Consider the following 43,144-nt stretch of genomic DNA (forward strand, 5'->3'; position numbering starts at 1 on the left):
AGCCCCCTGGGGGCCACCGAGATTCGGGGCCGCCACAGGGCGCTGCAAAAGGAGGCTGATTAACGGCGCTTGGCCATCTCATTGATGAAGCGATCGAACAGCGGTGCAACGTCGTTCGGGCCAGGGCTTGCTTCAGGGTGACCCTGGAAGCTGAAAGCGCTTTTGTCGGTCAGCTCGATACCTTGCAGGGTGCCGTCGAACAGCGACTTGTGGATGGCGCGCACATTGGCTGGCAAGCTCGCTTCGTCTACCGCAAAACCGTGGTTCTGGCTGGTGATCATTACAACACCGGTGTCCAGATCCTGAACCGGGTGGTTTGCACCGTGATGGCCATGACCCATTTTCACGGTCTTGGCGCCGGAGGCCAGGGCCAGCAGCTGGTGACCCAGGCAGATACCGAAAACCGGAATCTCGGTGGTCAGCACTTGCTTGATTGCTGTGATCGCGTAGTCGCAAGGCTCAGGGTCACCCGGGCCGTTGGACAGGAACACGCCATCCGGGTTGAGTGCCAGAACGTCACTGGCCGGAGTCTGTGCCGGAACCACGGTCACGCGGCAGCCGCGCTCAACCAGCATGCGCAGGATGTTCCACTTTACGCCGTAGTCATAAGCGACCACGTGGTAAGGCAGCTCGCTGGCTTCGATGGTCGGGTGACTGTCGGTAGCCAGATTCCAGACGCTGGAGCGCCACTCGTAGGCTTTTTCGGTGCTGACGACTTTCGCCAGATCCATGCCCTTCAGGCCCGGGAAGCCGCGGGCCGCTGCGATGGCAGCTTCTTCAGAAATGTTGTCGCCCGCCATGATGCAACCGTTCTGCGCGCCTTTCTCACGCAGGATGCGCGTCAGGCGGCGAGTGTCGATACCGGCGATAGCCACAACATTGTTGGTTTTCAGGTAGTCGGCCAGCGACATGGTGTTGCGCCAGTTGCTTGCAACCAGCGGCAGATCACGAATTACCAGACCTGCGGACCAGACACGATCAGACTCGGCGTCTTCCGGGGTAGTACCGGTATTGCCAACATGCGGGTAAGTCAGGGTCACGATTTGCTGAGCGTAGGAAGGATCCGTCAGGATCTCCTGGTAGCCAGTCATTGCGGTGTTAAACACCACCTCACCAACGGTTTGACCGTCGGCCCCAATGGCTTCGCCGCGAAAAATGCTGCCATCAGCGAGGGCGAGTATGGCTTGCTTAGTCAAGAAGACCTCCCGTAAATAAAGCCTGAAAGGGCGATCGCAGGTTGTAAAAAAGCGGAGTGACGTATGGACACGTCACCCCGCTTCTTCATCGAATTATCTGCGCGCTTTTAGTGGACACACTAAAGCTGTAGCTTACAGAAAAAGGCTTTTTTGGTCTACCGCTAAAGAGTCTAAAAGACAGGGGAATGCGACAGAACATCGCTTAGCGGTTAAAAATCGGGCTACTGGCGCGCCAACAGCCCGATTTTACAGAGGTTACTCAGCGCAGGTCGAGCACATCCTGCATGTCATACAGGCCAGGCTCACGCCCTTGCAGCCAGAGAGCAGCACGAACAGCACCCTTGGCAAAGGTCATGCGGCTGGATGCCTTGTGGGTAATTTCCAGGCGCTCGCCTTCAGTGGCGAACAAGACCGTGTGATCACCCACCACATCACCGCCGCGCACCGTGGCAAAACCGATGGTTTCGCGCTCACGGGCACCGGTATGGCCTTCACGACCATAGACCGCAACCTTTTGCAGGTCACGACCCAGCGCATCGGCGATCACCTCACCCATGCGCATCGCGGTACCCGAAGGCGCGTCGACTTTGTGCCGATGATGAGCTTCGATGATTTCGATATCGGCATCCTCACCCATCACCCGCGCCGCCATATCCAGCAGCTTGAACGACAGGTTGACGCCGACACTGAAGTTGGAAGCAAAGACAATCGCAATATCCTGGCCAGCCTCGACCAGCAACTGCTTCTGCTCGGCATTCAGCCCCGTCGTACCAATGACCATGGCCTTGCCCAATTTGCGACACACCGCCAGGTTGGCGAGCATCACTTCAGGCAAGGTGAAGTCGATCAGCACGTCGAAATCAGCCGCGACCGCTTGCAGGCTTTCGGACAACGGCACGCCGATGCGCCCGATAGAAGCCAGCTCACCGGCATCAGCCCCCACCAGGGAGCTGCCAGGACGCACGATGGCCGCCGTCAGCCCGCACAGCGGCGAACGCTGCTGCACCGCATCGATCAAGGTCTTGCCCATGCGCCCGGCAGCGCCCATCACAGCTATACGTCGCATCTACCGCTCCTTACAGGTCGCCGAAAAAACGCTTTACGCCTTCGAACCAGCCAGTGGCGTTCGGCGAGTGACTGCTGTCACCTTCCAGCGTGGTGCGGAACTCTTCCATCAGCTCACGCTGGCGGCGGCTCAGCTTGACCGGGGTTTCGATCACCACACGGCACATCAAGTCGCCAGCACCGCCACCCCGCACAGGGGCCACACCCTTGCCACGCAAACGGAACTGCTTGCCGCTTTGTGTGCCTTCCGGGATTTTCAGCTTGACCCGACCATCCAGTGTCGGCACTTCAATTTCAGCACCCAGCGCAGCGTCGGCAAAGTTGATTGGCACTTCACAGAACAGATGCTTGCCGTCGCGCTGGAAAATCGCGTGCTCGCGCACATCGATCACCACATACAGGTCACCCGTAGGCCCACCCTGCACGCCCGCCTCGCCTTCGCCCGACAGACGAATGCGGTCACCGGTATCAACACCAGCCGGCACTTTCACAGAAAGGGTTTTGTATTCTTCTACGCGGCCTTCACCACGGCAGCTCTCGCACGGATCAGAAATCACCTTGCCTTGACCGTGGCAGCGCGGGCAAGTCTGCTGAACCGCGAAGAAACCCTGCTGCATGCGCACCTGACCAATACCGCCACAGGTGGTACAGGTCACAGGCGAAGAACCTTTCTTGGCGCCCGAACCGTCACATGGTTTGCAATTGACCAGTGTAGGAACGCGGATATTGACCGTAGTACCGCGTACGGCTTCTTCCAGATCCAGCTCCAGCGTGTAGCGCAAATCGCTACCGCGCTGAGCGCCACCCCGGGAGCCGCCACGACCACCGCCAAAGAAGTCGCTGAACACATCACCGAAAATATCGGAGAAGTTCTGACCGCCGAAACCTGCACCGCCGCCGCCCATTTGTGGATCAACACCGGCATGACCGTATTGATCGTAAGCAGCACGTTTACTGGAGTCCGACAGAACCTCGTAAGCCTCGTTGGCCTCTTTGAACAATTCTTCCGAAGCCTTGTCATCCGGATTACGGTCCGGGTGATGCTTCATCGCCAGGCGACGATAAGCCTTTTTCAGCTCTATCTCGGTCGAGGTGCGTTCAACACCCAAAATTTCGTAATAGTCGCGCTTTGCCATAATTCTTTGCACTCTCAAGGACGTTCGACAAAACCCTCCCGAGCCTCGCCAAACCCGCCAAGCCCGAAAAGGATCAGACCCGACTCACGTCTTTTCAACGATATAGGTTTGTGTTTAACAGCCAATGCATTGGCCGCCAGGAGCGGTTACTTCAGGCCGGAAAACAGAAAAGATCCAGACCAAACCGCCAGCATTCGACTTTGTCGCATGCTGTAAAAATTTCGGTACTCCAGACACGCCAACGCGGGAGCAAGCTCCCGCGCGGCGACATCCTACCAGTCACCGCGCAAGCGCGGTCAACCGGGCGACAAACAAGCTGATTACTTGTTGTCTTTTACTTCTTCGAACTCAGCGTCGACAACGTCGTCCGCTTTTTCAGCCGAATCAGCTGGCTTGGCCGCTGCGTCTGCCGGGTTCGCCTGCTCGGCGTACATTTTCTGTGCAACCGGAGCCGATACCTTGGACAGCTCTTCAACCTTGGCTTCGATAGCCGCCTTGTCGTCGCCTTTAACAGCGGTTTCAAGTGCAACTACAGCAGCTTCGATTGCAGCTTTCTCTTCCTCGGTCACTTTATCGCCAGCATCGACGATCATTTTGCGAGTCGAGTGAACCAGTGCATCGCCCTGGTTACGTGCAGCTGCCAGCTCTTCGAACTTGCGGTCTTCCTCAGCGTTGATCTCGGCATCGCGAACCATCTGAGCGATTTCTTCCTCGGACAGACCCGAGTTAGCCTTGATCACGATCGACTGAGACTTGCCAGTCGCCTTGTCTTTTGCACTTACGTGCAGGATGCCGTTGGCATCGATGTCGAAGGTCACTTCGATCTGAGGCACGCCACGTGGAGCAGGTGGAATGTCAGCCAGGTCGAACTTGCCCAACGACTTGTTCTGTGCAGCTTGCTTACGCTCGCCTTGCAGCACGTGAATGGTCACAGCGCCCTGGTTATCGTCTGCAGTCGAGAACACTTGCGATTTCTTGGTAGGAATCGTGGTGTTTTTCTCGATCAGGGCAGTCATTACGCCACCCATGGTTTCGATACCCAGAGTCAGCGGGCTCACGTCCAGCAACAGAACGTCTTTAACATCACCGGCCAATACCGCGCCCTGGATAGCAGCACCCATTGCAACAGCTTCGTCCGGGTTCACGTCTTTACGTGCTTCCTTGCCGAAGAACTCGGTTACCAGCTTCTGTACCAGCGGCATACGAGTCTGGCCACCGACCAGGATCACGTCGTTGATTGCGCCAACGTCGATACCGGCGTCTTTCAGCGCGATGCGGCAAGGCTCGATGGTGCGTTGAACCAGGTCTTCAACCAGCGATTCCAGCTTGGCGCGCGAAATTTTCACGTTCAAGTGCTTAGGACCGGTGGCATCTGCAGTGATGTAAGGCAGATTCACGTCAGTCGACTGGCTCGAAGACAGTTCGATCTTGGCTTTTTCCGCAGCTTCTTTCAGACGCTGCATCGCCAGCGGGTCACCTTTAAGGTTCATGCCGCTTTCTTTCTTGAACTCGTCAACCAGGTAGTCGATCAGACGGATGTCAAAGTCTTCACCACCCAGGAACGTGTCACCGTTGGTTGCCAGCACTTCAAACTGGTGCTCGCCATCCACTTCGGCAATTTCAATGACCGACACGTCGAAAGTACCGCCACCCAGGTCATAAACGATGACAGTGTGGTCGCCTTTCGCTTTATCCATACCGTAAGCAAGAGCAGCTGCGGTTGGTTCGTTGATGATGCGTTTTACGTCCAGACCCGCGATACGGCCGGCGTCTTTGGTCGCCTGACGCTGGCTGTCGTTGAAGTAGGCCGGAACGGTGATTACCGCTTCAGTCACTGGCTCGCCGAGGTAGTCTTCGGCGGTTTTCTTCATTTTCTTCAGAATTTCAGCCGAGATTTGTGGCGGAGCCATTTTCTGGCCGTTCACTTCAACCCAGGCGTCGCCGTTGTCAGCCTTGGCGATCTTGTACGGAACCATCTGAATGTCTTTCTGTACAACTTCTTCGTCAAAACGACGACCGATCAGACGCTTCACCGCGTACAGGGTGTTATGCGGATTGGTCACTGCCTGACGCTTGGCCGACTGGCCAACCAGAATTTCGCCATCATTGGCGTACGCAACGATCGACGGCGTAGTACGCGCGCCTTCTGCGTTTTCGATAACTTTTGCTTTACCGTTTTCCAGAACCGACACACACGAGTTGGTGGTCCCGAGGTCAATACCGATAATTCTGCCCATGTTTACTCTCCCTAAATTTGAATTTTGTTGCCGCAGCAGTAATGACCAACTGCGGCACTGCTTAACGCTTGACTTCTAAATGGGGGCCTTGTGGCCGATTTCAAGCCTGCTCGTCAATCGATGGCGAAACCGGCGCTGGCGCCTTGCTGACTACGACCATAGCCGGGCGCAGCAAGCGACCATTGAGCTGATAACCTTTTTGAAACACCTTGAGCACACTGTTTGGCTCCAGGTCTGCGCTTTCCTGCATTGCCATCGCCTGGTGATGCTCGGCATTGAAGGGTTCGCCGTGCGGGTCGATGGCTTCCAGCTGATAGCGCTTCAGGGTGTCCTGGAACATTTTCAGGGTCAGCTCGATCCCTTCACGCATCGGACGGATGTTTTCATCGTCCGGGCTGGACAGCTCAAGACCGCGCTCCAGGCTGTCGATCACCGGCAACAGGTCGCCAGCGAATTTTTCCAGTGCAAACTTGTGAGCCTTCTCAACGTCCTGCTCGGCGCGGCGGCGAACGTTCTGCAGATCGGCAGCTACGCGCAGAGCCTGATCGTTAGCGGCTGCCAGCTGCTCTTCAAGCACCTGCACGCGGGTTGCCAGATCTTCGCCAGCTACTTCGGCTTCCTGGTTCTGCGTATCCATAGTCTGTTCGTCTGCCATAGATTTCTCCTTTCAAACTTCGTCCGCGAGCTCGACTCGCGCTTGTGCCAAGGTATATGGGGTCGCAATTCTCAGGTTCAAGAGCCAAAAACCCATAAAAGGCATGTTTGGCGCACCACCCTCCCACTACCGAAAAAACCAAACGAGCTAAGAACCCGAATAAAACAAGCAAATCGAACTAAACACAGCCATTGTCAGCACGAAACAAAACACTGTATAAATAACCAGACATTACGTTTTGGAGCAGCTCCCATGCTGGTGCACCTGTCCGTACACAACTACGCCATCGTTGAACATCTCGATCTGGAACTGGATCGCGGGATGAGTGTAATCACTGGCGAGACCGGTGCCGGCAAATCGATCATGCTCGATGCATTGGGCCTCACCCTTGGCGACCGCGCCGACAGCGGCGTCGTGCGCCCCGGGGCCGACAAGGCCGATATCCTGGCCACGTTCGACCTGCAGGATATCCCCGAAGCCCGTGCCTGGCTGGCCGAGCGCGACCTTGAAGGCGACGGCCCGTGCATCCTGCGCCGGGTCATCACCGCCGAAGGCCGCTCGCGCAGCTATATCAACGGCACGCCCTGCCCCCAGGGCGACCTCAAGGTCCTGGGCGAGCTGCTGATCGATATCCACAGCCAGCACGAACACCAGTCGCTGCTCAAGCCCGATACCCATCGTCGCCTGCTCGACGAGTTCGCCGGTGCCACCGACCTGGCCCGCCAGGTCCAACTGGCGGCACAACGCTGGCGCCAGACCAAACAAGAGCTTGAACACCTGTCCAACTCCGGCGACGAACAGCGCGCGCGCCATCAGTTGCTCAGCTATCAGCTTGAAGAGCTGGAGACACTCTCGCTGGGAGAAAACGAACTGGAAGAGCTGGAGCAGGAACATAAAAACCTGACCAACGCCGAAACCCTGCTGACCATCTGCCGCCAGGTAGTCGAGCAATGCAGCGAAAGCGATTCCGGCAACGTGCTCAATGCGTTGACGGCCAGCCTCAACCGGCTTTCGAGCATCAACAGCAACTCCGGCTCACTGGGCGAAGCCACCGACCTGCTGGCCAGCGCACAGATCCAGGTCGAAGAGGCCGTCGGCGAGCTCAACCGCTTTATTGACCACTTCGACGCCGACCCGGGCCGCCTGCAGTATCTCGAGGAGCGCCTCGACACCATTTATACCCTGGCACGCAAACATCGGGTTCAACCCACCGAAGTGGCCGCCTTGCAGCAAAAACTGCTGGATGAGCTCGAAACACTCAACGCCAATGATGAAAATATCGAGCGTCTGGCCAATGAGCTGACCTCCTATGCCCGCCACTATCAAGAGTGTGCCCGCGAACTCAGCAACCTGCGCAACCTGGCCGCGACACGCCTGAGCAGTGCCGTCGAAGAAGAGATCCAGCGCCTGGGCATGCCTGGCGGGCGCTTTGTGATCGAACTGCGCCCGCAAGCCAGCAGCGACCCGGCGCCCTTCGGCCTCGAACACGTTGAACTGCTGGTGAGCGCCAACCCCGGCCAACCGCTCAAAGCCCTGGCCAAAGTGGCCTCGGGCGGCGAACTGTCGCGTATCAGCCTGGCCATTCAGGTCATCACCGCACAAACCTCCCGCGTACCGACCCTGGTGTTCGACGAAGTGGACGTGGGCATTGGCGGCCCCACTGCCGAGATCGTCGGGCAACTGCTGCGCCGCCTGGGCGAACGCGGCCAGGTGCTGACGGTCACTCACTTGCCGCAAGTGGCAGCGCAATGCCATCAACATCTGTTTGTCCATAAGGTTCGCGAGAGCGATACCACCCGCACGGCCGTGGCTAAACTGAGCAAAAAAGAGCGCGTAGAAGAAGTCGCCCGCATGCTTGGCGGTATCGACCTGACCAAGGAATCCCTGGCCCACGCCAAAAAGATGGTGATCACTGCAAAAAATCTTGCAGCTTAACGACGAACGGTCATGAAATAACCGATATCAGAAAGCACGAAGGCGGCCCTTGGGCCGCCTTCGATCGTTTCGCGAACCGTAATTCGCGTGACATGCTCTTACTTGGCCTTCTTGCGCACGTACAGCACCAAGTTGTGATCCACCAACTCAACACCGTGCTTGGCTGCAATGGCGTGCTGCAGTTTTTCGATGTCTTCGTCGAAAAACTCGATCACTTCACCGCTGTCCACGTTGACCATATGGTCGTGGTGGCCGCCGTCAGCATCAGCCAATTCAAAGACAGCATGACCGCCATCAAAATTATGGCGAATCACCAGCCCAGCTGACTCAAACTGGGTCAGAACACGGTAAACCGTGGCCAGACCTACGTCCTCGCCTGCTTGCATAAGTGCCTTGTAAACATCCTCGGCGCTCATGTGACGCTGCTCTGCAGAGTCAAGCATCTGTAGAATTTTGACTCGTGGCAGAGTCACCTTAAGTCCGGCCTTACGTAGTTCGCTATTTTCAACCATGGTTAGCTTTCTCGCGGAAGCCGCTTCGCAGCTTCTCTTAATACGGGTATGATCGGCGTTTACGTTGTCCCAGCCAAGATAGTGGAAGTCGCCCACCGATGCAAAACACCAAGCTCTTGCTAACCAGTTTCACCTTTGTGGGACTGCTCGCACTCGCCGGTTGTTCATTCCCCGGGGTTTACAAAATCGACATCCAACAGGGCAATGTCGTCACGCAGGACATGATAAACCAGTTACGCCCGGGAATGACCCGCCGGCAAGTGCGGTTTATCATGGGTAATGCCCTGCTGACCGATACATTCCACCCTGATCGCTGGGATTATCTGTATAGCCTGCAGCCCGGCGGCGGAGAACGCCAACAGGAACGCATCAGTGTGTTCTTCAACCAGAACGACCAGCTCGTGAGCCTGTCAGGTGACTTCAAGCCTGGCGTCAGCCGCGACGAAGCCATTCTCGGCAAAACCGGCGGCACAGACGTGACCGAACCGGCTGCTCAAGCTCCAGCCGAGAAGAGCGAAGTTCCAGCCAAGCCTGGTTCATTGCTTGATCAAATCCAGAAGGACGTAGACGGTGTTGAAACCGTACCGGTTCCTACGCCAGAACCTCTGGATACCACCGAGCAATAAGCGCCCGGTACAAAAAAGCCCGGCATGCCGGGCTTTTTGTTGCCTGCAAGAAAGCTGTCAGGGCTGACTGAGGCGCTTGGCCTCGGCAGCCTTGGCCGCACGTTGACGGCGAATCTCTTTGGGGTCGGCCAGCAGCGCTCGATACATCTCGATACGATCCCCTGCCTGCAGCACCCGGGTATCAGGATCAGCCACCTGCTTGCCGAAAATCCCCACCGGGCAATTAGCCAGGTCAACCTCGGGAAACTCGCGCCCCATGCCCGACACCAATACCGCTGCACGCAGCGTCGTGCCTTGCGGCACAACCACGGTCAGCAGGCACTGGCGATCGACCGCGGCATAAACCACCTCAACTTCAATCACCGGCTCAGCCATACAACTGCTTGGCGCGCTGGCAAAAAGCATCCACCAGCGTATTGGCCGCCTGATTGAACAAAGGCCCCAGAGTGGCCTTGACGATGGCCCCGGCGTAATCAAAGGTCATGTCCAGGCTGATTTTGCACGCTTTGTCACCCAAAGGTTTGAACACCCACAGGCCGTGCAGCTTGGTAAAAGGACCTTCTTCCAGGTTCATCTCGATGGACTGCCCGGGCACCAGGGTATTGCGGGTGACAAAGTGCTGGCTCAGGCCACCCTTGGCCACCCCCAGGCTGGCGCGCATCAGCACTTCAGTGCTTTCCAGGATTTCGGCAGACGAGCACCACGGCAAAAACTGCGGGTAGCTCGCAACATCATTCACCAGGTCATACAGCGCCTGGGCTGGATAAGGCAACAAGGCAGAGCGTTGGATATGGGTAGTCATGTCAGCGTTACTTCCACAGCTGGGCGGCAAACACAATCAGAATGCCGAGTGGCGCCACATAGCGCATCAAAAAAAGAGTCAGGGCGAACATCACCGGGCTGCGCATCGACAATTCGTCACGAACCGCGCCGCGCCCCATGATCCAGCCTGCAAAGACCACAAAACACAGGCCGCCCAAGGGCAACATGATACGCGAGGTGAAGAAATCGACGACACCAAAGAAGTCCAGACCGCTGGCCGCGCCCCATTGATAGAGATGAAAACCGGAATCTTCGTTCACGAAAAACTTCGCCTGTTTCCAGATATTGAACGAAAACACCGTGCCCAGGCCAACAAACCAGCAACTGAAAGCCAGCCAGAAAGTGACCCACAAGCGCCGCACCCTGGTGCGCTCCACCAGGTACGCCACCATTGGCTCAAGCAACGAAATGGCCGAACTCCAGGCAGCGACTGCCACCAGCACAAAAAACACCACGCCCATCAACTGACCAAAGGCCACGTTACCGAAGGCAAACGGCAAGGTGACGAACATCAGGCCCGGGCCTTCGCCAGGGTTGAGCCCCGACGCAAATACAATTGGAAACAATGCCAGCCCGGCGAGCAATGAGACAAAAGTGTCGATCAGCGCCACCCCGACTACGGTGCCCGAGATCGATGCATTCTTGGGCATGTATGCGCCATAAATCATGATCGACCCCACGCCCACGCTCAGGGAAAAGAACGCATGGCCCATCGCGGCCAGCAACCCGTCGAGTACGCGATCGGGGTTGAAGTCGAACATGAAATGTACGCCCTGCATAAAGTGCCCGGTGGTCATGCTGTAACCCAGCAGTACCAGCAGCAGCACAAACAGCAGCGGCATCATGATCCGCAAACTGCGCTCAAGCCCCGCCACCACCCCCTTGGCGATCACATACGCAGACAGCAACATAAACCCGGTATGCCAAAAAGTGAGGCGCCAGGGATTGGAAATCACATCACCAAAGTACTGGCCGACCTGATCGGCCGTCGCCCCCTGAAAATCGCCCTTGCCCATATTGATGATGTAATCCAGCGACCAGCCGCCCACCACACTATAGAAAGACAAAATCAGCAGCGCAGTGATCATCCCGGCAAAAGCCCCCCACGACCAACGCCCCGAGTGCCCCGCCTCGACCGCCAACACCTTCAAGGCATTCGCCGGACTCAGCCGGGCACGCCGCCCGATCAGGGTTTCAGCCAGCATCACCGGCACACCGATCAGCGCGATACAGGCCAAAAACACCAACACAAACGCGCCGCCGCCATAGACGCCAACCATGTAAGGGAATTTCCAGATACTGCCCAAACCCACGGCAGAACCGGTCGCAGCGAAAATAAAGACCCAACGGCTTGCCCAACTGCCGTGGACAGAAACCTTGTCTGTCGACATCGTTACTACGCCCAACCACTAAAAAAAGAGGGCGCATTGTCCGGGAATCACCCTACGTGCTCAAGCACGCAGGTGCCCGTAGCCGACACGCTCGCAACTGCCTATAATGCTGCCCCTATGGCTAAACAGAAGAAACACCCAACAGGGACCATCGCGCAGAATAAAAAAGCGCGACACGATTACTTCATCGAACATCGGTTCGAGGCTGGTCTGGTCCTGGCCGGCTGGGAAGTAAAAAGTCTGCGTGCAGGCAAGGCACAGCTGGTCGACAGCTACGTGCTACTCAAGGATGGTGAAGCATGGTTGCTCGGCAGCCATATCGCACCTCTGACGACAGCCAGCACGCACGTTATTGCCGACCCAACGCGCAGCCGCAAACTGCTGCTTAACCAGCGCGAGCTGGAAAAGCTGTTTGCCTCGGTGCAGCAGAAGGGTTACGCCTGCGTCTGCCTCTCGCTTTACTGGAGCAAGCACTTGATCAAGTGCGAAATTGCCCTGGGTAAAGGCAAGAAGGAATACGACAAGCGTCATACCGAGCGTGAGCGCGATTCCGATCGCGAGCTGCAACGTGCGGTGCGCAACAAGGGCAAGGAAGACTAGTTCTTCAGCCCTTGCACTCGTGGGAGCAACTGCCTTGATGCTGCCTCAGCTCTTGTGGGAGCGGGCTTGCTCGCGATGGAATCGACTTGGTATACCTGATATACCGAGTTGCATGAATCGCGAGCAAGCCCGCTCCCACAGGGTTTGCATCAACAATTACAAGCCATTGCGCCGCTCGGCCCGCGCCATGCGCTGAACTTCCTGACGCACTTCTTCCAGCACTTCCTGCACATACACCAGGTGACGGCTCGCCACTTCCCGGGCGTCTTCCGCCCTGCCCTCGATAATCGCCAGATACAACTCGCGATGCTGACTGATCAGCATGTCGCGCGTTTCACTGCGCTGCTTGTACATGCCACCAATATTGGTCACCACGTTGCGCTTGAGCAGGTCGAATAACCCGCGAATCGTATGCAGCAACACCGCGTTATGGCTCGCTTCGGCAATGGCCAGGTGGAAGTTGGCATCGGCCTCCCCCTCTTCTGCGCGACTGACTTCATCCACCCGTGCATAACAGTCCTGCAACCGTTCAAAAGCCAGCCGCAGCCGCTCACGGTCCATCTCGGTGGCACGCGATGCCGCGTAAAAAGCGCACGAAGCCTCAAGCGTGTGACGGAACTCAAGCAGATCGCGCTGCGCTTCAGGGTTGCTTTCCAACAGTTGCAACAAAGGATCACTAAAGGTCGAGCCCAGGGATGTTGCCACATAATTGCCGCCACCCTGGCGACTGACCAGCAGCCCCTTGGCCGACAATTTCTGGATCGCCTCCCGCAACGAAGGGCGCGACACCCCAAACTGCTCCGCCAGCGCACGTTCGGCAGGCAAGCGCTCACCTGACTTCAACGTGCCCTCGAGGATCATGCCCTCGAGCTGCTCGACAATATCGTCCGACAAACGGCGCTGCCGGATCTGATCAAACCCCATAACTGCTCTCCACCCTCCCGACCACGCGCCGGGGGCCGCTATTCTCGCCGATTGGCGCCACGCATACACCCATCAGAAACACCGCTAAAAACCCCATCAGATGCCCGGACAACGAACACCCCGACGAAAGTTTGTGAGGCGGCAAATTGACACATGCCTCATAAGGCTTTTAACCTAGCCAACAGTGATTGTAAATTGGTAATACCAATATACCAAACACAGTCTGCAGCATCGACCAATAACAATTAGGGGCCACCCCATATGCAAACCTGGCAACAGCTCTACAGCCCGCTCGGCAGCCTCGGCCTGTCCGCTCTCGCGGCCGTCGTCCCGATCGTATTCTTCTTCCTCGCCTTGGCCGTGTTCCGTCTCAAAGGTCACGTCGCCGGCAGCATCACCCTTGCCCTGTCGATTCTGGTGGCCATCTTTGCCTTCCAGATGCCTGTCGATATGGCCTTCGCAGCAGCGGGCTACGGATTTGCCTATGGCCTGTGGCCAATTGCCTGGATCATCGTTGCCGCGGTGTTCCTCTACAAACTGACCGTCAAAAGCGGCCAGTTCGAAATCATCCGCAGCTCCGTGCTGTCGATCACCGACGACCAGCGCCTGCAAGTACTGCTGATCGGCTTCTGCTTCGGTGCTTTCCTTGAGGGTGCAGCCGGTTTCGGTGCGCCGGTAGCGATTACAGCAGCACTGCTTGTAGGCCTGGGTTTTAACCCGCTGTACGCCGCTGGCCTGTGCCTGATCGCCAACACGGCCCCGGTCGCGTTTGGCGCCCTGGGCATCCCGATCATCGTGGCGGGTCAGGTCACCGGAATCGACGCGTTCAAGATCGGCGCCATGGCCGGTCGCCAGCTACCACTGCTGTCGCTGTTCGTGCCGTTCTGGCTGGTATTCATGATGGACGGCCTGCGCGGCGTGCGTGAAACCTGGCCCGCAGCCCTGGTGGCCGGTTTGAGCTTCGCCATCACCCAGTACTACACCTCCAACTACATTGGCCCGGAACTGCCGGACATCACCTCGGCCCTGGCCAGCCTGGTCAGCCTGACCCTGTTTCTGAAAGTCTGGCAGCCAAAACGTACCGCAGGTGCACGAATTGCTGGCGTTAGCTCTGACGTAATTGTTACCGCGAGCGCAGGTGGTTTCGGTAAACCGACCAACCTGATGGCTTCGCCTTACAGCCTGATGCAGATTCTGAAAGCCTGGTCACCGTTCCTGATCCTTACCGTGCTGGTCACCATCTGGACCCTCAAACCGTTCAAGGCGATGTTCTCTGCCGGTGGCTCGATGTACGGCTGGGTGTTCAACTTCGCGATCCCGCACCTTGACCAACTGGTGATCAAGACCGCCCCTATCGTCAACGCGCCAACCGCGATTGCCGCCGTGTTCAAACTTGATCCGATTTCGGCAACCGGCACGGCGATTTTCTTCTCGGCACTGATCTCGATGCTGATACTGAAGATCGACATCAAGACTGGTCTGACCACTTTAAAAGAAACCTTCTACGAACTTCGCTGGCCGATTCTTTCCATCGGTATGGTGCTGGCCTTCGCCTTCGTCACCAACTACTCGGGCATGTCCTCGACCATGGCCCTGGTACTGGCAGGTACTGGCGCCGCGTTCCCGTTCTTCTCGCCGTTCCTCGGCTGGCTGGGCGTGTTCCTGACCGGTTCAGACACCTCGTCCAACGCCCTGTTCAGCTCGTTGCAGGCCACCACCGCGCACCAGATCGGCGTGAGCGACACCCTGATGGTGGCTGCCAATACCAGTGGCGGCGTGACCGGCAAGATGATTTCCCCGCAATCGATCGCTGTCGCCTGTGCGGCGACCGGCCTGGTGGGCAAAGAATCGGACCTGTTCCGCTTCACCCTCAAGCACAGTCTGTTTTTCGCCACCATCGTCGGCCTGATCACCCTGGCCCAGGCCTACTGGTTCACCGGCATGCTGGTTCACTGATAAGCGCTATGGTTACTGCACGTTAATGTCGCCGGGGCACAGCCCCGGCGTCAGTAATTCACGACCCGGTCCACCTCGGTGGACACATAACCGGGACCACCCGGAGACGCCTGATGAGCGAGCTTTTTTACAACGCCGTGCCGAATGCGACCCGTGTCGCCCCGCCCTTGCCTGTACCCCGCCAATACCCCGCGCAAAAACCGCGCAAGGTCTACCTGTTCGGCACCTGCGTGGTCGATCTGTTCTTCCCCGAAGCCGGGATGGACGCCATCCACCTGATCGAGCGCGAAGGTATCGACGTCGATTATCCCCAAGGCCAGAGCTGCTGTGGTCAACCGGCCTACACCTCGGGTTACACCGAGCAGGCCCGGGAAGTGGCCCGTGCGCAACTGGCCCTGTTCGCCGAAGACTACCCGGTAGTCGTGCCTTCCGGCTCCTGCGCCGGCATGCTGCGCGAACACTATGAAGACCTGTTCAAGGATGAGCCCGACACCCTGAAAAAGGTTCACGCCCTGGCTGAACGCACCTTTGAACTCACCGAATTTTTGCTATTTGTGTGCAAGGTCCGCTTCAAGGACCACGGCGCCCCGGTCAAGGTCGCACTGCACACCTCCTGCTCGGCCCGCCGCGAAATGAACACCCACCTGCACGGCCGCGAAATGCTCGCGCAACTGGGCAATGTGGAGCGCATCGACCACAGCCACGAAAGTGAATGCTGCGGTTTTGGCGGGACCTTCAGCGTACGCATGCCGGATATTTCCGGCGCCATGGTCGCTGACAAAACCCGCTCCCTGATTGATACCGGCGCCCATCAAGTGCTCACCGCCGATTGCGGCTGCCTGATGAACATCAACGGCTCGCTGGAAAAACAGAAGGAATCACTGCGCGGCCAGCATCTGGCCAGTTTCCTGTGGCAGCGCACCGGAGGTGGCCAATGAGCGCCAGCACCCTGATCCCTACCGTCGCGGTCGAAGAAGACTTCCGCGAGCGCGCCCACGAAGCCCTGGGTGACAAGCAACTGCGAAACAACTTCCGCAGTGCAATGGATTCTCTGATGACCAAGCGCGCTGTTGCCTTCAGCGACGCCCATGAGCGCGAGCACTTGCGCGCTCTGGGCAACGCCATCCGCGCCCGCGCCCTGTCCAAGTTGCCTGACCTGCTGGAACGACTGGAAGCCAACCTGACCCGTAATGGCGTGCAGGTTCATTGGGCTGAAACCGTCGACGAAGCCAATCAAATCGTCATGTCCATCGCCTGCCGGCGCGCCGCCAAACAGGTGATCAAAGGCAAGTCGATGGTCAGCGAAGAGATGGAGATGAACCACGTACTCGGCGCCCAGGGCATTGAATGCCTTGAGTCCGACATGGGCGAATATATTGTTCAACTCGACAACGAAAAGCCCTCCCACATCATCATGCCCGCGATCCATAAGAACGCCGGGCAAGTGGCCGACCTGTTTCACGAAAAACTCGGCGTGGAATACACCAAAGACGTGGATCAACTGATCCAGATCGGCCGCCGCGTACTGCGCCAGAAATTCTTTGAAGCGGACATCGGCGTGTCTGGCGTCAACTTTGCCGTTGCTGAAACCGGCACCCTGCTGCTGGTGGAAAACGAAGGCAACGGGCGTATGTCGACCACGGTGCCGCCTGTGCATATTGCCGTTACCGGCATCGAGAAAGTGGTCGAGAACCTGCGCGACGTTGTACCGCTGGTGTCCCTGCTGACCCGCTCGGCCCTTGGCCAGCCCATCACCACCTACGTCAATATGATTTCCGGCCCACGCAAACCCGGCGAGCTGGACGGCCCTGAAGAAGTGCACCTGGTGCTGCTCGATAACGGTCGCAGCCAGGCGTTTGCCGACAGCGAATTGCGCCAGACACTCAACTGCATTCGCTGCGGTGCCTGCATGAACCACTGCCCGGTTTACACCCGCATTGGCGGTCATGCCTACGGTGAGGTGTATCCCGGCCCGATTGGCGCAATCATCACGCCACATATGGTGGGCTTGAACAAAGTCCCGGATCACCCGAGCGCCTCGTCGCTGTGCGGTGCCTGTGGCGAAGTGTGCCCGGTAAAAATCCCGATCCCGGCCCTGCTGCGGCGCCTGCGTGAAGAGAACGTCAAAGCCCCCGATACCGTACCGCGCATCATGCGTGGTCAGGGCAGCAAGTATTCGCGTAAAGAGCGCCTGATCTGGAATATGTGGGCCAAGCTCAACAGCTCACCCGCGCTTTACCGCACCTTCCTGAAAGCCGCTACCCGTCTGCGCGCCCTGACGCCGAGCAAGGTAGGCCCGTGGACGCAAAACCACAGCGCGCCCAAACCCGCCGCCCGTTCGCTGCACGATATGGCCCGCGAGCATCTGGCGAAAAAGTCGGGAGAAACACGATGAGCGCCAAGCAAAACATCCTCAATAAACTGCGTAAAAGCCTGACGGGCACCACACCGGTGCCTGACAATTTTGACGAAGTGCTGGTCACAGAGCCCTGGACCTACACCCCGGAGCAACGTATCCCGCAACTGCGCAAGCTGATGGAAGCGGTCCACACTGAAATCCACCTCAGTACCGAGCAAGGCTGGCCTGCATTGCTCGCGCAATTGGTCACCGACCGTCAGTTGCCAAGCCTGCTGATCGCACCGACTACAGCGCACGGGCAAAAGGTCAGCGAACACTGGGCACAAAACCCCGGGTTGCCAGCACTTAAAGCCTACGACCGGCCGGTAGAAGCGTGGAAAGCCGAACTGTTCAACGATACACCGGCCAGCCTCACCACCACCCTGGGGGCAATTGCTGCCACCGGCAGCCTGATCATGTGGCCAACCCCGGAAGAACCACGGCTGATGAGCCTGGTGCCGCCGGTGCATTTCGCCCTGCTCAAGGCCAGCGAAATCCGCGACAACTTTTATCAAGTACAGCGTGAAATGAACTGGACCGCCGGCATGCCGACCAATGCGTTACTGGTGTCCGGCCCGTCGAAAACCGCCGATATCGAGCAAGTGCTGGCCTACGGCGCCCACGGTCCCAAAGACCTGATCGTGCTGATTCTGGAGGATGCATGAGCCTGCCCGCCGCCTTTGTGCGTGATGCCGAGCGACTGATCCCCCAGGACCGCCGTTTTACCGATGCGCTGTCGACCCTGGCGTTCGGCACCGATGCGAGCTTTTACCGACTGATCCCCAAGCTGGTGATTCGCGTCGAGTCCGAAGATGAAGTGGTGGAGCTGCTGCGCCTGGCCCGTCGCGACCAGGTATCGGTGACCTTTCGCGCAGCGGGCACCAGCCTCTCTGGCCAGGCCATCAGCGACTCGGTGCTGATCGTGCTCGGCGACAACTGGAACGGCAAGGAAATCCGCGGCCAGGGCAGGCAAATCCGCCTGCAACCGGGAGTGATCGGTGCCCAGGCCAACGCCTGGCTGGCCCCGTTCGGACGCAAGATTGGCCCAGACCCGGCATCGATCAACGCCTGCAAAATTGGCGGCATCGTTGCCAATAATGCCAGCGGCATGTGTTGCGGCACCGCGCAAAACACCTACCACACCCTGGCGGGCCTGCGCGTAGTGCTGGCCGACGGTACCCGGGTCGACACCGAAGATGCCGCCAACATCGCCGCCTTTCGCCAAAGCCACGGGCCATTGCTCGAGCAGTTGGGGACGTTGGCTCGCGAAACCCGCGCCAACGCTGAACTGGCTGCAAAAATCCGCCACAAATACCGTCTGAAAAACACCACAGGCCTGTCCCTTAATGCCCTGGTGGATTTCGACGACCCGCTGGATATCCTCAGCCACCTGCTGGTGGGCAGCGAAGGTACCCTGGGCTTTATCAGCGCGGTGACCTACGACACCGTGATCGACCACCCGAACAAGGCTTCGGCGCTGATCGTGTTCCCGGATGTCGAGACCTGCTGCAACGCCGTCACCGTGCTTAAAAGCCAGCCCGTGTCTGCCGTGGAACTGCTCGACCGTCGCAGCCTGCGTTCGGTGCAGGACAAACCCGGCATGCCGGCTTTCGTACAACAATTGTCGGCCAATGCCTGCGCGCTATTGATCGAGTCCCGCGCAGCATCCCAGACCTTGCTGCACGAACAACTGGCGCAAATCATGGCCTCGCTGGTCGATTTCCCGGTTGAAAAACAGGTCGACTTCACCGAAGACCCTAAAGAAAACGCCAAGCTGTGGGCGATCCGCAAAGACACCTTCCCGGCCGTCGGGGCGGTGCGCAAAACCGGCACCACGGTGATCATCGAAGACGTGACCTTCCCCGTTGAACAACTGGCCATCGGCGTCAACCGCCTGATCGAGCTGTTCGACAAGCACCACTACGACGAAGCGATCCTGTTTGGCCATGCGCTGGAGGGCAACCTGCACTTCGTCTTTACCCAGGGTTTCAACAACCCCGAGGAAGTGGCGCGCTACCAGGCCTTTATGGATGACGTGGCGCAACTGGTGGCCGTGGAGTTTGGCGGTTCGCTCAAGGCAGAACACGGCACCGGGCGCAATATGGCGCCCTTTGTCGAGCTGGAATGGGGCAGCGACGCCTACCAGTTGATGTGGACGCTCAAGCGTTTGCTCGACCCGCAGGGCATTCTCAACCCCGACGTGGTGCTCAGCGAAGACCCGCATATCCACCTCAAGCACCTCAAGCCGATGCCTGCGGCGGACGAGATTGTGGATAAGTGCATCGAGTGCGGTTTTTGCGAACCGGTGTGCCCGTCCAAGGGACTGACCCTGAGTCCACGCCAGCGGATTGTGATCTGGCGCGATATCCAGGCCAGGAAACGCGCCGGCATCGACACCACAGAGCTGGAAAAAGCCTACGCCTATCAAGGCATTGATACCTGCGCAGCCACCGGTTTATGCGCGCAACGCTGCCCGGTGGGCATCAATACCGGCGAACTGGTGAAAAAACTCCGGGCACGCAGCGCTGACAGTGTGAAAACGGCTGACTGGCTGGCCAGTCACTTCACCACAGCACTGCAGGGGGCACGTTTTACCCTGCACGTGGCCAATGGTGCGCGCATGCTGCTGGGGGCGCCGCGACTGGCAAAACTCTCATCGGCCCTGAGCAAGGCGAGTAAAGGCCGCGTGCCCTTGTGGACCAACGCCATGCCCCAGCCGGAGCGGGCGATTCGTTTTACCCCGCCGGTCAAGGATGCCCGCCCGCGGGTGGTGTACCTGGCGGCTTGCGTGTCGCGGGTCATGGGCCCGGCGGCAGGAGACAAAGAACAAATGTCGTTGCTGGACAAAACCCGCGGCCTGCTGGAAAAAGCCGGTTACCAGGTGGTGTTCCCCGACAATATGGACAGCCTGTGCTGCGGCCAGCCGTTTGCGTCGAAAGGTTACAACGAACAGGCCGAACACAAACGCCAGGAACTGATCGGCGCACTGCTGCATGCCAGCCGTGGCGGGCTTGACCCGATCTACTGCGACACCAGCCCCTGCACCCTGCGTCTGGTGCAGGACCTGGGGGAAAGTCGCCTCGACCTGTACGACCCGGTACGCTTTATCCGCACCCACCTTGTGGACAAGTTGACCTTTACCCCGCAAACCACACCGATTGCCGTGCATGTCACCTGCAGCACCCAGCACCTGGGCGAAAGCCAGGCCCTGATCGATATTGCGCGGCTGTGCAGCACCGACGTGGTGATCCCCGAGGGTATCCATTGCTGCGGCTTTGCCGGTGACAAAGGCTTTACCACCCCGGAGCTGAACGCCCACTCACTGCGCACTTTGAAAGACGCGGTGCAATATTGCAGCGAAGGGATCTCCACCAGCCGAACCTGTGAGATTGGCTTGAGCCAGCATGGCGGGATCGACTATCACGGCCTGGTGTACCTGGTAGACCGCGTCACCAGCGCCCAGGCCTGAAAATGTGGGAGCGGGCTTGCTCGCGACAGGATCGCTGCGGTGTGACCCATGCACCGCGTCGATGCCATCGCGAGCAAGCCTGCTCCCACAAAATCAAATATTCGCTCTACTTTCGGGCACAAAAAAAACCAGAAATTAATGGCCTGATCCAGGCAGAACTCCCGAGCGTGGCTATAGTCAATTGGCTTAAGGCCCCAATGTTTGGGGCATAAAACCGAGCCTGGAAACACCGGGCCTACCCTGTGCACAAGGAGTTTTCCCCATGAAGCGTACCGCTCTTGCTGGTCTGTTTATATCCGCAGTGATGTTGGCCTCCCCGGTGTTTGCGGCAGACGACCTTTGCCAGATCAACCTGCAAAAGATCAACGACGCCGTAGCCAGCTCTGGCGAAATCAGCTCCGACTTACAAGACAACATCGACAGCACCGTCGCCCAGGCCAAGGAAGAACAGTCCAAAGGCACCAAAGAAGGCACTCAGGCCTGCGTTTCACTGACCACCCAGGTGCTCCAGGACATTGCCAACAACAACAAAGGTGGTGAGTAACCCCTTTGGGTTGGCCTTCTGCGTCAGAAAGGCGTAGACTCCGCTAGCTTGCTGGTTATATACAGCAGGCATCGGGGCCGTTTAGGATTCGACGCCGGTTGCGAAACTCTAGGTGCATGCCGAGTTGGTAACAGAACTCGTAAATCCACTGTTGCAACTACTTATAGTTGCCAATGACGAAACCTACGAGGGTCAAGCTCTCGCAGCGTAAGCTGCCTTAGCCATCCTCCTGGTACCTTCGGGTCCAGCAATCACTAGGGGATGCCTGTAAACCTGAAGTGATTGTCATATAGAACAGGATCGCCGTGCAGTACGTTGTGGACGAATCGGCTAAAACTTACACAACTCGCCCAAAGCACCCTGCCCTTCGGGTCGCTGAGGGTTAACTTAATAGAAACGGCTAAGCATGTAGTACCGACAGCGGAGTACTGGCGGACGGGGGTTCAAATCCCCCCGGCTCCACCACTTCATCATCTAAAGACGTCCACGGACGTCTTTTTTTGTGCCTGAAATCCAGTGAATACAGGGGGTTAGGCGCCTTTGGGGTCTTTGGAGAGTTACTGAGTTCCAGGCGCTTTGGTATCCCAGGTGGTATCTCGGACTACCAAATGCTATTTTCAGGATACCAAAACGGTGCTGGAGGTAGCCCCCATGCCTACTAACGCAACCCGCCTCTCCGATCGCCAGCTCAAGGCAGTCAAGGCAACTGGTAAAGACTTCGTCCTCAGCGACGGCGATGGCTTGCAGCTTCGAGTACGCGCCAGCGGCTCGATGATGTGGAATTTCAATTACCGCGAGCCGTTGACCAGAAGCCGTATCAACATGGCGCTTGGTCCGTACCCCGACCTCTCGCTAGCCAACGCCCGGAAGAAAGCCGCAGAGGCGCGTGAGTTGCTCGCTTTGGGCATTGATCCCAAAACCCAGCGTGATGAGGTAAGGCAAGCCAAACTTGCTGAGACTGAACACACTTTCGAGAAGGTGGCCACGGCCTGGTTCGAGCTGAAGAAAGACTCAGTAACCAAGGCCTACGCCGAAGACATTTGGCGATCGCTGACGCTTCATGTATTCCCAAGCATGAAAACAACGCCGCTCTCTCAAATCACTGCTCCAATGGTTATCAAGATCCTTCGCCCAATCGAGGCCAAAGGGAGCCTCGAAACCGTGAAACGATTGAGCCAACGACTCAACGAGATCATGACCTACGGGGTCAACTCCGGGCTGATATTTGCGAACCCCCTCAATGGAATTCGGGCGGTGTTCAAGAAACCCAAGAAAGAGAACATGGCTGCGCTACCACCTGAGGAGCTTCCCGAGCTCATGATGGAAATCGCGAACGCCAGCATCAAGCGCACGACCCGCTGCCTGATCGAATGGCAGCTGCACACGATGACCCGCCCTGCCGAAGCAGCCACCACGCGATGGGCAGATATCGACTTCGACAAGCGCATTTGGACCATTCCTCCAGAGCGCATGAAAAAGCGTCGGCCGCACACAATCCCTCTTACCGATCAGGCACTTTCGTTGCTGGAGACGCTCAAGCAACTCAGCGGTAACAGAGAGTACGTGTTCCCCTCAGATAGAAACCCCCGCACCCATGCCAATAGCCAGACCGCCAACATGGCGTTGAAGCGCATGGGCTTTCAGGACCGTCTAGTCAGCCACGGCTTGCGCTCGATGGCGAGCACCATCCTGAATGAGCATGGCTGGGATCCGGAGCTGATCGAGGTCGCGCTGGCGCATGTCGACAAGGACGAAGTTCGTAGCGCCTACAACCGGACGGATTACATCGAACGCCGGCGTCCGATGATGGCCTGGTGGAGTGAACATATCCAGAAGGCGGCCACCGGCAGCCTGTCGGCATCTGCCATCAATCAAACCAGGGACCGTAACGTGGTGCCGAAACGCTAAGCATCACCGGCGACAATCCATGCCATCCGTGTCGTGGAGCATGACGACAGAAATGACGACTATCGCTAAATCTCTCGCATGCCTGCGCTTCTTCGGCCAAGCCCCTTAGTATGGGAAGGCTCCGCGTTCCCATACTAAGGGGCTCACGCTTAAAAGGTCTATCAGGCAACCACGAGTTGCGCCTTTCTGCGGCGGATCAACCCTGCTGTCAATTCGTAGTAGTAGACGGTAGCTGGAGCTGAGCATCGCAAGTAGTGCTCCAGAAACCATCTCACGTGTTTGTCCCTCCAGGACCAAGGAGTTGCGCAACTCCAGCGCTCACGAATTACCTCGTGCATCCTTTCTGCCTGTCTGATGTGCCTTTTCCGCGTGGCATGCGCACCTTTGAGCACGGGGCTCAGAAACAACGCCATGTCAAATTCAAACTTCATCGCCGACCTCCGATGTAGGCACTCACCACATCGATGCGGTTATGTCCCAACTCATGGCTGATCTGCTGTCGCGCACGCTGATCAAGCTCCCGATCTTCTCGATGAACACGACCGCCATTGACGGGGGCAGGGAAGCCGGTCATTTGCTCATAGCGCTCACAGGCGTAAGCCGCCCGTAGCTCATGAAAACCTTTCAACCCCTGCTCATGCAGGAGGTCCCGTGCCGGTCGCACAACTGCCTGCATAAAGTCTTTGTAGCTTTCGTCGGCCGCCAACAAATTCCGGCTGCCATTGGGTGAGGTCGCGCTGGCCCAATCCAGGGCATCGCGAACTTGATCCGTGACCGTAATCCAACGCGGTGCCGAGGCCCCTGATCGACCACCTTTGGTGCCATCCTGGATGTTGATCTTGCCCAGTTGCCGAACCTCACGTTGCAGTCGGGGCAGATCGGCCAGGATCGCTTCGCGCAGGCGCATACCAGTCTCACGGGCGAGGAGCACAATGGCACTTACCCTCGATTGCTGACGATCTGACAGTGCCCGTGCGATCAACTCGACCTGCGCACGGTCTTGGCCTTGCGGGGCCTCACTACGCACGCTTGAGCGCTGCAAGCCCAGCGCCTTGCTCGGACTGGGGATTTTGACGTACTGATCACCGCGCAGCGCGGCCATCGTTCGGTTCACGCTGGACAGGCGGTTCTGCGCGGTGGCAATGCCAACGTTGCCCTGATCAACCTGCTCGCGCAAATGGAAGGCGTACCGCATAAGGATCTCACGGTCGATCTGTCGCGCGTCGTTGAGTCCCGGTCCTTCCTCGGATCGACACCATTGCACGAAGGCCAGCCAGCGATCGCTATGGGCTTTGACGGTAGCAAAATGGCCGTCGCCGAACAGATCTTTCAGGGCCTGCGGTCCGGCATAGCGGAGCTGACGACCAAAGCCGAAATTGCGCCCCGCTCGCTTACCGACCCGAGCCATTGCTCTGCTCCTGATCGACTGCCGAGAGATCATGCAAGAGGGCTTGCCAGTGCGCACTCACGATGGCGAGCTGGGCCCCATCAGTCGGGCGAAAATACAGCGAATTGTTCATGACGAAGAGGATCGCCCCCTCCTCTTCCAACCATTGAATGAGGGCTGTCGTCGAGGTGATAGTTTTACGGGTGGTGGCGACATCGGCGACAGCGGCGACAACCCTTGTCCTGCCTGGTTTTGAGCGTGGCGACAAAGTGGCGACAGTCGCGGCGACAAACCGCGCTTTCGGCTCCTTTTGGCGCTGAGCCAGATGGTGGCGCAGCGCTTCATCAAGATTGAACATGGCGCACCTCGAAGGTGTGGCCATCGGTGATCAGCCACTGATGATCAATCAACTCGACCAACAGCTTGGCGGCATGACGACTGCTCTTACGGGCAAAGCGGGGACCGTTGCGGTTCAGCTCTCGAATACTGAAGCGCTTCCAATCCTTGACCTGCAGCCAGCGCAGCAGCCGGTCCGCCTCCTCCTTTACTCGGCACACCGGTTCCTGTTCGGTCAGGCGCTGGATCTCGGTGAGGTAGTAGCCAACCAAGGCCGAGGCCCGTTGGATATGGTCGACCTCCACTGCACTTCTCTCCTCCACGACGGCCAGGATGCCGGCGACGCGCAGCAGGTTGTCGGCGGCCTTCGATCCGCTGGGGCGCACGCTGGCCAGCTCACCAAACTCACCCAACTGGGCTTCGATGGCATCATGCAGATCAATCCAGCGACGACGAGCCAGTGGACTGAGGCTCAGTGGTGACAGCCGCAAGGCACCGTCAGAGGTAAGTGACCAGGGCTGATGAAACAGCGCCGAAAGGCGGTGGTGATAGCGCTTTAGGGCGGCATCTTTGGACAAGTCGACAGCCTGGTAGCTGCGTTGTCCAGCCAGGCTGGTGGGCCAGGTCATCAGGCAGCGACCGAGAATGCCTTGCCCCTGCAGCAACGGATCACTGAGTAACTGCATGGCCAAGTACGGCTGCAGCATCAGGTGCAGGCTCAAGCGCCGATCATAAGCCCGCAGGCTTTCACCAACCATGGAGCGCGCGCGATCTATCGGGCTGCCATCCCAGAGTGACGATAAGGTCGTGACCGCTTTCAAGCGGTTATCCCGACTCATGGTGCTGCTGCCGAGGAACTGTCCGCCCTCGTCACAGAACAGGCCCATGCTGGGCAAGTCATGGCAGAGCCCCTTGATCAGGGCCTCGATAGTCGGGTCCGTGGTGATCAGCCTAGGGGCTGAGGGCTCTGCTTCGAGCGACACCCCGTTCGCGGACTCAGGACCGGCAGGATTGAGACGCTGCGCCTGTCGCTGTGCGGCGCGGTAGCGGGCAAGCTGTTCACGGTAGCGCTGCCACTGCTCGCGCTCCCATTGCCGTGCTGGCAGTAACGCACATCGATCTGCCGCCGTTTTGCGATCGCCGGACGCGGCCACGGTGATCAGGTACAGCGACAGTGGATAATTTCTTCCGTCGAGTTGTAACCCCGCATGGCCTTGGGTGGCCAGGGCCGAGGCAGCCAACACCGATTGCGCAGCCAGTGCCTGGGGCACGCCTATCACCTCGGCCATGCGCTCCACCGCAGGCCCAAGAATCCCACCCAGTGCGTGCACCGGATAAGGCTGGGCCACTGGATTCGACTCAATCAGCGGTCGAGGCGGTCGTGGGAGTACAAGCTTCGGATCTAACTGCTGCATGGGCCCTCTCCTCGTTCATTGCTGGTTGTCCTCACGTAGTCCCGCCACGGTTGTTGAGTGTTATCAGGGATCAAGGTCCCTGCGGCCTGTGAGGTGTTCACTGACGTGGAACGAACGGCTCCTTACGACCGGGAGCGAGGGCATGAACCCATGAATCTGGCCTCCTTGGCGCATCCGAAGATGCGGGCGGGCGGAGGCTGTGCCGACTGACGAACTCGGCACCTGGAGATCCTGGGTAGGAGAAGGCAAAGACATGGACACCTGGGGCATGCCTGACTGTCAGTCAGGTGCAGCACTTCCATGGGCTGCGGCACCGGTGCCTATGTCGTTGCGGATGGCGACGAGTCGGATTTGTCAGATCGATTGTCACGAGGAGAGTTGCGGCAATGCCCTGTACGACGTGGCTTGCAGCAGTGGTACGAGCGCCCGTCTCTTTCCAGAAGAAAGAGACGGGCGCAGTCTGGCGCAGCGAGGTAGGCCAAGGGAGGAGGTTGCTGCAGCGCAGCGAGGAAGGTCCATCGTCTGCCGCAGTGGGCAGATAAATCGAGTAGGCATCCATCACCCTTGGAGAGTGACCGTGCGAGCCGCCGGACGCTAATCGCACTTCGGGAGAACCACCACGCAAGTGGCGTAGCCTTAAAGGTTCTGACTACCTGGGCAGGTGCTGTCAACGACAGCGATCCGTGCGCCAATTTTTATACCCACTCGAAAAGGCGGTCAAGCGTCACGACCAAGGCGTGAAAAAAGTGGCGACTGTCGCCAGTTTTGTCGCCATGCTCCACGCCACGTTCTACGTGCGTTGTCGCCGCTGTCGCCGCTGTCGCCGCTGTCGCCACACCTACATTCATACCCCCACGAAAAGATCCGCTCTGACACTGAAAAGGCGCTGCGCTCGATAGAGATCGCGGGCGGTTGCTAAGGGGCAAAGGAAGGCGCTGCGCTAATCAAATCTGAAAGGAGAAAGTGGAACGCGGTAGCTTCGAGAAAAAGCGAGTGAACCCTCCGATCGGCGCGATCAAAGATCGCTGGATCGGAGGGTTTAGCGGGAAAGGCAAAGCTTCATACGTCAATTACAGCCTCAAGCATCGAAACCTGTTGGTCGGGATACCGATGTAGCCCCCACCAAACCGCCCTGCTAGTCCTTGAACACGCGGTCGGCCCTGGCAATACCTGCATCAGGCTGCCGACCTGTCGACCCGAACACCTCCCATACCGCGTCACGCAGCCAACAAATTCAAACTTGGACACACCAGACGTACCATCTTGTCCGCCTTGCGCCGATAGTTATCGTTGTCGTCCGAGGTCCAGACATAGGCCTTCAGCCAGATCGTCATGTTCAGGTACTGAAATCTGATGCAACTTTCGCCGTCCAGTTTCTTCAGTGATCGCTTCACTTTCCGCTCACGCTCGAACACGGTGGCCACAAGGCCAACCCGGTAGTCCAGTGCCTTATCCTGCAAAGATTTAACCGAGCGGAAATCCCCTTCGGAAAATCGATAAAGGTGACCTCGCTCAAGCTCGAGTTCGGTTTTGATTTCGTCATCTTCGTGGCTGTATGGGTGACTGTGATAATCACCCAGGTAGCAGACCTCAGGAAAAAACGTGTCGATAAAGCCTTGTTTCAGTTCTTGCGCCTCATCGGTATAGGAGACTGAGCCCTGGTCTCTTTCAACGGCTGTGGATGTGTCTGCCCATACCACCCTGTGCATCATGTTTCTGCCAATGAGTGGCTGGCAGTACCCCCACAGGTGCCCGAACGTTTCTACGCCCGCCGCAGAGTCGCCGCAGGTTAAAACATGCTCCAGTTTATAAGCCTCCAATGCTGAAGTGACGATACTGAAAAACGCTTGTTCGGATATTGAAACTACTGAGTCAATCATGACGTTCCTTGGTCATTTAGAGTTACGGGGTGTTCAGGCGGGCTCGGGAACCGGAACATCCTGGGTCAATGATGCGTACACCGACAGTCCATCGACGACTCCCAGTGAGGCTCCACTGGGTGTATATCGCATTGCGGGAAGGCCTGCTTTACCGCTTCAATCACGTAGGGTTCTAGGGACATGCCGCCGGTCAAGAACAGCACCGAGGTATATTTCTGGACCTCCGTACTTACCTGCGCAAGAAGCTGCTGAAAAGTGCGCATGAAACTCTCGGCTGCCAATGCCAGGTGGGTATGCGATGGCCGGCGGCCCATCTATGAACTCAAGTGCGTTTAACGCTTCGCTTATTCGCAGCGTGTGCCGCCAGCTGTTCAAGCGCGTACTGGATTGCATAGGGCGCTGGTCGGTAGGTGGCCGACTCTTGGCTACTCAAGTAGTAACGCATAACCCGGTCAGTGATGCCGAGCGCGGTCGCTGCTGCTTCTTGAGTGATGCCTGCCGTCTCCAGAAGGCCACGCAAGTAGGCCGGGGACGGGTCGTGCAATGAGGCGTCTGGCTTTCGAGGGTACATGTCTTCAGTTCCGTATCCCGGATACACACCAAAATTCGTCACCGGTTCTTTCTCTTTTCGAGCACCTACCACCGGTGCTTATTCCTCAGCTTTCGGGGTGGCAGGGGTAACCGGGGTAATTGCAAAGTAATACTCGTCATCGGCATGCGGATCGAACTTAGGGCGAGCGATGCGGCCTTGATCCAAGGCGTATTGAAGCACGTCGCGCACTTCCAGCCAGCCGCCTGGCTTGACCACGTGCAGTGCTTCAATGGCCTTGACGATTTCTCTCCAGCCAGTGTTTTCTGGCTTGATGGTGTCCAGCAATGTGCTAAGGATCAGCTGCTGGCGCTCGGCTTGATTCATTTTGGTCACCGGCCTCACTTCCTCTTCGGTTGGTGTCACTACTTTTGTGACGGCATCGTTGCCATAGCTGCGAATGAATTCGTAAGCTTCTTCGCGGCTCAGGTTACCCTTGATGATCTCAACGCGGTCACGCATCGGCTTGTCAAAGTGGACGATGGTGACGTCGTATTTACCGCCGCCGACTTGGACAGAAAGCGGTACCCCTGTGCGTTCGCGGGTTTCCCGCACGATGCGAGTCTCTGCAAGCTGTTGCAGTTCTGCCTCGGTCACGACGTCCCACTCAGGGCGTTCAAATAGATCCGGGTACACGCGGTGTTTGGTTGAGAAGTAGCGCTTGGACAGCTCGATGCAGCTCTCACGGTTGCAGTTAGGCGTTTTGATCACATAAAGGAACGGTGTCTCTAGGTTCTTTTCGCGCCAGTTGTTGCACTTGCGGAGGCTGGAAAACTCGACGGTTTGAAACAGCTCGCCGTTATAGAACACCTCGAAGCTCAGAAGTGCTTCAGTAGGCTTGGCTTGCTTTTTGATGGTCATGTCGTCCCGCTCCGTCACTGTTGGGTGCCGCTTCGTTTGGCTTGGCGCCATACTAGGAACACTGTTCCTGCCTGACAAGTGCTTTTTTCACGCCCACAAAAATGTATGGCCTGTGTTAAAATTTATGCCACCATGATGGCATTCTGACCATTTGAAGGCTTGGCAACACCTACGTGTTCGGGAATTGGAATGGACTGGGAAGCCCTTGTTCAAAGCTTGTGGGAAATCATCCACTCACAGGGCTGTGATGCCTTCGAGGCTCATCTGAGGTCTGGTGTATTAGATCAACCTATCGATGGGCTTGTTCAAGCTTTAGATGTCCTTCATAAAGCTGATGCAAGGAATGTCTTCCAAGCTCTGCTTCTCGAGTCACTGAAAAATAGTCCTTTTAGTGATCGAATCAAGCACCGATTGCAGATGTCGCTGCGATTCGAAACCCCGCATGCAGACGGTCATCAAACACTCATCGAAGAACGAACTGTTTTTCTCGAAAAGATAAGTGACTTGGTCACATCCGATCGTTTTGCTGAAGCCATAGATAACATTCACGCGGCTATTGCAATGAAGCAAGACTCCGACCTTCTGGAACTGCTTGGTCGCGTCTATCTGCTCCAATGCTCCCACGAGACTCACATATCCGGAGTGGTCGAAAAGCAAGTCACTACGCAAAACGATAGCCCGCAGGAAAGCGACAATTTTGGATCTGAAGGTGATTTCGACCTATTCGTTTGGCAAGACTCTCCCGTCTTCCAAAAATCAACTCATGATAACGAATGCATCGAAGCAGCCGTAGAGATCCAAGCGCTTATCTCCAGTTCAACGCCTGTGGAACCTAAGGCAATCGAGTGGTGTATAGATCTGGATGATGGGGAGCAACGCCTCTCCAGCTCTTTTTCTTCGGAAGCACAGACGTCCGCCTCTGAAAAGCTCGCTATTGGTGACCTTTCAACGAACGATGTTAGCCCCTCAATTGATCTTGATCTGAATGAGGGGCAATCAAGTCTCGAAGTGATGACTCAAGAAGCAAGCAGAAGTTATTTCGATTTCCAACTCCTCAAATTACAGCCAGAGGACAAAGAACTGCTCAGTATTATTCGGGCTAATCCGAAAAGTGACGCCACTACACTGGCGCGAGCTATGAAAACGCGGCCACCGGATTTGAATCGTACCCTAGGGACACGACTGCGGTATTGGATTGAGCGGGACCGCTTGGGGGGCTTTTCTATAAAGCGGGAACTGCTAAGCCTGCTGTCTGATTCTGCGTTTAAAAGTCACAATCCAGCGGTGGGAAAGAAATCGATAGACCCAATGCCCAAGATGCTCTCCTCCCAAGGCGAAAAAGAGGTTTGGGCGCTGCTGTCTGATATACCTACTTTGCCAGACCAAGCAAAACAAGTGCTTCGCTACTTCATCCAGAATCCAGGACAAAAAACCTATGAGGGTGCGGATGCCCTGAAACTCAATCACATGGACCTACTTTCCTTGTTGGACGGTTGCCTTGAGAAATATCTGGAAAGGGACCGTGTTTTTGCAGTAAGGCCTCGCCCGCAAGCCAGCTTAGAGGAGGCCGGCGTACCCCTTACGAAACCGACACTGCAATTGCCTGATACTGACGAAATACTCAGCAGAAGCGCAACAATTAAAATTCGGACACAGTTGACCCACGGAACCAAGCAAATTGACCCTCTCGCAGAACCAGTTGTGCATTTAACGATAGATGCCGACGTTACCGTTGCAGATCTTGCCAAAGCTGCTGCAATATCTCGTCTTCCACCGCTCGGCAAGCAGATTCTCGCGCTGCTGGCATCTGCAGGCAAAGGCTATAGCCGAGACCTGGCTCGCAAACTTGAACATGATGTGGACGAAGTCAACAAGATGCTCCTGCACACGCTAAGCGAGCACGTTTCCGTTATTCACAGTGTCTGGCGCTTGAACAATGGCGTGATAGAAGCCCTCAAACTTGCGGCTATTATTTAGTAATTTGCGGGGGTTAATTTGTCTCATGACTGTCTGATCGCTTGGTATAACCATTCAAGGTTTGGATTTGCTTCCTTCAGATCACACTCCCACACTTCAAAGACTCGCCAGCCCGCGGCAATCAGATGGTCTCTGTTCCGAGCATCGCGCATCACATTACCGCGGAACTTCTCAGCCCAGAATTCTACTCTAGTAGCTGGCATTGTGGCGTATCGACAACCCTCATGGCGGTGCCAGAAACAGCCATGTACAAAGATGCATGCCTTGTACTTAGCGAGCACAATATCTGGCTGCCCGACCAACGCCCTTACGTGGAGTCGAAACCTGAAGCCTTGGGCGTGCAGCAATTTTCGAATTTTCAGTTCGGGCCTGGTATTCTTCCCCCCAATCTGGGACATCATGCGTGAGCGGATTTCCTTACTGACTGTATCCATCTTCATCTTCTCCCGCTTAATAGGGGCGAAACTCAGAGTTAGGGCGTCATGAATCGCGTGCAACCAATTCAGATAGTAGATCTTTTCGCAGGGCCAGGAGGCTTGGGTGAGGGGTTCTCATCATACAACCAAGGTAATGATTTCGAGATCATTGTTTCGGCCGAAAAAGATCCAATAGCCCGTAAGACCCTGCGGCTTCGGGCGTTCTACCGCCTATTGAAACGCCACAACCCCGGTGCTCTGGATGACTACTATGACTACTGCAACGGGCATTCCGAACGCCCTTGGTCCCCTCGCAGTGAGGCACAGTGGATCCGGTCTGGGGATGAGGCCAAGTGCATAACACTGGGCTCCAAAGAGGGCGATGATGAGCTAGATGAAATCCTGCTTAACAAGCTGGACAGAACCCGTCCTTGGGTGCTCATCGGAGGTCCACCTTGTCAGGCTTACTCGCTTGTCGGCCGGTCTCGTAACCGCGGGAACACCGACTATCGTCCTGAGGATGACCATCGGCACTTTCTCTATCGCGATTACTTACGAATCATCCAGCACTACCGTCCTGCCATATTTGTTATGGAGAACGTAAAAGGGATTCTTTCCGCCAAAGTAGGGGGTAAGGAAATCTTCCCCGAGATACTTCAAGATTTGTCCGATCCTGATGTAGCACTTAACCACCCAAGCTCTGGCCGTCGATACCGCATTTACTCACTTGTGAGTGATGAATCCTTTGGTGCCGACGATGATGTCTCAGAAGTAGAATCCACCAACTTCATCATACGTGCAGAGCAGCACGGTGTTCCACAGGCCCGTCACAGGGTAATTCTCTTGGGCATCGCGATCGACGCCGCAGGGCAAACCCCAAAGCCCGAACGACTTCCAACTTTCCCGGAAATATCTGCCGGCAGCATCCTTGGAAAACTACCGCGATTGCGCAGTAGTCTTTCCAGAAGCACTGATAGCCCACAGTCTTGGTATCTTGAACTGATTAATCAACTGGATAACTTGCAGGATGCAGCAGCCGGCTTGCCCAAGAAAGACCCCGGGCTCGAAGCAAACATCAGAATAGTCCGATCGAGCTTCATGACCGGCTCTCTGAATACTGGCGCATTACGCTATCCGCGCAACGCCGGGGACGGCTCTACGCAATCAACTGATCTAGATCACTGGTACAAGGATAACAAGCTGGACGTCTGGCTGAACCATGAAGCTAGAGGCCATATGCCATCAGACCTCAAGCGCTATGTATTCGCATCCATCTTCGCGCGGACACATAAACGCTCCCCCAAAGGTCACCTAGACTTCGGCCTGCCTGGGCTGGCTCCAGAGCATAAGAACTGGGAATCAGGGAAGTTCAGTGATCGCTTCAGAGTTCAGCTCGAGAACTATCCATCAACGACTGTCACCAGTCACATATCCAAGGATGGGCACTACTTCATTCATTACGATCCGTTTCAGTGTCGCAGTTTGACGGTACGTGAGGCGGCCCGTCTGCAAACGTTCCCCGATAACTATTTTTTTGAAGGCAACCGGACGCAACAATTCCATCAGGTCGGGAATGCTGTACCCCCTCTGTTGGCATCAAAAATAGCCGCTGTAGTAGCGAATGTTATCACGACGGGCGAATGGTCATCTGTATGGACTGAAAATCACCGAGGAGAAGGTGATGCAGGCTAAATCAAGGCATGCCCCGCCCCGGGCGGGAGCGATGATCGAGGCACTCCGCGGACTAGGTTATAACACTGCTACTGCGCTAGCGGACATCATAGATAACAGTATCGGCGCGGGCGCAGATTTAGTTCATGTAAACTTCGAATGGAAAGAAAATGCCAGTAGAATTTATGTACTCGACAATGGCCGAGGCATGTCGTCAGCGGAGCTGGACAAAGCCATGCGTCTTGGTGAGCGTAATCCACTTGAAGAGCGGGGTTCAAACGACCTAGGGCGTTTTGGACTAGGACTAAAAACCGCCTCGTTTTCTCAATGTAGACGCCTGACAGTTGCGACGATCAACGAAATCGGCTTGGAGTCACTACGTTGGGATCTTGACGTTCTGGCAGCCAGTACCGATCAGGGCTGGCATCTTTTGGAAGGGCCTCACGAGGGCTCCGAGGTTTTTTTTCAGCCTCTTGTAGAAGCTGGCAAAGGCACGCTGGTTTTATGGGAAATACTTGATCGCATCGTTACCAACGGATTCAGGGTTCAAGAATTCTTAGACCTAGCGACCCAAGTCAAACAGCACTTGGGAATGGTCTTTCACCGCTATATTTCGAGTAACCGCTTACGTCTTCTGCTTAATGGCAAGCCGATTAAGGCTTGGGACCCTTTCCTCAATGGGCATCCCTCGAAGGCCTGGAGTCCCCCAGTTGCCGTGTGCCCGATAAATCGAACTATCTCTGCGCAGTGCCATGTTCTCCCCCACCGTGATCGCCTAACGGACAAAGAATACGAAGAAGCGGCCGGCCCGGAAGGATGGGCAGCTCAACAAGGTTTTTACATATACCGTAACGAGCGACTTCTTGTCGCCGGTAGCTGGCTGGGGCTGGGTGCAGGTCGAGCCTGGACCAAGGATGAAGCCCATCGGCTGGCGCGCATCCGCTTGGATATCCCCAACAATGCGGATGTAGATTGGAAAATTGACATTCGTAAATCAACCGCACGCCCACCTATCGCGTTGCGATCCTGGCTCGCGCGTTTAGCGGAGGAAACACGCTCGCGATCGCGACGAGCGTTCGCTCACCGGGGACGCCCTGTTGGAGCAATTCAGGGTCCGCCCATTATCGAAGCATGGAAAACCGACAAGTTCAGCGGCGGCACACGATATCGGATTGATCTGGAACATCCTGCCATGCGAGCAGTCCTCGACGAAGCGGGGGCACTGATGCCTCAGATCAAAGCAATGTTGAGGGTGATCGAAGAGACTGTACCGGTACAACGCATCTGGGTGGATACCGCCGAAGACAAGGAAACTCCCCGGGTGGGATTCGCTGGCGAGCCTGCAGCCGAAGTCGAATCAATCCTTCAGATAATGTACGGCAACCTAATACGCCTCAAAGGATATTCGGCTGCGGCTGCGCGTGAAAAGCTTTTGCACATGGAACCCTTCCATAACTTCCCGGAATTAATAGCCGCTCTTCCCGATCAGCCTTGATTCTAAATGATGAGATGTGAGTAATGACGGACCCCGAAAAGAGCAAAACCAGTGTCATCAAGATTGTGCAGGAGTTGCTGATCGCCCAAAAAGGTGACGCTGACGTAACGCCGTCCATGATTGGAGAAATGATTGATCGCGTTCTATTCATGAACCCTAATTGGGGCAAAGAACTGGATCGGGACGGTGTGACCGACGAGCTTATCCGTCGTTTCAGCATCTGGGTGGGAGAAGATGCAACGCTGATGGATAACGCGGGGCACGTCCCGTGGCTGACCCAGGAAAGAAAAACCGATTGGCGTTACTGGCAGCGCTATCGGGAGTGGCAGGAAGGAAAATTGCCTTGGGCAGCGGTCGAGTCGGTAGACAAATCCACCGACTCCATTCTGTCGATGCTGGAAGATCCAACCCGAGATGGTCCGTGGGATCGACGAGGCTTGGTGGTCGGTCACGTACAGTCCGGTAAAACAGGGAACTTTACAGGGCTTGTCTGCAAGGCAGCGGATGCGGGCTACAAGATAATCATTGTATTGGCAGGCCTGCACAACAATCTACGTTCACAGACTCAAATGCGTCTGGACGAGGGCTTCCTGGGCTTCGAGACTGGTCCCACCCCGGGTGCAACCCGCTTGATCGGCGTGGGAAAAATTGATGGTTCCCCGTCTATCCGACCGCACTATGCAACAAATCGCAGTAATAACGGCGATTTCAACATGGGATTCGTCCGCAACCTCGGCATATCCCCGGAAGAGCGGCCATGGCTGTTTGTTGTCAAAAAAAACAAGTCAGTGCTGACACGACTGCTCGTCTGGCTACGCGATCATGTAGCCAATAGTCAGGATAATGAAACCGGTCGAAAACTCATTACTCACCTGCCAGTATTGGTGATTGATGATGAGTCGGACCAAGCCTCTGTCGATACCGGCGAGCAAGTTGTTGGTGCAGACGGTTTACCTGATCTGGAACACGAACCAACCGCCATCAATCGGATGATTCGCCGAATCCTGCATACCTTTACCCGAAGTGCCTACGTAGGCTACACCGCCACCCCATTCGCCAATATTTTCATTCATGACAAAGGTGAGACGGGTGAAGAAGGGCCAGATCTCTTTCCCTCTGCGTTCATCTCTAACTTGGCCGCACCTTCTTCGTATGTAGGGCCGACAAGAGTATTTGGCCTCTCAGCCGAAGAGGGGCGCGAGGGTGGATTACCGCTGGTACGAACAGTCTCGGATTACTGCGACGAGGATGGCCGTACGGGATGGATGCCGCATGGCCATAGGAGCAACTTCCACCCGGTCCATTCAGGGCCACATAGCATGCCGGACTCCTTGGTCGAAGCGATAAACGCCTTCATTTTGAGTTGTGCTACCCGTCAACTCAGAGGCCAAGGTGACGCGCACAACTCAATGCTGGTGCATGTAACTCGATTCAACAGGGTACAAAAGGTCGTGCACGAACAGGTGCAAGCCTATGTGAACAATGTTAAACAGCGACTGTCGCTGGGTATCGATGAAAAGAAATTGCTCTCTGAGTTGAAGACCTTATGGGAAAGAGACTTTGTACCAACCAGCAACGAAGTCAGTGAGTCGCTGGATACCCCCGATGAATGCAAACTTCCAGACTGGGCTGATGTTCGTGCTCAGCTTCTCAATGTACTGGAGAGCGTGGATGTACGAATGATCAACGGCACCGCCAAGGATGCTCTTGATTACGCCGATACACCTACGGGACTAAAAGTGATTGCCATCGGTGGCGACAAACTCGCTCGGGGACTAACACTTGAGGGACTGAGTGTCAGTTACTTCCTGCGCGCCTCAAAAATGTACGACACGCTCATGCAGATGGGACGCTGGTTTGGTTACCGTCATGGGTATATTGACCTCTGCCGCCTTTACACCACCAGCGATCTGATCGAGTGGTTCGGGCATATTGCGGACGCGTCCGAGGAGCTACGTGACGAATTCGACATGATGTGCGAAAGCGGCGGAAAGCCTATCGATTATGGACTCAAGGTCAAATCCCACTCCGTGCTCATGGTAACTTCACGGCTGAAAATGCGGGCAGCGAAACCTCTATACCTGTCATTCAGCGGGCAGATATCTGAAACGGTTGCCTTTTTCAAGGAGAGTGAAGCTCTTAGCAAGAATCTTGCAGCGTTCGAGCGCTTCACGGACAAACTCGGTGGGGCCAATGAGATACCTGCACAGAAACGAACAGGGAAAATTGATAAGTGGCGAGGAGCTCATTGGGCAAACATCGATGCCGAAAAGGTTGCGACTTTCCTCCGAGAATACGAAACCCATCCTGAGTCGCTAAAGGTCAACAGTAAGTTGCTCGCCCGTTTTATTGAAATGATGAGCCTCAACGGGGAGCTAACTCAATGGACAGTGGCAATCGTCTCTGGTGACAGCGAGATCCCGCATCAAGTTGGAGGTAGAACGGTCAATCTGATGAAGCGTACAGGGAAAAATCTTATCGACCGATATGCCATTGGACGCTTGTTATCCCCGCGGGATGAGGCAATGGACCTGGACGATTCCGCATGGAATGCAGCATTGGCGTTGACCCAAGCTGCTTGGCAAGCAGACAAGGGGCGACGAGACAAGAATGAGTTACCAGCAGTCCCGAGTGGAGCCGCAATACGACGGGTACGTGGGCTTGGCGCTGACGGCGTCGCCCCACACCCTGAGACAGGGCTGCTGATTATCTCGTTGCTGGACCCTCAGAAAGCGGAGAAGGAAAACTTCCCACTAGGAACTCCGCCTGTAGTTGCTTTCGCTATTAGTTTCCCGGGCAGTAACTCCAAAACCAAAGTCGAATACATGGTCAACAACGTTCATTGGCAAAGCTGGGAGCAGCAATATGGCGCTTGTGACTGAAGAAGAAATGCAAGCTATCTGGCGCCCTCTGGCAGGTGACAGTCCCGATGAAGGCTGGCGTAGCATTGCAATGGCCGAATGCGGTGGCTGTCGATTGCGCGCCGCACGCAGCTCACCGGGTAATGAGGAAGCGTTGCTGATTGGGTTTCCATCCCTGAAACTACCCGCCATGAATCAATTGCCCAATGGTCACGGTTTCAAGGTGGAAAAGGCGACATTGGGTGAAGTGGGCCGGGGGCTCAATTGGCTGGCGCTGGTCCGCCAGCCTGCTGGCAGCCTAGACCTGTTCAGCAGCATGGTGGTCGATGTACTGAGCACCGTCCAAGCAAGTTCGGATGCAAAGGAAGAACTCCTATTCCAACGCTACCTGGGAAGAATCAGAGCATGGCAGGACTTCATGCGCCGAGGACACGAAGGTCTTTCTGCTGAAGAGGAGCTCGGACTTGTCGGGGAACTGAATGTTCTGAGCAAATTAATAGAAGCAGGAATGCCGTTGTTCAATTCAGTAGACGCTTGGAAAGGACCGCTGGACGGCCTTCATGACTTTGAACTGGGAAGCGGTTCAATCGAGGTCAAGACAACAATTGCAAGCGAAGGATTTCCAGCGTGCATTGACTCACTGGAACAACTTGACGACTCGTTGCGCTACCCGTTCTTTTTGGCGGGAGTCAAGTTGCATCTAAGCGAGGAAGGAAAAAATCTTGTGCAGCATATTGATCTGTTGCGCCAAGGATTTTCCTCAGACCCAGCGGCCCTGCGTGCCTTCGACAACTGCCTAGTGCATGGCGGCTACCTAGACACACACCAGAACCGGTACACACGAGCCTTCGCACTTACTGAATTAGTGATTCATCGTGTGGATGAACACTTTCCACGCCTGACTCCCTTCAACACACCACTGGGTGTGTTGCGAGCAAGGTATGAGATAGACCTTGGACTTGTGCAATCTCAAAAAATTAGCCTAGATCAGGCATTGCAGGAATTAGGGGTTTTTTAAAGTGGAACTTGTTGAGTATCTAAAAGAACTACAAGCTGAGATACGTGAGGCAGAGCTATCATTCGATTCACCCGGGGAAAAATATCCCTATCCAGAATTAGTTTTTGCCGAAAAGGTCATGCAACACATGTCCGACATCGGCATGACCAATGAGCCGCAACTGTGCTATTTCGACGATCAACCCGGCGCCTCTACCCTGCGTTTGAGTGGTTATTCGTTCGGTTCTTCAGACGATGACGAAGCTCCGGATCAGCTTGACCTGTTTGTCAGTCTCTACAAGGGGGTTGATGAAATTGAGCCGCTCCCACAAACGGAAATTGTCAAATCCGCCAACCAATGCATGCGTTTTCTCAAGAACTGCGTCAATGGGACGCTTGAGAAGAGCATGGATGAAACAAATGAGGCTTATCCTCTAGTTGTCAGCGTCAGACAGTTCTTCTCTGGCTTGGTCAAACTAAGGGTCTTCGTCATCACCGATTTGTGGTTGAAGAACAAGGGGGGATTTGCCCCCACTGAATTCCAAGGAAAATCCATCCAGCTCGAAGTGATGGATATAGAGCGGTTGTTCAACCATCTCCAGCAGAACCGCCCTAGGGATGAAGTCTTAGTTGACTTCAATGAGATATCGGGAAGCGCTCTGCCTTGTGTATGGGTCCCCGGTGTTGCAGGTGAGTATGATTATGCCTTGACGGCGATTCCAGGTGAGGCTCTAAGATTTATTTACGACAAATATGGCGCGCGAGTTCTTGAAGCCAACGTGCGCTCCTTTTTAAGTGCAACCGGGAAAATCAATAAAGGCATTCGCGACAGCCTACGCACAGAACCGGAACGATTCATGGCTTACAACAACGGTGTTGTTTTGGTTGCCGATGAAATAGGAATGAACCGAGCGGCAGATGGTTCACCTGGTATCCTTTGGCTGAAAGGAATGCAGATTGTCAATGGAGGACAAACCACTGCATCTCTCTACTTCACCAAGAAAAAATTTCCAAATACGGATTTGTCCAAGGTACGAGTACCAGCCAAGCTCATCGTATTACGCTCCTCGGAAAGCGAAGAGTTGTTGATTTCCAACATCTCTAAATATGCAAACAGTCAGAACGCCGTAAAAGCATCTGATCTTTCGGCAAACCATCCCTTCCATACGGAAATTGAAGCACTGGCCGCCCGAACCTATTGCCCGGATGGAGTCGGACGCTGGTATTACGAGCGGTCTGGCGGTAGCTATAAGGTCATGCTTGAACGAGAAGGTAAAACTCCTGCTCGGATCAAAAAGCTGCAAGCAGCTATTCCACCTGCTCGCAAGATCACCAAGACAGACTTTGCAAAGTTCCTGAACGCGTGGGGACAGAACCCCCACATGGCGAGTCTTGGCGGACAAAAGAATTTTGACGCGTTCATGTTGGATGTAGATAACCGCGCAGAAAAGGGCCTGTCAAAAGTACCTGAGTCAACAGAGTTCAAGCGGATGATCGCACAAGTAATTCTCTTCAAAGCTGCTCAGAAGCTTTTACGCCCCCTGTTTCCTGCATTTCAAGGAAATGTGACGATTTATACCCTGTCACTTTTCTCTGCCAAAGTTGGCTCCAATTTCGATCTGGAAATGATCTGGCAAAATCAGAAAATATCACCTGAATTGGCAAAGCAAATTGTTGTTTGGGCAAAAGAAGTCGATGAGGCCTTACATAGCGGAGCACAAGGCAGGATGATCTCTGAGTGGGCAAAAAAGGAAGAATGCTGGACCTACATTAAAAACTACAAATACTCGCCAATGAGCTCAAGCATTCCAGAAAGCAAATTACCTTAGCGAAGGTTTTTGGCGCCATAGCCGAATCAGCTTCGTGACGCCCGCCGAGCGACATCGAAGGCTGGATCATCAGATTTTAGCTCGACGCCATGAACTGTAAGTGCAAGCCCTGGAAATGAAACCGGATTGCTGGTCAGGGCAGACGCGAAACTGGGAGCCGATAGTAAACGTGCCGCTGACCTCGGAGAGCATTTACGGCACTACTATCGGTCCGAATAGCCCGTACGGGGTGATTTCGCGCGCGCAGAGATCGACCAAAAGCCAATCAGCGGCGATAGCCGCATGGCAACTAGGTCCCCTCGGCACCGACTAAATGCCGAGGGTCTATGGGTTTAAAATTGAACAGGGGCAGTTGAACACCCGAGTCAGTTTTCGGGCAGCGGCAACAATCGGCATCGCACTTCTCCTGTTCTCGTCTCAATTACCGGGATATGCCTGCTCAATCTGCTCATCAAACTCCCCGCCCACCCCGCAGTACTCACGGGGAATACGTTCAATATCCTCGGCGATTTGCTCGATCACCTCGCGCAGTTCCAGCTGCGCGAACCAGCGCGCCGGAATGGTCGCGGCGCCGTATTGCACGCCAAGCAGGTGGCCGGTGATCAGGCCAGTGCTGCCGCTGTTGCCGCCGTGGTTTACGGCTGTGATGATGCCGCTTTCCAATGAGTCCGCAAATAACGCGCACCACAGCCCGATGGCCAGCGCTTCTTCGGCGACCCAGCCACCACCCAATTCAGCAATGCGTTGTGGCGTGGGCCGGTAGCCTTCGTAAAAGAAGAACAGCACGCGCTCGATGAAACTGCGGGGTTGTTCCATGCTGGGCTTTTGCCCGTGTTTGGCCAAGCTTTCGCCGATGGAGTGTTCGAGGCTGTCCTGCCGGTCGACCATGCGCTGGAGAATGTCCGCGAAAAGGCCACCGGCCAGGTAGCCCGTCGGGTGCCCATGGGTCAGGCGGCCGGACTGGGTGGCGTAGTCAAAGGCGTTAGCGAAGAATGCACACGGCGCAGCGCGGACCAAGGCGCCACAGCCCTTGCTGTTGTTCTCGGCGACAGCGCCCATCCGCTGGCTGGCCTTCAGCGCCGTGAGGCAGGTGGTGCCCGGGGCTCGGCGGGACCATAGGGCCTGTTGTTCGATCAGCCAGCCATCTTGGCTGACCACTACCGGTGCGGGGTAATCCTGGGTCAGCAGCCAGCGCAACTGGGCATGGTGAATGATGCTGGGCACATGACAATCCCCACCCGCGCTTCCACGCACGAAGGCCCGCAGCAAGCCTTCGGCGGTGAAGAGCATCATCTGGGTGTCATCGGTGATGGCGCCGGTAAGGCCGAATGCGGGGGCGAAGTCGACGATGCCTTGGCAGCCGTACTTGGCTTCGATCACCGGCCATTCAAGGAACTCCACCGGTGCGCCAAGCGCATCACCTACGGCACCACCGAGCAGGCAACCCTTGATCCGTTCAAGTCTGTCCATGTCTATTCCTTTCACGCGGTGGGTACCGAGGCCTGCAGCATCGTCAGTTTTACCTCCAACTCTTCGACTTGGGCTTTTTCTGCCCGCAGGGCTGAGCGCAGTTCGCGGTTTTCCGTTTCCCAGATGCGTGCCCAGCGGGTGAGATCCCGTTCGCCTAACAGCAATTGCCAGATTTCACGCAACCGCAGGTACTGCAGCAACAGCACCAACAGGATGATCCCCATCAACAGCAATGCACCTGTCGAAACCGCGTCCAACGTCGTCATATCCAATTCCTTCCGTGAGATCGAGGCACCTCGAAGACATCCACACGATATGTAGCATTTAACGACAGGTCTAGAATGTAGACTTATACAGGTAAATAAATCACACACATTGAAGTGCATGAAACATCTAGCGGGAGCCAACAGGTTTAGGAAAAAAAATGGCTTTTTTCCGTCGCTTTAGAGGGGGCCAGAGCTAGGCTCTGTACGTAAAGTATTGTCGCAAGCACCGCATAGCGCAGGCCAATGAGACCATCGCCGCAAAACTTGTTGCGAGCTTGTCGAAGCGCGTCACGATGCGACGGTTCTCCTTCAGCCAGCCAA

35 protein-coding genes, 1 other RNA gene and 2 pseudogenes are annotated in these 43,144 nt (G+C 56.2%); 18 read left to right on the forward strand and 20 right to left on the reverse strand.

Annotated elements, in window-relative coordinates:
- Window positions 1-59 precede the first annotated feature (59 nt).
- From carA to grpE, 5 genes are all read right to left on the reverse strand, one after another.
- Window positions 60-1,196 (reverse strand): glutamine-hydrolyzing carbamoyl-phosphate synthase small subunit, encoded by a 1,137-nt coding sequence (carA, locus tag HBN79_RS19670; protein WP_016783446.1) that lies wholly within the window; start codon window positions 1,194-1,196, stop codon window positions 60-62.
- Window positions 1,197-1,455: 259 nt separating this feature from the next.
- The gene (dapB, locus tag HBN79_RS19675) at window positions 1,456-2,262 is read right to left on the reverse strand and encodes a 4-hydroxy-tetrahydrodipicolinate reductase (RefSeq protein WP_095002548.1); all 807 of its coding nucleotides are present in this window, start codon (window positions 2,260-2,262) and stop codon (window positions 1,456-1,458) included.
- Window positions 2,263-2,272: 10 nt separating this feature from the next.
- On the reverse strand, window positions 2,273-3,397 hold the full coding sequence (gene dnaJ / locus HBN79_RS19680) for a molecular chaperone DnaJ (RefSeq protein ID WP_095002547.1): 1,125 nt from the start codon (window positions 3,395-3,397) through the stop codon (window positions 2,273-2,275).
- A 320-nt stretch (window positions 3,398-3,717) separates the two neighbouring features.
- Window positions 3,718-5,634: a molecular chaperone DnaK gene (gene dnaK / locus HBN79_RS19685; protein ID WP_095002546.1), complete on the reverse strand. Its 1,917-nt coding sequence runs from the start codon at window positions 5,632-5,634 to the stop codon at window positions 3,718-3,720.
- A gap of 100 nt (window positions 5,635-5,734) precedes the next feature.
- Complete coding sequence (grpE, locus tag HBN79_RS19690) at window positions 5,735-6,289, reverse strand: nucleotide exchange factor GrpE (RefSeq protein ID WP_095002545.1); 555 nt, start codon at window positions 6,287-6,289, stop codon at window positions 5,735-5,737.
- A 252-nt stretch (window positions 6,290-6,541) separates the two neighbouring features.
- Between grpE and recN the strand changes: the two genes are divergently transcribed.
- The gene (gene recN, locus HBN79_RS19695; protein ID WP_095002544.1) at window positions 6,542-8,224 is read left to right on the forward strand and encodes a DNA repair protein RecN; all 1,683 of its coding nucleotides are present in this window, start codon (window positions 6,542-6,544) and stop codon (window positions 8,222-8,224) included.
- A 98-nt stretch (window positions 8,225-8,322) separates the two neighbouring features.
- Here the strand turns inward: recN and fur are convergent, their stop codons facing one another.
- Entirely contained in the window at window positions 8,323-8,736 is a 414-nt protein-coding gene (gene fur, locus HBN79_RS19700; RefSeq protein ID WP_029611724.1) for a ferric iron uptake transcriptional regulator, read from the reverse strand.
- Between the two features lie 98 nt (window positions 8,737-8,834).
- On the opposite strand from fur, the gene HBN79_RS19705 reads away from it, so the two are divergent.
- Complete coding sequence (locus HBN79_RS19705; protein ID WP_095020681.1) at window positions 8,835-9,362, forward strand: outer membrane protein assembly factor BamE; 528 nt, start codon at window positions 8,835-8,837, stop codon at window positions 9,360-9,362.
- Between the two features lie 57 nt (window positions 9,363-9,419).
- Here the strand turns inward: HBN79_RS19705 and HBN79_RS19710 are convergent, their stop codons facing one another.
- The 3 genes from HBN79_RS19710 to HBN79_RS19720 are packed head-to-tail and all read right to left on the reverse strand — an operon-like array spanning window position 9,420 to window position 11,575.
- Window positions 9,420-9,737, reverse strand: a complete 318-nt coding sequence (locus HBN79_RS19710) for an RnfH family protein (RefSeq protein WP_095002543.1) — start codon at window positions 9,735-9,737, stop codon at window positions 9,420-9,422.
- The gene (locus HBN79_RS19715) at window positions 9,730-10,164 is read right to left on the reverse strand and encodes a type II toxin-antitoxin system RatA family toxin (protein WP_095002542.1); all 435 of its coding nucleotides are present in this window, start codon (window positions 10,162-10,164) and stop codon (window positions 9,730-9,732) included. Before HBN79_RS19715 ends, HBN79_RS19710 begins: the two co-directional genes overlap by 8 nt.
- 7 nt (window positions 10,165-10,171) lie before the next feature.
- Entirely contained in the window at window positions 10,172-11,575 is a 1,404-nt protein-coding gene (locus HBN79_RS19720; RefSeq protein ID WP_095002541.1) for a sodium-dependent transporter, read from the reverse strand.
- 117 nt (window positions 11,576-11,692) lie between these two features.
- Here HBN79_RS19720 and smpB point away from each other — a divergent pair, with 117 nt between their 5' ends.
- Entirely contained in the window at window positions 11,693-12,175 is a 483-nt protein-coding gene (gene smpB / locus HBN79_RS19725; protein WP_048383611.1) for an SsrA-binding protein SmpB, read from the forward strand.
- 156 nt (window positions 12,176-12,331) lie between these two features.
- On the opposite strand, the gene HBN79_RS19730 is transcribed toward smpB, so the two are convergent.
- Window positions 12,332-13,099 carry a GntR family transcriptional regulator gene (locus HBN79_RS19730; protein WP_016783458.1) on the reverse strand — a complete coding sequence of 256 codons (768 nt, stop codon included), beginning with the start codon at window positions 13,097-13,099 and terminating at the stop codon, window positions 12,332-12,334.
- Between the two features lie 261 nt (window positions 13,100-13,360).
- Between HBN79_RS19730 and HBN79_RS19735 the strand changes: the two genes are divergently transcribed.
- The 8 genes from HBN79_RS19735 to HBN79_RS19770 all read left to right on the forward strand — a co-directional run bounded on the left by HBN79_RS19735 (window position 13,361) and on the right by HBN79_RS19770 (window position 23,374).
- The gene (locus HBN79_RS19735; RefSeq protein WP_095002540.1) at window positions 13,361-15,055 is read left to right on the forward strand and encodes a lactate permease LctP family transporter; all 1,695 of its coding nucleotides are present in this window, start codon (window positions 13,361-13,363) and stop codon (window positions 15,053-15,055) included.
- Window positions 15,056-15,168: 113 nt separating this feature from the next.
- Window positions 15,169-15,993 carry a (Fe-S)-binding protein gene (locus HBN79_RS19740; RefSeq protein ID WP_095020678.1) on the forward strand — a complete coding sequence of 275 codons (825 nt, stop codon included), beginning with the start codon at window positions 15,169-15,171 and terminating at the stop codon, window positions 15,991-15,993.
- Window positions 15,990-17,450, forward strand: a complete 1,461-nt coding sequence (locus HBN79_RS19745) for a LutB/LldF family L-lactate oxidation iron-sulfur protein (RefSeq protein WP_169917060.1) — start codon at window positions 15,990-15,992, stop codon at window positions 17,448-17,450. Before HBN79_RS19740 ends, HBN79_RS19745 begins: the two co-directional genes overlap by 4 nt.
- A complete protein-coding gene (locus HBN79_RS19750) occupies window positions 17,447-18,118 on the forward strand; it encodes an LUD domain-containing protein (RefSeq protein WP_095002537.1) in 672 nt (223 codons plus the stop codon). The genes HBN79_RS19745 and HBN79_RS19750 overlap by 4 nt, the downstream gene beginning before the upstream one ends.
- Entirely contained in the window at window positions 18,115-20,922 is a 2,808-nt protein-coding gene (locus HBN79_RS19755) for an FAD-binding and (Fe-S)-binding domain-containing protein (RefSeq protein WP_169917061.1), read from the forward strand. The genes HBN79_RS19750 and HBN79_RS19755 overlap by 4 nt, the downstream gene beginning before the upstream one ends.
- Window positions 20,923-21,184: 262 nt before the next feature.
- A complete protein-coding gene (locus HBN79_RS19760; RefSeq protein WP_095002535.1) occupies window positions 21,185-21,466 on the forward strand; it encodes a hypothetical protein in 282 nt (93 codons plus the stop codon).
- A 73-nt stretch (window positions 21,467-21,539) separates the two neighbouring features.
- Window positions 21,540-21,931, forward strand: a transfer-messenger RNA (tmRNA) gene (gene ssrA, locus HBN79_RS19765).
- Between the two features lie 186 nt (window positions 21,932-22,117).
- Complete coding sequence (locus HBN79_RS19770) at window positions 22,118-23,374, forward strand: integrase domain-containing protein (protein WP_169917062.1); 1,257 nt, start codon at window positions 22,118-22,120, stop codon at window positions 23,372-23,374.
- Window positions 23,375-23,535: 161 nt separating this feature from the next.
- On the opposite strand, the gene HBN79_RS24015 is transcribed toward HBN79_RS19770, so the two are convergent.
- The 6 genes from HBN79_RS24015 to HBN79_RS19795 all read right to left on the reverse strand — a co-directional run bounded on the left by HBN79_RS24015 (window position 23,536) and on the right by HBN79_RS19795 (window position 29,842).
- A complete protein-coding gene (locus tag HBN79_RS24015) occupies window positions 23,536-23,805 on the reverse strand; it encodes a hypothetical protein (RefSeq protein ID WP_256352327.1) in 270 nt (89 codons plus the stop codon).
- Window positions 23,802-24,782, reverse strand: coding sequence for an integrase domain-containing protein (locus HBN79_RS19775; protein ID WP_169917063.1), 981 nt, complete (start codon window positions 24,780-24,782; stop codon window positions 23,802-23,804). The genes HBN79_RS24015 and HBN79_RS19775 overlap by 4 nt, the downstream gene beginning before the upstream one ends.
- The gene (locus HBN79_RS19780; protein WP_150658722.1) at window positions 24,766-25,119 is read right to left on the reverse strand and encodes a hypothetical protein; all 354 of its coding nucleotides are present in this window, start codon (window positions 25,117-25,119) and stop codon (window positions 24,766-24,768) included. The genes HBN79_RS19775 and HBN79_RS19780 overlap by 17 nt, the downstream gene beginning before the upstream one ends.
- Window positions 25,106-26,512 (reverse strand): YfjI family protein, encoded by a 1,407-nt coding sequence (locus HBN79_RS19785; protein WP_169917064.1) that lies wholly within the window; start codon window positions 26,510-26,512, stop codon window positions 25,106-25,108. The genes HBN79_RS19780 and HBN79_RS19785 overlap by 14 nt, the downstream gene beginning before the upstream one ends.
- A 1,217-nt stretch (window positions 26,513-27,729) precedes the next feature.
- On the reverse strand, window positions 27,730-28,392 hold the full coding sequence (locus HBN79_RS19790; protein ID WP_047296674.1) for a hypothetical protein: 663 nt from the start codon (window positions 28,390-28,392) through the stop codon (window positions 27,730-27,732).
- A gap of 649 nt (window positions 28,393-29,041) precedes the next feature.
- On the reverse strand, window positions 29,042-29,842 hold the full coding sequence (locus HBN79_RS19795) for a hypothetical protein (RefSeq protein ID WP_169917065.1): 801 nt from the start codon (window positions 29,840-29,842) through the stop codon (window positions 29,042-29,044).
- Window positions 29,843-30,031: 189 nt separating this feature from the next.
- Here HBN79_RS19795 and HBN79_RS19800 point away from each other — a divergent pair, with 189 nt between their 5' ends.
- Entirely contained in the window at window positions 30,032-31,819 is a 1,788-nt protein-coding gene (locus HBN79_RS19800) for a hypothetical protein (protein WP_169917066.1), read from the forward strand.
- A gap of 23 nt (window positions 31,820-31,842) precedes the next feature.
- Here HBN79_RS19800 and HBN79_RS19805 read toward each other — a convergent pair whose 3' ends face one another.
- Window positions 31,843-32,259 carry a very short patch repair endonuclease gene (locus tag HBN79_RS19805; protein WP_346010146.1) on the reverse strand — a complete coding sequence of 139 codons (417 nt, stop codon included), beginning with the start codon at window positions 32,257-32,259 and terminating at the stop codon, window positions 31,843-31,845.
- A gap of 42 nt (window positions 32,260-32,301) precedes the next feature.
- Between HBN79_RS19805 and HBN79_RS19810 the strand changes: the two genes are divergently transcribed.
- The 6 genes and pseudogenes from HBN79_RS19810 to HBN79_RS23900 all read left to right on the forward strand — a co-directional run.
- Window positions 32,302-33,927: a DNA cytosine methyltransferase gene (locus HBN79_RS19810; protein WP_169917067.1), complete on the forward strand. Its 1,626-nt coding sequence runs from the start codon at window positions 32,302-32,304 to the stop codon at window positions 33,925-33,927.
- A gap of 31 nt (window positions 33,928-33,958) precedes the next feature.
- Entirely contained in the window at window positions 33,959-35,401 is a 1,443-nt protein-coding gene (locus HBN79_RS19815) for an ATP-binding protein (protein ID WP_150658717.1), read from the forward strand.
- A 23-nt stretch (window positions 35,402-35,424) separates the two neighbouring features.
- Window positions 35,425-38,283 (forward strand): Z1 domain-containing protein, encoded by a 2,859-nt coding sequence (locus HBN79_RS19820; protein ID WP_150658716.1) that lies wholly within the window; start codon window positions 35,425-35,427, stop codon window positions 38,281-38,283.
- Window positions 38,267-39,280: a PD-(D/E)XK motif protein gene (locus HBN79_RS19825; RefSeq protein WP_150640981.1), complete on the forward strand. Its 1,014-nt coding sequence runs from the start codon at window positions 38,267-38,269 to the stop codon at window positions 39,278-39,280. Before HBN79_RS19820 ends, HBN79_RS19825 begins: the two co-directional genes overlap by 17 nt.
- Before the next feature lies 1 nt (window position 39,281).
- Complete coding sequence (locus tag HBN79_RS19830; protein ID WP_150640980.1) at window positions 39,282-41,087, forward strand: AIPR family protein; 1,806 nt, start codon at window positions 39,282-39,284, stop codon at window positions 41,085-41,087.
- A gap of 13 nt (window positions 41,088-41,100) precedes the next feature.
- Window positions 41,101-41,250, forward strand: a pseudogene (locus HBN79_RS23900) (IS3 family transposase); the annotation flags it as partial.
- A gap of 254 nt (window positions 41,251-41,504) precedes the next feature.
- Here the strand turns inward: HBN79_RS23900 and HBN79_RS19840 are convergent.
- The 3 genes and pseudogenes from HBN79_RS19840 to HBN79_RS19850 all read right to left on the reverse strand — a co-directional run.
- Window positions 41,505-42,557 carry an ADP-ribosylglycohydrolase family protein gene (locus tag HBN79_RS19840; protein ID WP_169917068.1) on the reverse strand — a complete coding sequence of 351 codons (1,053 nt, stop codon included), beginning with the start codon at window positions 42,555-42,557 and terminating at the stop codon, window positions 41,505-41,507.
- A gap of 11 nt (window positions 42,558-42,568) precedes the next feature.
- The gene (locus HBN79_RS19845) at window positions 42,569-42,823 is read right to left on the reverse strand and encodes a hypothetical protein (RefSeq protein WP_087693415.1); all 255 of its coding nucleotides are present in this window, start codon (window positions 42,821-42,823) and stop codon (window positions 42,569-42,571) included.
- A gap of 193 nt (window positions 42,824-43,016) precedes the next feature.
- A pseudogene (locus tag HBN79_RS19850) lies at window positions 43,017-43,144 on the reverse strand (IS5/IS1182 family transposase); the annotation flags it as partial.

The organism is Pseudomonas sp. WS 5051 (assembly GCF_012985715.1).
Classification (GTDB): Bacteria; Pseudomonadota; Gammaproteobacteria; order Pseudomonadales; family Pseudomonadaceae; genus Aquipseudomonas; species Aquipseudomonas bubulae.

Bases quoted from the DNA above. Each gene is read 5' to 3' on its own strand.
- dapB (WP_095002548.1), bottom strand. From the start codon at position 2,262: ATGCGACGTATAGCTGTGATGGGCGCTGCCGGGCGCATGGGCAAGACC.
- dnaJ (WP_095002547.1), bottom strand. From the start codon at position 3,397: ATGGCAAAGCGCGACTATTACGAAATTTTGGGTGTTGAACGCACCTCG.
- dnaK (WP_095002546.1), bottom strand. From the start codon at position 5,634: ATGGGCAGAATTATCGGTATTGACCTCGGGACCACCAACTCGTGTGTG.
- grpE (WP_095002545.1), bottom strand. From the start codon at position 6,289: ATGGCAGACGAACAGACTATGGATACGCAGAACCAGGAAGCCGAAGTA.
- recN (WP_095002544.1), top strand. From the start codon at position 6,542: ATGCTGGTGCACCTGTCCGTACACAACTACGCCATCGTTGAACATCTC.
- fur (WP_029611724.1), bottom strand. From the start codon at position 8,736: ATGGTTGAAAATAGCGAACTACGTAAGGCCGGACTTAAGGTGACTCTG.
- HBN79_RS19705 (WP_095020681.1), top strand. From the start codon at position 8,835: ATGCAAAACACCAAGCTCTTGCTAACCAGTTTCACCTTTGTGGGACTG.
- HBN79_RS19710 (WP_095002543.1), bottom strand. From the start codon at position 9,737: ATGGCTGAGCCGGTGATTGAAGTTGAGGTGGTTTATGCCGCGGTCGAT.
- HBN79_RS19715 (WP_095002542.1), bottom strand. From the start codon at position 10,164: ATGACTACCCATATCCAACGCTCTGCCTTGTTGCCTTATCCAGCCCAG.
- HBN79_RS19720 (WP_095002541.1), bottom strand. From the start codon at position 11,575: ATGTCGACAGACAAGGTTTCTGTCCACGGCAGTTGGGCAAGCCGTTGG.
- smpB (WP_048383611.1), top strand. From the start codon at position 11,693: ATGGCTAAACAGAAGAAACACCCAACAGGGACCATCGCGCAGAATAAA.
- HBN79_RS19730 (WP_016783458.1), bottom strand. From the start codon at position 13,099: ATGGGGTTTGATCAGATCCGGCAGCGCCGTTTGTCGGACGATATTGTC.
- HBN79_RS19735 (WP_095002540.1), top strand. From the start codon at position 13,361: ATGCAAACCTGGCAACAGCTCTACAGCCCGCTCGGCAGCCTCGGCCTG.
- HBN79_RS19740 (WP_095020678.1), top strand. From the start codon at position 15,169: ATGAGCGAGCTTTTTTACAACGCCGTGCCGAATGCGACCCGTGTCGCC.
- HBN79_RS19745 (WP_169917060.1), top strand. From the start codon at position 15,990: ATGAGCGCCAGCACCCTGATCCCTACCGTCGCGGTCGAAGAAGACTTC.
- HBN79_RS19750 (WP_095002537.1), top strand. From the start codon at position 17,447: ATGAGCGCCAAGCAAAACATCCTCAATAAACTGCGTAAAAGCCTGACG.
- HBN79_RS19755 (WP_169917061.1), top strand. From the start codon at position 18,115: ATGAGCCTGCCCGCCGCCTTTGTGCGTGATGCCGAGCGACTGATCCCC.
- HBN79_RS19760 (WP_095002535.1), top strand. From the start codon at position 21,185: ATGAAGCGTACCGCTCTTGCTGGTCTGTTTATATCCGCAGTGATGTTG.
- HBN79_RS19770 (WP_169917062.1), top strand. From the start codon at position 22,118: ATGCCTACTAACGCAACCCGCCTCTCCGATCGCCAGCTCAAGGCAGTC.
- HBN79_RS24015 (WP_256352327.1), bottom strand. From the start codon at position 23,805: ATGAAGTTTGAATTTGACATGGCGTTGTTTCTGAGCCCCGTGCTCAAA.
- HBN79_RS19775 (WP_169917063.1), bottom strand. From the start codon at position 24,782: ATGGCTCGGGTCGGTAAGCGAGCGGGGCGCAATTTCGGCTTTGGTCGT.
- HBN79_RS19780 (WP_150658722.1), bottom strand. From the start codon at position 25,119: ATGTTCAATCTTGATGAAGCGCTGCGCCACCATCTGGCTCAGCGCCAA.
- HBN79_RS19785 (WP_169917064.1), bottom strand. From the start codon at position 26,512: ATGCAGCAGTTAGATCCGAAGCTTGTACTCCCACGACCGCCTCGACCG.
- HBN79_RS19790 (WP_047296674.1), bottom strand. From the start codon at position 28,392: ATGATTGACTCAGTAGTTTCAATATCCGAACAAGCGTTTTTCAGTATC.
- HBN79_RS19795 (WP_169917065.1), bottom strand. From the start codon at position 29,842: ATGACCATCAAAAAGCAAGCCAAGCCTACTGAAGCACTTCTGAGCTTC.
- HBN79_RS19800 (WP_169917066.1), top strand. From the start codon at position 30,032: ATGGACTGGGAAGCCCTTGTTCAAAGCTTGTGGGAAATCATCCACTCA.
- HBN79_RS19805 (WP_346010146.1), bottom strand. From the start codon at position 32,259: ATGAAGATGGATACAGTCAGTAAGGAAATCCGCTCACGCATGATGTCC.
- HBN79_RS19810 (WP_169917067.1), top strand. From the start codon at position 32,302: ATGAATCGCGTGCAACCAATTCAGATAGTAGATCTTTTCGCAGGGCCA.
- HBN79_RS19815 (WP_150658717.1), top strand. From the start codon at position 33,959: ATGATCGAGGCACTCCGCGGACTAGGTTATAACACTGCTACTGCGCTA.
- HBN79_RS19820 (WP_150658716.1), top strand. From the start codon at position 35,425: ATGACGGACCCCGAAAAGAGCAAAACCAGTGTCATCAAGATTGTGCAG.
- HBN79_RS19825 (WP_150640981.1), top strand. From the start codon at position 38,267: ATGGCGCTTGTGACTGAAGAAGAAATGCAAGCTATCTGGCGCCCTCTG.
- HBN79_RS19840 (WP_169917068.1), bottom strand. From the start codon at position 42,557: ATGGACAGACTTGAACGGATCAAGGGTTGCCTGCTCGGTGGTGCCGTA.
- HBN79_RS19845 (WP_087693415.1), bottom strand. From the start codon at position 42,823: ATGACGACGTTGGACGCGGTTTCGACAGGTGCATTGCTGTTGATGGGG.